This window comes from Streptomyces sp. TLI_146 (assembly GCF_002846415.1).
In the GTDB taxonomy this organism is placed as follows: Bacteria; Actinomycetota; Actinomycetes; order Streptomycetales; family Streptomycetaceae; genus Streptomyces.
Window position 1 is genome coordinate 2555568 of record NZ_PJMX01000001.1, and the last position, 57671, is coordinate 2613238.

Consider the following 57671-nt stretch of genomic DNA (forward strand, 5'->3'; position numbering starts at 1 on the left):
CGCGCTGCCCGGCGTACCCGACCGCCGCGTCCAGGGCCGCCCGGGCGATGCCCACACAGCCCGCCGCCACCGACATCCGTCCCTTGGCCAGCGCGGACATGGCGATCGAGAAGCCCTTGCCCTCGGGCCCGAGCAGCGCGCCCGCGGGGACGCGCACGTCCTGGAGGACCACCTCCGCGGTCGCCTGGCCGCGCAGGCCGAGCTTGCCGTGGATGGGGCGGCGGCTGAGACCGGGGGCGTCGGCCGGCACCAGGAAGGCGGAGACGCCGCGGTGGCCGGGGGTGTCGTTGGTGCGGGCGAACAGCAGCACCAGATCGGCCCAGGTGCCGTTGGTGATGAACATCTTGGAGCCGTTGATGACGTAGTCGCCGCCGTCGCGGACCGCGCGGGTGGCGAGGTTCCCGGCGTCCGAGCCGGTGCCGGGCTCGGTCAGACCGAAGCAGCCGAGCGCCTCGCCGGAGGTCAGCCGCGGCAGCCAGGCCCGCTTCTGCTCCTCGCTGCCCCAGTGCGCGACCGTCTTGGCGACCAGGCCGAGCGAGACGGAGACGATGCCGCGCACCGACGAGTCGCCGCGCCCCAGCTCCTCGGTCACCAGGCAGTACGCGAGGTGGTCGCCGCCCGAGCCGCCGTACTCCTCGGGGACGGTGAGCCCGAGGAACCCGAGGGCGCCCAGCTTCTTCACGATCGACCGGTCGACGCTCTCGGCCCGGTCCCAGGCGGCGGCGTACGGAGTGACCTCGCGGGCGACGAAGTCCTCGGCGAGCCGCCGCACCGCGGCCTGCTCCTCGCTCAGCTCCAGGTTCATGTCGCTCGCACCCCAGGTGGTCCGGTAGGGCGGCCCGGCAGTCCGGTCGGCCGCCCTTTAATTAGCGCTGCTAGTTTTCCAGGCGCAGGCCTACTATGTGCCGCATGGCCCGACCGCGCAAGCCCCTCCTCAGCCACGACCGCATCGTCGCGGCGGCCAGCGCGCTCGTGGACGCCGAAGGGCTCGCGGCCGTCTCGACCCGCCGCCTCGCCGCCGAGCTGGGCGTGAGCGGGCCCTCCCTCTACAACCACTTCCGGACGAAGGACGAGATCCTGGAGGCGGTCGCGGACGCGACCTCCGCACAGGTCGACCTGTCGATGTTCGAGGCGGGCGACGCCCGCGGCTGGCGCACCGCACTGCACGACTGGGCCGTCGCCTACCGCGCGGTCCTCACCCGCCACCCCAACATCGTCCCGGTGCTCGCCCAGGGCCCCGGCCGCCGCCCGGCGGGCCTGCGGCTCGCGGACGCGGTGTTCGGCGCGATGGTCGCGGCGGGCTGGCCGCCCGCGCAGGCCACCCGGATCGGCGCGCTGATGCGGTACTTCGTCATGGGCTCGGCCCTCGGCTCCTTCGCCCGCGGCTTCGTGGACGACGAGACGGCGTACGACCCGGCCGACTACCCCCACCTCGGCCAGGCCCATCTGCTGGCCGAGCGGCAGGAGGAGATCGACGAGGGCGCGTTCGACACCGGCCTGCGGGCGCTCCTGGACGGGCTCCAGGCGCAGTACGACGCGCTGCCCCGCCGGACCGCCGCCCACGATTCGGCCCCCGCCGAACGGTGACGGCGGCATCCTGGAGGTATGACCACCACAGCGGGATCAGGGCTCGCCGCGTTCGCCTCGCTGCTCGCCGACGAGACCCGGGCGGCCTTCTGCCTGGCGCTGCTCGACGGACGGGCCTGGACGGCCGGGGAGCTGGCACGGCACGCGAAGGTCGCCCCCTCCACGGCCAGTGAGCACCTGGGCAAACTGGTGGCGGGCGGCCTGCTCTCGGAGGAGCGGCAGGGCCGCCACCGGTACGTACGCCTGGCCGACGCCGGGGTCGCCCACCTCGTCGAGCAGCTGGCGGCCCGTACGGCGCCCGCCCCGGCGCGGAGCCTGCGGGCCGCGTCGGCGGGCAGCGCGATGGCCCGTGGGCGCACCTGCTACGACCACCTCGCCGGCCGCCTCGGCATGGCCGTCACGGACGCGATGACGGTACGGGGGCTGCTCACCCAGGACGCCGGATTCGCGCTGACGCGCGAAGGGGTGCGCTGGTACGGGGAGTTGGGGCTCACCCTCGACCACAAGGGCAAGCGCCCGCTGGTGCGCTCGTGCCTGGACTGGACCGAGCGCCGCCCCCATCTGGCCGGGGTGGCCGGGGCCGTGCTGTGCGCGCACGCGCTGGACGCCGGGTGGTGCGTACGGATCGGCTCGGAGCGGGCGGTCCGGGTGACGCCGGAGGGCGAGGAGGCCCTGGGCGAGCTGCTCGGGATCGAGAAGGCGAGCCTGCGGTGACCAGGGCCGGGAAAGCCGGGGGCGGCGGCGAATAATTCGGTGAGCGCCGAACGGTTCCGGCCGTACCGTTCGACGCATGACGAACTCCTCGCACACCGGGCGCCGCTCGGAGCGGCTCGCCCTCGCCGCCGCCGGGGTCTCCGTGGTGCTGTGGGCCTCGGCCTTCGTGTCGATCCGCAGCGCCGGTGACGCCTACTCCCCGGGGGCGCTCGCCCTGGGCCGACTGCTCGCGGGCACCGCCGTGCTCGGCGCGCTCCTCGCCGTCCGGCGCGAGGGGCTCCCGCCCCGCGCCGCCTGGCGCGGCATAGCCGTATCGGGGCTGCTGTGGTTCGGCCTCTACATGGTGGTGCTCAACTGGGGCGAGCAGCAGGTCGACGCGGGCACGGCCGCGATGGTCGTCAACATCGGGCCGATCCTGATCGCGCTGCTCGGCGCCCGGTTCCTCGGGGAGCGGCTGCCGCCCCGGCTGGTGGCGGGCATGGGCGTCTCGTTCGCGGGCGCGGTCGCCGTCGGCCTGTCGATGTCCGGCGAGGGCGGCGCCAATGTGCTCGGGGTGGCGCTGTGCCTGCTCGCGGCGGTGACGTACGCGGCCGGTGTGGTGGCGCAGAAGCCCGCGCTCGCCCATGGCAGCGCGCTCCAAGTGACCTTCTTCGGCTGTCTGGTGGGGGCCGTGGTCTGTCTGCCGTTCAGCGGGCAGCTGGTGTCGGACGCCGCCGACGCGCCGCTCCCGGCGACGCTGAACATGGTCTATCTGGGGGTCTTCCCGACCGCGCTCGCCTTCACGACCTGGGCCTACGCCCTGGCCCGTACGACGGCGGGCAGGCTGGGCGCGACCACCTATGTGGTGCCCGCGCTGGTGGTGCTGATGTCCTGGCTGGTCCTGGACGAGGTCCCGGCGTGGCTCACCCTGGTCGGCGGCGCGCTCTGCCTCGCGGGGGTCGCGGTGTCGCGCTCCCGTCCCCGGCGCCGTACCGGACGTACGGAACCGGGGAGCGGGAGCGCGATCGTGGCCGCCGCCGCGGCGGACGCGGGCTAGAAGACCACCAGCGCCCGGCCGCCCTTGCCCGCGAGCATGTTGTCGAACGCGGCCGGGATCCCGTCCAGGCCGATCCGCTCCGAGACCATCGCGCCCAGGTCCAGGCGCCCGGCCCGGACGTGCTCGGCCAGCACCGGCAGGTCGCGCGCCGGGTCGCTGTTGCCGTAGACGCAGCCCGAGAGCGTACGGCCCCAGTGGAAGATCTCCAGGGCGTTGAAGGAGACCTGCTGGTCCTTGCCGCCGATGCCGACGACCGTGGTGCGCCCGCCGCGCCGGGTGGACTCCCAGGCGGTACGGATGGTCACCGCCCGGCCGACGCACTCCACGGCCACGTCCACCCCGTGGCCGCCGGTCAGCTTGCGGATGTCCTTGGCGGTCGTCTCCGAGGCGACGACGAAGTCGGTGGCGCCCGCCCGCCGCGCCAGCTCCTCCTTGGCCGGGGAGACGTCGACCGCCACGATCCGCGCGGCGCCCGCGATCCGGGCCGACTGGAGGGTGGCCAGGCCCACGCCGCCGACGCCGAACACCGCGACCGTCTCCCCCTCGCGCACCTTCGCCGAGTGGTGGACCGCGCCGTAGCCGGTGAGGACCGCGCAGCCGAGCAGGGCGGCCTCGGTGAGCGGGATGCCCTCGGGCAGCGGCAGCAGACAGTTCTCGGCCACCACCGTCTCCTCGGCGAACGCGGCGACGTTGAGGCCGGGGTGGAGCTCGGTCCCGGCGGCGGTGCGCGCGTACACCGCGCCCACACCTGTCAGCGCGTTCACGCAGAGCCAGACCTCGCCGAGCGAGCAGGGGTGGCAACTGCCACAGGAGGGCGCCCAGTTGAGGACCACGCCGTCGCCCGGTGCCACCGAGGTGACCCCCTCGCCGACGGAGACGACCGTGCCCGCGCCCTCGTGGCCGAGGACCGCGGGGACGGGGACGCGCATGGTGCCGTTGGAGAGCGACAGGTCGGAGTGGCAGACCCCGGCGGCGGCGAGGCGGACCCGCACCTGGCCGGGGCCGGGCTCGGGGAGTGCTATCTCGGTGACCTCCAGCGGGGAGCCGACGGAGGGAAGGACTGCGGCGCGGACCACGATGCTGCTCCCGGGAATGAGTGATGCGAAACGACGAGGTGTCAGAACTGGAGGGACTTGGTCTGGAGGTACTCGCTCAGGCCGTGCGGGCCGAGCTCGCGGCCGACGCCCGACTGCTTGTACCCGCCGAACGGGGCCAGCGGGTTGAACCGGCCGCCGTTGATGTCGACCTGCCCGGTGTCCATCCGCCGGGCGAAGGCGACCGCCTCGGCCTCGTCCCCGGCCCAGACCGCGCCCGCGAGCCCGTACACCGTGCCGTTGGCGATCCTCAGCGCGTCGTCCTCGTCCTCGTACCGGATGAGCGAGACGACCGGGCCGAAGATCTCCTCCTGGGCGATGGTCATCCCGGGTTCGACGTCGGCGAAGACGGTCGGCGCCACGTAGTACCCCTGCTCCAGCGGGGCCTCCGCGCCGCCCGCGACGATCCGGGCGCCCTCCTCGACGCCCTTCGCGATGTAGCCGCGCACCCGCTCCCGCTGCCTGGCGCTGACCAGCGGGCCGACCCGGTCGCCCGCCGGGTACTTGGCGACGGCGGCCTTGGCGAGCTCGACCGCCTCCTCGTACCGGTCGGTGTGGACCAGCATCCGGGTCCAGGCGCTGCACGTCTGGCCCGCGTTGCTCATGACGTTGGCGATGCCGACGGCGACCGCCTTGGCGAGGTCGGCGGAGGGCAGGATGACGTTGGCGGACTTGCCGCCGAGCTCCAGGGCGACACGCTTGACGGCCGCGCCCGCCGTGGCGCCGATCTGCCGGCCCACGGCCGTCGAGCCGGTGAAGGAGACGAGGTCGACCCCCTCGTGCGCGGCCAGCGCCTGGCCCGCGACCGGGCCGAGGCCGGTGACCAGGTTGAACACCCCGGCGGGCAGCCCCGCTTCGTGCACCGCCTCGGCGAAGAGCCGGGCGGTGAGCGGGGTGTCCTCGGCGGGCTTGAGCACGACCGTGCAGCCCGCCGCGAGGGCGGGGGCCACCTTGGCGACGATCTGGTGCAGCGGGTAGTTCCACGGCGTGATCGCGCCGACTACGCCGACCGGCTCGTGGAAGACCGTGGAGTTCCCGATCCGCTCCTCGAATCCGTACGCGGCGGCGAGTTCGGCGTACGAACCGGCGACCGCGATCGGCAGGCCCACGTGCACCTGCTGGGCGAACTGCTCGGGCGCGCCGAGCTCGGCCGTGACGGTGGCCGCGATCTCGTCCTTGCGGGCGGCGAGCCGGTCCCGCAGGGCGGCGATCAGGGCCGCGCGCCCGGCGGGCGGGGTCGCGGCCCAGCCGGGCAGCGCCGCGCGGGCCGCGCGCACCGCCGCGTCGACGTCCTCGGCGGTGCCCGCCGGGACGTGGGCGATGACCTGCTCGTCCGCCGGGTTCACCACGGCGATGGTGTCGCCGCCCGAAGCGGGCGTCCACCGGCCGCCTATGTACATCCCGTCGTGGGCGTTCATCGCACTCCTCCTGAGCCTGGGGGGCCTGAGCCCGGGTCCGGGGACCCAAACTAGCGCCGGTAGTTTTCCGGCACCAGGGGCCGCCCGGCCAGTGCCCGGGCGTCAGGAGGAGGCTATGCGGTCGGGCCCGGGCCCCGGACGGCGGTCACCGCGCAGTGGTCACCGGGCAGTGGTCACCGGACGGCGGTCAGGTGGGCGAAGACGACGACGTTGCTCTCGTAGCCCTTCTTGCGGTCGAACTTCCCGCCGCAGGTGATCAGCCGCAGCTCCGGCCGGTTCCGCGGGCCGTACACCTCCTCGTTGGGAAAGTGCGCCTTGTCGTACTTGCGCACCGCGTCCACCGTGTACACGGCGACGCGGCCGTCGGCGCGCCGGGCCTCGACCAGCCTGCCGGGCTTCAACATGGAGATGTTGGCGAAGACGGCGGCCCCGGTGCGGGTGTCGCGGTGGCCGACGGCGAGGGCGGTGCCGGCCTCGCCCGGGGTGGGCCCGCCCTGGTACCAGCCGACCAGCTTGGGGTCGTCGACCGGCGGGGTGGCCAGATGCCGCGCCCGGTCGAGCCCGAGACCGACGACCGGTGCCTTCAGGCTCAGATACGGGATGGCGAGGCCGGTCGCCCGGGACGGCGGCAGCGGCCGGGGCGGACGGGCGGGCGCCGCGTGCCCGGCGAACCTGCCGCGCCCGCCCGGGGCGGGCGCCTTGGCGCCCGGCACGGCCGGGGCCGCGGGCGCCCCCGGGGCCTGCTTGTCCCCGTCGGCCCCCGTGGGGGCCGAGGGCGTCGCCGCGCCCCCGGCCCCCACAGTGCCCATGGCGACCGGTGCGACCGACCCGTCGTCCTGGGCCCACCAGACGCCGCCGACGACGAGGGTCGCGGCCAGCGCCGCCGTCCGCGTCAGCCGGTAGGCGCGGGTGCGGTGGAAGGGCCTGGGGGAACCGCTACGCGGCGCCATGGGGGCGGCGGCGCAGCCGTCGGACGAACAGCACCCCGGAGACCCCGACCAGGCCGAGGGCCGCGATGCCCGCGGCCGGCGAGACGCCGTCGGTGACCCCGTCGGTCCCGGCCAGGCCGCCGCCGCCGGCGTTCGGCCCGCCGTGGGGGCCGCCGGTGCTCGCGCCGGGCGGATTGCTGACCGGGGGGCAGTCGACCTTGAAGACCTTGTGCTTGCCCGCGCCCTTGCCGCCGGTGATGTTCCAGGTGAGCTTGTACTGCCCGTTCGGGAGGGAGAGCGGCAGGGTGTGGCCGACGCCGGCGGCGAGGGTGATGGCGCCGTTGAGGGTGGCGCCGCCCGCCCTGAGCGGCTGCGTCTGGATGGACCAGGTGATGCCCTGCGCGACGTCGAAGTTGAACGCGTCGAGGTAGAACCCGCAGACCTTGGGCTCGTCGCGCTGGTCGATGAACCGAACGCCCAGGCTGTGGATCTTCACGTCGCCGTTGTCGCCGGGGGCGGCGTACGCGGCGGGCGCCCCGGCCAGGGCGGCTCCCGCGAGCCCCAGGGCGAGGGCGGTGGCGGCCGGGCGGCGGACGGTGGGACGCGGGGGTGAGAAGGCAGACATGCACTTTCCTTTGAGTCAGATTGTCATATAAATCGACCTTTCGTCTGACTCTCTTTCACACCCGCGCGGCGAAACGGCGGAGCAGCGCCGGACGGGCCGCCCGATATCGCCCGTCCGGCGCAGCGCGCCCGGTGCCCGGCACCGGGCGCCCCGCCTCGGACGACCCCGCCTCAGAGGCCCCTGCCTCAGACGGTCCCGAACAGGATGCCCGCGCCGAGGACCACCAGCGAGGTGAGTGCCGCCCACTTCACCGTGAACCGGGTGTGGTCGCCGAACTCGACCTTGGCCATGCCCACCAGGACGTACACGGCGGGCACCAGCGGGCTCGACATGTGCAGCGCCTGGCCGGCCAGCGAGGCGCGGGCGATCTCCACCGGGGAGACGCCGTGCGCGGCACCGGCCTCCGCGAGGACCGGCAGGACGCCGAAGTAGAAGCCGTCGTTGGACATGAAGTACGTGAGCGGCAGGCTCAGGACGCCGGTGACCAGCGCCATGTGCGGGCCCATGCCCTCGGGGACGGCCCCGACCAGCCAGTCCGCCATGTGCTTGACCATGCCGGTGCCGTTGAGGACACCGGTGAAGACGGCGGCGGCGAAGACCATGCCCGCCACGTTGACGACGTTGTCGGAGTGGGCGGCGATCCGCGCCTTCTGGTCCGGCATGTGCGGGAAGTTGACGGTCAGCGCGAGCGCCGCGCCCAGCAGGAACAGCACCGGGATCGGCAGCCACTCCATGATCATGGCGGTGAGCAGCACCACGGTGAGGGCCGCGTTGAACCAGTACAGCTTGGGGCGCAGGGTCGCGCGCCGCGGGTCCAGCCCCGGGAAGTCGGCGGCCTCGGGCAGGTCGGCCGCGCCGCCCGTGCCCGGGCGCGGCGCCTCGGAGCCGCCCGCCACCACCAGGACCGTCTCGCTCTCCGGCTCCAGGGCCTCGTCCAGCGTGAGGTAGCCGAGCCGCTTGCGCTCGCGGCGCCCGAGGACGTACGCGAGGACGAAGACCGCCACGAGGCCGACCGCGAGGGCCGGGATCATCGGGACGAAGATGTCGGTGGCGTCGAGCTTGAGGGCGGTGGCGGCGCGGGCGGTGGGGCCGCCCCAGGGCAGGGTGTTCATCACGCCGTTGGCGGTGGCGGCGACGCCGGTCATCACCACGAGGCTCATCCCCAGCCGCTTGTAGAGCGGATACATCGCGGAGACCGTGATCATGAAGGTGGTCGAGCCGTCGCCGTCGAGGGAGACGATCGCGGCGAGCACCGCCGTACCGACGACCACCCGCACCGGATCGGCCTTGCAGAACCGCAGGATGCCCCGGACGATCGGGTCGAAGAGGCCGACGTCGATCATCACGCCGAAGTAGATGATCGCGAACATCAGCATCGCGGCGGTCGGCGCGAGCTTGCCCACGCCTTCGACCACGTAGTCGCCGAGGTGGGCGCCCTTCCCCACGAAGACGCAGAAGAGGGCGGGGATCAGAACCAGCGCCGCGATGGGCGACAGCTTCTTCAGCATGATCAGCACCAGGAAGGTCGCGATCATGGTGAAGCCGAGGACGGTCAGCATGGAGGACACCTAACGTTCACCCTTGAACTCCCGCCAGGGGGCTGGCGGTGCGGATGACGTTAGGGCGGCCGTTCCGGCGTTAACAAGATGTTGACCTGTGAGCAATACGAGCAAAACCCCAGGTCAACGAAGTGCGACCAGCTCGACCGGGAAACCGTTAAGCACCGCCGTCCCCGACAGCGGGTCCAGGCGCGAGCCGTCGAGCAGCTGGTTGACGTTGACGCCGGGCAGGCCTTCGGCGACGCCGAGGCGGGTTCCGGGGCGGTTGTGCCCCCACCCGTGCGGGAGGCTGACCACGCCCGTACGGACCGAGTCGGTGATCTCCACGGGCGCCGCCACCTCGCCGCCGTCCGCCTTGACGCGTACCGGATCGCCGTCGCGCAGCCCGAGCCGCGCCGCGTCCTCGGGGTGGACGTGGAGCGTGCAGCGGTTGGAACCGCCGTTCAGGGACGGGATGTTGTGCAGCCAGCTGTTGTTGGAGCGCAGATGGCGCCGGCCGACCAGGACGAGCCCGTCCGGGCGGGCGCCGAGGGCCGCCCGCAGCCGGGGCAGATCGGCGGCGATCGGTGCGGGCAGCAGCTCGATCCGCCCGCTGCGGGTCCGCAGCACCTGCGGAAGGCGGGGCCGAAGGGGGCCGAGGTCGATGCCGTGCGGGTGGGCGAGCACCCTCTCCAGGGTGAGCCCGTCGGGGGCGGCGCCGAAGCCGTCGCCGTAGGGGCCGAGTCGCAGCATCAGGTCGAGCCGCCGCTCGGGCCCGCTGTCGCCGGTCAGCGCCGCCGCGAGCTCCTTGGGGTCGCGTCCGTACACGGCCGAGTGCGGGTCGGCCACGGCCTTGCCCAGCGTGCGGTCGACGACCATCGCGTCCACGGCGTCCGCCGGGGCGCCGTGCATACCGGTCGCCGCGAGGACGAGCCGGGCGTGGATCTCGCACTCGTCGAGCCTGCCTTCGGCGAGCGGGACGGCGGGCCGGGTGTAGCGGACCTGGTTGCGCACGGCGAGCGCGTTGAAGGCGAAGTCGAAGTGGGCGCTCTGCGAGGGCGGCGGCGGGGGCAGCACGACATCGGCGTGGCGCGAGGTCTCGTTGAGGTACGGGTCGACGCTGACCATGAAGTCGAGCCCGGCCAGCGCGCGGTCGAGCCGGTCGCCGTCGGGGGCCGAGAGCACCGGGTTCGCGGCGCACACGATCAGCGCCCTGATCTGCCCCTCGCCCGGCGTCTCGATCTCCTCGGCGAGCGCGGCCGCCGGCAGCTCCGACTTGGCCTCCGGGTGGCCGCCGACCCGGCTGCGCCAGCGGCCGATCTCGAACCCCTTGCCGGGCCCGGCCGGTCGCGGGGCGCGGTCGGTGGCGGAGAGCGGGAAGAGCGCGCCGCCGGGCCGGTCCAGGTTGCCGGTGAGGATGTTGAGGACGTCGACGAGCCAGCTGGCGAGGGTGCCGTGCTCCACCGTGCAACTGCCGATGCGGCCGTAGACGGCGGCGGTGGGCGCGGCCGCGAGCTCCCGGGCGAGGGCGCGGATCTCGTCCGGGTCGAGGTCGCAGGCCGCCCCGGCCGCCTCGGGGGTGAACTCCCGTACGGCCTCGCGGACTTCGGCCAACCCCTCGACCGCGTCCGCGAGCTGCCCGGGCGAGGTCAGCTCCTCCTCGAAGAGGACGTGGGCGAGGGCTGCGAGCAGCAGCGCGTCGGTGCCGGGCCGCGGGGCCAGGTGCCGGTCGGCGAGCTTGGCGGTACGGGTGCGGCGCGGGTCGACGACGGTGAGGGTGCCGCCGCGCCGGCGCAGCGCCTTCAGCTTGCCGGGGAAGTCGGGCGCGGTGCACAGACTCCCGTTGGACTCCAGCGGGTTGGCGCCGAGCAGCAGCAGATGGTCGGTGCGGTCGAGGTCCGGCACCGGGATGGCGAACGGGTCGCCGAAGAGCAGCCCGCTGGAGACGTGCTTGGGCATCTGGTCGAGGGTGCTGGCGGTGAAGAGGCTGCGGGTGTGCAGCCCGCCGAGCAGGACGGGCGGGTAGAGCGCCCCGGCCATGGTGTGGACGTTGGGGTTGCCGAGCACGACCCCGACGGCGTCGGCCCCGTACGTCTCGACCACCGGCCGCAGCCGCGCCGCGACCAGGTCGAACGCCTCGTCCCAGGTCGCCTCCTCCAGCTTGCCGTCGCGGCGGACGAGGGGTGCGGTGAGCCGGTCGGGGTCGCCGTCGACCTCACCGAAGGAGGCACCCTTGGGGCAGATGAACCCCTGGCTGAACACATCGTCCCGGTCGCCCCGGGCGCCGGTGACCCGGGTCCCCTCGACGGTCAGGGTCAGCCCGCAAGTGGCTTCGCAGAGGGGGCAGATGCGCAGTGCGGACATGGGGGGGTCCTCCCCGGGGCGGCGGTGGTGACGCGCGGGCGGTTTGAGCATACCGACCGGTAGGCATGGTGGCGAGGGCTGAGCGGGACCGTTACGGCAGTCGCCGCACCGCCGTCGTGGGCGAGGGCTCAGCCCAGGGTCCTGGCCAGATAGGCGTGCAGCAGTTCCCGGGTCTCGGAGACGATGCCCGGGTCGCCGTCCGGGTCGGTGCGGAAGGCGAGCCGCAGCAGCGCGTCCGCCGCCTCCACCGCGACCAGGATGGTGAGGCGCAGCTCGGCGTCGGGGGCGCGGCCGAACTGAGCCGGGAGCAGCTCGGCGAGCCGGTCGGCGAGGAGGTGGTTGGCGTCGGCGGCGGGGTCGGCGACCGGCTGCGGGCCGCCGAAGTCGACCAGGTTGAAGCCGGGCACGGTCTTCTTCAGGACCAGGTACTCGTCGAGCACCGCGTCGATCGCCCCGCGCCAGTCCTCGGCCTCGATGGTGGCGAGCCGGGCACCGACGATCTCCGCGAACCGGTCCAGGTTGCGGGCGGCCAGCGCCTCCGCGAGCGCCCGCTTGTTGCTGAAGAACCGGTAGACCGAGCCGATGGGCACCCCGGCCCGCTGGGCGACGGCCCGGGTCGAGAGCTCTTCGTAACCGGTCTCGTCCAGGAGCTCGGCGCAGGCGTCCAGGATCCGGCTGAGGCGCTCGGCGCTGCGCTGCTGCACCGGTGCGCGGCGGAGGTTCGCATGGGGCACGGCCCCATCATGCCGCGCTCGGCCGGTTTTGCCGTTGACGCGGTCGAATCCGAATCCTACGGTGACCCATAGGATTGCAGGATTCTTCGGCAGCGGGAGCGGCAGATGACGACCAGCAGCGAGCAGGCCAGGAAGACGGCGGAGGCGTTGACGTACTCCCCGGGGTTCGGCAACGAGCACAGCTCGGAGGCGGTTCCCGGCGCTCTGCCGCATGGCCGGAACTCGCCGCAGCGCGCGCCCCTGGGGCTCTACGCGGAGCAGCTGAGCGGTTCCGCGTTCACCGAGCCCAGGGCGCACAACCGCCGCTCCTGGCTGTACCGGATCACGCCGTCGGCCGCGCACCCCGCCTTCGTCCGCACCGACAACGGCCATCTGCGCAGCGCGCCGTTCACCGAGACCGTGCCCGACCCCAACCGGCTGCGCTGGAACCCGCTGCCGGAGCCGGCCCCGGGCACGGACTGGCTGGCGGGCCTGTGGACGCTGGGCGGCAATGGCGACGCCACCCAGCGCACCGGCATGGCGGTGCACCTCTACCACGCCAACGCCTCCATGGACCGGGTCTTCAGCGACGCGGACGGCGAGCTGCTGATCGTCCCCGAGCACGGCGGGCTGCTGCTGCGCACCGAGTTCGGCCTGCTCGCGGCCCGCCCCGGCGAGGTCGCGCTGATCCCGCGCGGCGTGCGCTTCCGCGTCGAGCTGCTCGACGCGACGGCCCGCGGCTATGTGTGCGAGAACTACGGCCAGCCGTTCCAGCTCCCCGACCTCGGCCCGATCGGCGCCAACGGCCTCGCCAACGCCCGCGACTTCCTGGCGCCGGTCGCGGCGTACGAGGAGGTCGAGGGCCCGGTGGAGGTGGTCAACAAGTTCTGCGGCAACCTGTGGACCGCGCAGTACGACCACTCCCCGCTCGACGTGGTCGCGTGGCACGGCAACCACGTCCCGTACGTGTACGACCTGCGCCGCTTCAACGTCATCGGCACGATCTCGTACGACCACCCGGACCCGTCGATCTTCACGGTTCTCACGTCCCCGTCGGACACCCCCGGCCTCGCGGGCGTCGACTTCGTCGTCTTCGCGCCGCGCTGGCTGGTGGGCGAGGACACGTTCCGCCCGCCGTACTTCCACCGGAACGTGATGAGCGAGTACATGGGCCTCATCGAGGGCGCGTACGACGCGAAGGCGGAGGGCTTCGTCCCCGGCGGCGGCTCCCTCCACAACATGATGTCGGCCCACGGCCCCGACCGTGAGACCTTCGACAGGGCGAGCGCGGCGGAGCTGAAGCCCCAGAAGATCGACGACGGCCTCGCGTTCATGTTCGAGACGCGCTGGCCGGTGACGGCGACGGAACAGGCGGCGTCGGCGGAGCACCTCCAGCGGGGGTACGACGAGGTGTGGCGGGGGCTGGAGCGGCATTTCCGGGCGTGACGGGGGTGACGGGGCGGGTGTGGCCGGACCCGGTCCGGCTCGTTTCCCCGGGCCGGGCCATGCCGAGCCGCCCCCTCCCGGATCCTGATCAGTACCTTCCGCTTCGTCCCAGAGCCTGATACGGAATCTCCGTGACCTCCTCGACCCCCGCCCCCACTCCCCCGGCCTCCGCCTTCGCCCCCGACTCGCTGGTCCTCAACCGCAAGCTGCCGCTCTGGTACCAGGTCTCGCAGTCCCTGCGGGCGTCGATACTGGGCCGCACCCCGGACGCCTCGCTGCGGCTGCCCACCGAGGAGCGGCTGGCCGCGCACTACGGCGTGAGCGTGCTCACCATGCGGCAGGCGCTGAAGGAGCTGGAGGAGGAGGGACTGATCACCCGGCACCGGCGGCGCGGCACGTTCATCGAGCCGGCCGCGCGGCGGGGGGCGCCGGTGCGGCTGCTCGGCTCGATCGACGCGATCGTGGCGCAGCAGTCGGGCGAGCCGACGGCGGTCCTCGGGCACGGGCCGGAGCCGGTGCCGGGGGAGCTCGCGGAGTACTTCCCCGACTGCGAGTCGGTCGTCACCTACCGTCGTCTGCGGCGCGACAAGGACACCGGGGAGCCCACCAACTGGGCGGAGAACGCGGTACGTCCGGAGCTCGCGGCCGGGATCGACGTGGCCGACCTCGAACGCTGGCCCATGACGAAGGTGCTGCGGGACGCGGTGGGAGTGCGGATCCTGCGGATCACGGACACGGTGGAGGCGCGGTTGGCGGATCCGGAGACGGCGGAGCTGCTGGAGGTGCCGCTGCTGTCGCCGATCCTGCATTACACGGGGGTGACGTACGACGTGGCGGGGCGGGTGGTGGATGTGGCCCGGATCCGGTACCGGGGTGACCGCTTCTCGTTCTCGGTGACGGTGGAGGCGCGGTGACCTCCCGGGGGCGGGTGTTCGTCTGCGGGCCGGTGGTGGGCTGGTCGCGCAGTTCCCCGCGCTCCTAGGGGGTACGGGCGAGTGCGATGGCGAAGCCGAGCATTTCAGGGGCGCGGGGAACTGCGCGAGCAACCCACCACGGCCCGCAGCCGAACACGGGGGTCTGGGGGCGCAGCCCCCGGCAAGCCACCTCAGCAGGCCCTAACATGGGCCCCCGTGAGTGACGACCTGCAGCCGCTCGACGACCTGATGCCCTGGTCCGTGGCCCAGCTCCGCCCCGGCCGCCCCTGGGTCACCGCCCCGGACGCCCGTACGCTCAGGACCCGCTGGGACAGACTCGTCCAGGCGGACGGGGACACCCGCGAACACCTCTTCCGCCCCACCCGCACCCGCACCCTCCACACCCGCGTCCCCGCCCTCCCCTCGACCCCCGCAGGCACCACCCCCCTCGCCCTGGAATCCGGCCCCTGCCCCACCCCCTCCGCTTCACCCACGGCCCCTTCGACCAGCAGTGGCTGATACCCGATCACCGCCTCCTGGACGCCGCCCGCCCGGAGCTGTGGCGGGTCGCCGACGAGCGGCAGGTGTTCCTCGTCGAGCAGGGGTACGTGCCGAAGACCAGCGGGCCCGCCCTCACCGTCTCCGCCCTGCTCCCCGACGGCCGCTCCCTCGCCGGCCGCCCGGGCCGCATCCGCCCCCTCTACCGCCGCCCGGGCGCCACCGAACCCAACGTCACGCCCGGCCTGCTCCCCTTCCTCGGCAAGGCGTACGGGCACGACGTCACCCCCGAGGACCTGCTCGCCTGGACCGTGGCCGCCGCGCAGCCCTCGCCCTCGGGGTGCGTGCTGCCGCTCACCTCCGACCCCCGGCTCTGGGAGCGCGGCGTCGAGCTGGGGCACCGGATCGTCGAGCTGACCGTGCGCGGGGCGCGCGGCGGCGACAGGCCCCGGCTGCCCGGCGGCCGGCGGCCGTACGTGCGGGCCGCGATCCCGGCCCGGCCGGACACCCTGCGGTACGACCCGGAGGACGAGAGCCTGTACCTCGGCGAGGGCCGGATCTCTCCCGTCCCGTCGGGCGCCTGGGAGTTCGGGGTGAGCGGCGTACGCGTACTGGAGCTGTGGTTCGAGGCGCGGACCGGGACCGGTGAGCCGGGGACCCTGGAAGCCCTGCGGCCCGCCTCCTGGCCGCAGGAGTGGACCTCCGAGCTCCTTGAGCTCATCACCGTGCTGGCCCTGCTCGACGAACTGCGGCCCCGGCAGCGGGAGCTGGCCGACGGTCCCCGTCTCGCCCGGGACCGGCTCGTCGAGGCGCGCGTCCTGCCCGTACCGCCCGCGGCCCGCCGCCCCGCCTCCGTACTCGACCACCACGAAGAGGGCCCGGACGGTCAGCTGGCCCTCCTTTGATCCAGAAGCCTCCTGATCCGGACGGCTCCTGATCCGGACGCCTCGGACCGGCAAGTCGACTGATCCGCAAGTCGACCGTGACAAAAGTGGGTCATCCACGATAGGCACGGCTTCCATGAGCACTCCGCAGCCCCTCCCCCTCGACGGGATCACGGTCGTCGCCGTGGAGCAGGCCGTCTCCGCCCCGTTCGCCACCCGCCAGCTCGCCGACCTCGGCGCCCGGGTGATCAAGGTCGAGCGGCCCGACGGCGGTGACTTCGCCCGTCACTACGACACCGCCGCCCGCGGCCTCGCCTCGCACTTCGTCTGGTGCAACCGGGGCAAGGAGTCGATCGCCCTGGATCTGAAGGACCCGCGCGGACTCGACGTCCTGCGGCGGCTGATCGCCGGGGCCGACGTGTTCGTGCAGAACCTGGCGCACGGGGCCGCCGCGAGGATGGGCCTGGACGCGGCCACGCTCTGCGCCGCACACCCCCGCCTGGTCGCGGTCGACATATCGGGGTACGGCGCCGACGGCCCGTACGCGCACAAGCGGGCGTACGACATGCTCGTGCAGTGCGAGGCCGGTCTGGTGTCCGTGACGGGGACGCCGGAGCAGCCCGTGAAGGCGGGGATCCCGGCCGCCGACATCGCCGCCGCGATGTACGCCTACTCGGGCGTCCTCGCGGCCCTGCTGCGCCGGGGCACCACCGGCCGCGGCGGCCCGGTGGAGGTCTCGATGCTGGACGCGCTGGCGGAGTGGCTGGGGCATCCCCTGCACCATGTGATGCACGGGGGAACGGAACCGGCGCGCACAGGGGTCGCGCACGCCGTCATCGCCCCGTACAACGCGTATGCGACGGCGGACGGCCAGGTGCTGCTCTCCGTACAGAACGACCGCGAGTGGCGGAGGCTGACCGAACAGGTGCTGGAACGACCGGAGTTGGCCGAAGACCCGGCGTACGCGACCAACACCGCGCGGACCGCGCACCGGGCGGAGACGGACAAGGCCGTCGGTGAGGCGCTGGCCGGGATGACCGCCGCCGAGGCGATCGCCCGCCTGGAGGCCGCCGGCATCGCGTGCGCGCGGCTCAACACGGTCGCTCAGGCCGCCGCGCATCCGCAGCTCGCGGCGCGCGACCGCTGGCGGGAGGTGGACTCACCGGCGGGGCCGCTGCGGGCGCTGCTGCCGCCCGTCGTCCTGCCGGGCGGCGCCGAGCCGAGGATGGGTGCGGTACCGGCGCTGGGCGAGCACACCGAAGCGCTGCTGCGAGCCCTGGGGATGACAGAGGAGCTGACAGCAGCGCTGCGCCGGGACGGCGTGATCGCCTGAGCGTGGGTCAGGAAGTCGTTGTTCTCTGCGTCAGCCGCGGCTGCCGAAGAGCGAGCGGCGAAGGCGCCGCAGCGGGGCGAAGAGCGAAACGCGGGCGCTCTTGCTCCTGTGGCTGTGCGCGGCGTCACGCGAGGTCAGCTCACGCATCAGCAAGGTCGCCTCGGCCGACTCCCGCAGCGGGACGGCGGGACCGCCCAGCACCGAGAGATGGCGGTCGAGCCGCGAGCTGGTCGCACTGCTCCCGCAGGTGATGGCAGGCACTCGCGCCCTGCTGCGCACTGTTATCTGTTCCATGTCACTCCCCACCCATACGAGGGCACCCGGCCCCGGGCAGGGTAACCCTATCGCCCTCGCATCACACTCGTGTATCCCGGTGGTGGGATTCACCTCTCCCGGGGAGGGGTTGACACGAGGCACCGATTACTCTCCGAATATGCCTGATTCCAGGGCGAGTTGGACAACGCGTCGGAGGGGGCCACTACCGCGCTGACCTGAGCTAACGTGGAGAGGATCCGCCGTTGTGGTCGCGCCCTCGCCGAGGAGGCCCGCCAGTGAGCGAAGTGCCGGGCAGTGAAGAGCGCGTGATCGGGGGCCGCTACCGGCTGCTGTCCCCGCTCGGCCGCGGCGGCATGGGCGAGGTGTGGCGGGCGCGCGACGAGGTGCTGGGGCGCGAGGTCGCGGTCAAGGAGGTACGGGCTCCGGCCGGGCTCGACTCCACCGACGAACAGCGGCTGTACGCACGCCTGGAGCGCGAGGCGTGGGCCGCGGCCCGGATCTCGCACCGCAACGTGGTGACGGTCTATGACGTGGCGACCCACGACGGCCGCCCCTGGATCGTGATGGAACTGGTGCGCGGGCTCTCGCTCTCCGAGGTCCTGGAGGCGGACGGGCCGGTGTCGCCGCAGCGCGCCGGGCACATCGGCGCCGAGATCGTCGCGGCCCTGCGCGCCGCGCACGCGGCCGGGGTGCTGCACCGCGATGTGAAGCCCGCCAACGTGCTGCTCGCCAACGACGGCCGGGTGGTCCTCACCGACTTCGGGATCGCCATGGTCGCGGGCACCTCCACGCTCACCATGACGGGCGAGGTGATCGGGTCGCCCGAATTCCTCTCCCCCGAACAGGCGTTGGGGCGCACGCCGGGACCCGCGTCGGACCTGTGGTCGCTCGGGGTGCTGCTGTACGCGGCGGTCGAGGGCAGCACGCCGTTCCGCCAGGCGACCCCGCTCTCCACACTGCGGGCCGTGGTCGACGAGGAGCTCCCGCCGCCGCACCGGGCGGGCGCGCTGGCCCCGGTGATCGCGGGGCTGCTGCGCAAGGACCCGGCCGAGCGGCTGTCGACGGAGGAGGCCGAGCACCAGCTGCGGGTGGTGGGCGCGGGTGGTGAGGTGCGGGACATCCCGCCGCCGTATCCCGGGGCGTACGACCCGACGGTCGCCGCGCCCGCGCCGGGCCTCGGTCCGACGCCGCCGCTGCCGACCGCCCCGGTGGCGCCGGGAGCGTACGACCCCGAAAGGGCGGAGCCGTCGACGGGCCGTCAGAGCAGGGCCGGTGTGGTCCTCTTGATCGGAGCCCTGCTCCTGCTGCTCGCGCTCGGCGGGCTCGTGTGGGCGCTGACGCACCGCGGGGACGGCGGAGGGGGCGACGAGAGCGCGGGCACACCCTCCGCACCGGGCCCGGTCTCGCACTCCACACCGCACAGCAGCAACACCACCACCAAGAGCCACAGCCCCACGACCGCCACCACGGGCCCCACCAACACCCCCAGTTCCAGCCCGAGCAGCTCCGCGCCGCCCGCGCAGTCCGTAAAGGTCTCACTCAAGACCGTTCGCGGAAGTTACGAGGGAACCTGCCCGCCGCCGGACGACTCGGCCCCGGCCGTGGTCGCCACGTTCACCGTGGGCCGTACGCCGGTGGACGTCCAGTACCGCTGGGTGACGGCCACCGGGGAGTCGTCCGAGCCGGGGTGGAAAACGCTGAGCTTCGGGTCCGGCGATGCCAGGAGCAAGGAGGTGCGGCACGTCGAGTCGGGGTACGAGGCCGGGAAGACCGTCCACAACGCGGTGCAGCTGGAGGTGCGCTCACCGGTCGCGGCGAACTCCAACTCGGTGTCCTATTCGATCACGTGTAAGGAGGAGACCCCGACGGGCGGGGCCTCCTCCTCTGGTGCGGAGCCGGCGGGCGGCGGCTCTGGATCACCCGCCGGGCAGAACAGGACCGGCCGGGATCAGGCGGCGTTGGCGAAGGTGGGCAGGTAGCCGCCGGACTGTCCGGCGGCGGTCGGGTGGTAGGACTCGCCGATGTTGGTCCAGACCAGGCTGTTCAGCCAGGAGCTGCTGGAGCAGATCTCGTGGTTGGTGAAGGGCGGGACGACCGAGGCGAAGGTGTAGCCGTGGTCGGCCGCACGCTTGGCGGTGACCGTGTTCAGCTCGTCCGCCGCGCTGTTGATGGCCGCGCGCGAGGTGTCGCTCAGCCCGCCGAAGCAGCTGCCGCCGATCTTGTAGAAGTGCGGGTAGCCGATGACGACGACATGGGCGTTGGGGGCCTTGGCTCTGATCGCGTCGTAGACGGAGTCGAGCTTTCCGGGCAGGACGGTGTCGGCGTAGGTGCGCGCCTGGTCGATGCGGTTGATGCAGGTGGACTGCGAATACAGGACGCAGGTGGTCATGACGTCGGAGAAGCCCGCGTCATTGCCGCCGATGGTGATCGAGACGAGGTCGGTGGCGGAGGTGAGCGGGCCGAGCTGACTGGCCTTCACATCGTCGGTCGTCGCCCCCGAACAGGCGGTGAAGGCGAACGAGGCAGGGGCGTGGGACGCCGCCCAGAGGGACGGGTAGGCCTTGGGCGAGCGCTTGCAGGAGCCGCTGGCGCTGTCGTACGTACCGGTTCCCACTCCCGAGGAGTAGGAGTCGCCGAGCGCCACATAATCGGTGCCCGCGGCCTGGGCGTGGGTCGCGGCACTGGCCACGCCCGCCCCGGTGAGGGCGAAGGCTGCGGTCAGGAAGATCGACGACACATAGGCCGTCATACGGGAGAGCTTCATGTGGGGGCCTCCTAGTGCGGGATATCCGCCACAGATGTGGTACCAGCGAGTAGGGATCACCGGAAGTGGACATGCCAAGAACTTTCAGAAATCCGCTCCAACGGGTGAACCCCTGACCCTGAGTTCCCGTCAATTGACCTTCGCCGCACGGAAGTTCACCTGCACGCCCCTTGCCTTGACGGCCCACCTGGGGTGCGCCACATTGAAGCCCCGCTCACCACGCAGAGGATCAGAGTGGCCCGGACGGCATCGGCCCCACGGGGTCCGCGACATGACAGGTCATCGGCTCGCGCGGACCTGACGGCGGTCGCGTCCGGCGCCGCGCTCGCCGCGTCCGCGGCCGGAGCGGTGCTCGCGTACATTCCCCTGGATTCACCGCTGCGTGCGCCATTGGCGCTGTATTTCTTGATCGCCGCTCCCGCCGAAGCGCTGTTTTTCGCCTTGCGCCGAAGGGAACCGCTCACCCGCGCGGTGGCGTCGTTGTCAGGGGCGGTACTCATCGATCTGGTGATCGCCGAAATCCTGGCACATGCTCATGTCCGGTCCGTACGTGGCGAGATCATGGCAGTCGCCGTGATCAGCTTTCTTCTTTTCCTGGCGGGAACAGGAGCAAAGAACTCCACAAGCGACCGGTCGAGAAAGGTCAAAAACCCAAAAACGTGAGACCGCGTTCCAAGGTCTTGCCATACGGTCCCAATCATCAATACCGTCTTACATCCACCCGCATCGGTCCATCACGCACGGCGGTTTCAGGGGAGGGCTCGAGCGCCGTCGATGGGTGCCGGGGCGGGGCGCGCTAGGGGGGTACCGTGCTCGGTCTTCGTGCGTCGTCGACCGGTCACGGGCCGCGCGGCCAGCAAAGCCAGCTCACCCACACAGCACGGAATGCGAGACCTTCATGACGGAATGCCAGCCCGTCATGACCGGGGTGAGGACCCCCCTTTCGTAACCGGACCATCATCCGGACCGCCCGGGGGCGGGCGGTCCACCGGACGAGAGGGACAGAGACTCGTGAGCTCTTTTGTGCGCCCGGCGAGCCGGGAAGAAGATCCAGCGGCCCAATCGCCGGGCAGAGAAGCGGACGGCCCCGCACTGATCGCGGTGGCCGACGAATCCGCCGCCCGAATACCGGCCTTTTCCGCGCACTACCGCGCGGTCTCGCCCAATCTCGCGATCGCGCCGCCGGTGAGCGTCGTGATCCCCGCCATGAACGAGGCGGAAAACCTTCCGTACGTCTTCAAGACGCTTCCCGAGTGGATCCATGAAGTCGTCCTGGTCGACGGCAATTCCACCGATGACACCGTGCGGGTCGCCCGTGAACTGCGGCCCGACGTCAAGGTCGTCAAGCAGGTCGGCAAGGGCAAGGGAGACGCCCTCATCAGCGGCTTCGCCGCCTGTACCGGCGAGATCATCGTGATGGTCGACGCGGACGGCTCGGCCGACGGCGAGGAGATCGTCAGCTATGTGTCCGCCCTGGTCGGCGGCGCCGACTTCGCCAAGGGCTCCCGCTTCGCCAACGGCGGCGGCACGGACGACATGACGCCCGTCCGCAAGCTCGGCAACTGGGCGCTCTGCGGCATCGTCAACCGCAAGTTCGGCGCCCGCTACACCGATCTCTGCTACGGCTACAACGCCTTCTGGAAGCACTGCCTCGACAAGATCGTCCTCGACTGCAGCGGCTTCGAGATCGAGACCCTGATCAACATCCGGATCGTCAAGGCCGGTCTGCGGGTCCAGGAAGTGCCCAGCCACGAGTACAACCGGATCCACGGCGTCTCCAACCTCAGCGCCGTGCGCGACGGCATCCGGGTGCTCAAGGTGATCCTCAAGGAGAAGGCCGTGCCGCGCAGCCACCGGCGACCGCAGGCCGTCGGCCTCAACGCCAGGCGGGGAGAAGTGTCTTGACCGAACGTCAGACCCGCGACTTCTCCGTGGTGATCTGCGTGTACACCGAGGACCGCTGGGAGGACATCCTCGCGGCGGTCGCCTCGGTGCGCCACCAGTCGCACCCGCCACTGGAGACCCTGCTGGTCGTGGACCACAACCCGGCGCTGCTCGAACGGCTGCGCCGGGAGTACGAGGAGTGCGCGGCGGACGGGGAGGTGCGGGTGCTCGCCAACGCGGGCCCCCGCGGCCTCTCGGCCGGGCGCAACACCGGGATCGCCGCGGCGCGGGGCGCGTTCGTGGCCTTCCTGGACGACGACGCCGTGGCCGAGCGCGACTGGCTGCGGCACTTCCACGCGGGGTACGCCGACCCCCGGGTGATGGCGGTCGGCGGGCGCACCGAGCCCGCCTGGGCCTTGGGGCGCCGCCCGGCCTGGTTCCCCGAGGAGTTCGACTGGGTGGTGGGCTGTACGTACCGGGGCCTGCCGCCCGGCCGGGTGCGGGTCCGCAACGTCCTGGGCGGCAACGCCTCCTTCCGGCGCACCGCGTTCGACGCGGCCGGGGGCTTCGCCACCGGCATCGGCCGCGACGGCGACAAACGGCCGCTGGGCTGCGAGGAGACCGAGCTGTGCATCCGGCTCTCCCGGGCCCTGCCCGATGCGGTGCTCCTGATCGACGACCGCGCGATCATCCACCACCGCGTCCCGCCCGCCCGCGAGCGCTTCGGCTACTTCCGCACACGTACGTACGCCGAGGGCCTCTCCAAGGCGCTGGTCGCCCGAAGCGTGGGAGCGGGCAAGGGCCTTGAATCGGAGCGCCGCTATACGACACGGGTGCTTCCGGCCGGTGTCGTACGGGGGCTGCGCGACGCGGTGCTCGGACGGGCGGGCGGCGCGGGCCGCGCGGGCGCGATCGTGACGGGCGTCGCGGTGGCCGCGGCCGGATACGCGCTGGGCTCCTGGCGGGCCCGGCGGGGCGACATGGTCTTCGAGGTCGGGCCGATCCCGTCGGGGGAGGAGCCGGGGACCGGGGCCGGGAGCGGGACCGAGGTCGGGAACGGGGCTGGGGACACGGCCGTGTCCGGAAACGCGGCCGAGGCCCGGGCCGGGTCCGTCAATGGCTCGGGGACCGGGACCGGGACCGATGAGGAGGCCGCCGCGTGAGTGCGTCCGTGCCGATCCTGATGTACCACGCGGTGGGCCACCGCCCGGCCGAGGCGGCCTATGGGCTCTCCGTCTCCCCGGGCGCGTTCGCCGCGCAGATGGACGTGCTGGCCGACCGGGGCTTCACCCCGCTGACGACGGCCGGGCTGGCGCACGCGTGGCGCTCGGCGGGCGCGCTGCCACGGCGCCCGGTGCTGATCACCTTCGACGACGGGTACGAAGGCGTGCACCGGCACGCCCTGCCGGTGCTCGCCCGGCACGGCTTCGCCGCCACCCTCTTCGTCTCGACCGGCTGGCTGCGCGGCGCGCACGAGGAGGGCGGCGCGCCCGACACCATGCTCGACTGGGACCAGGTGCGCGAACTGGCCGCGGCCGGCACGGAGATCGGCGGCCACAGCCACACCCATCCGCAGCTCGACCAACTCGGCGACGACCGGCTGTGGTTCGAGACCCTGCGCTGCAAGGAGATCGTCGCCGAGGAGCTCGGCACCCGGCCCGTCTCCTTCGCCTACCCCTACGGCTACTCCAGCCGCCGGGTCCGCCGGACCGTCCGCGCGGCCGGCTTCGCCCAGGCGCTGGCGGTCGGCAACGCCCTCGCCGAGCGCCGCCAGGGCCCGTACGCCCTGGAACGGGTCACCGTGCGGCGCGGCACCGGCATCGAGGAGTTCGAGCGGCTGGTCGAAGGGCGCGCCATCGGCCGCACCTTCGCCCGCGACCGCGTCCTCACCAAGGGGTACGCGCTGGTCCGCCGGGGACGGCAGGCCGGGCGCGCACTGGCCGGAAGGTGAGCGGCCACGGTGACCGGGTCGACCACCGCCGGGCGGCGCGGGGCACGCTCCCGGGAGAAACGTGACGGCACCCCGCTCTTCCGGAACGCCTATGCCCTGATGGTCAACACCGGTATCAGCGCGGTCCTCGGCCTGGGCTTCTGGCTGGTGGCCGCGCGGTACTACACGGAGGACGCGGTCGGCCAGGGGTCGGCGGCCATCGCGGCGATGAAGTTCCTCGCCGGGATCACCGCGCTCACCCTGACCGGCGCCCTGGCCCGGTTCATCCCGGTGGCGGGCGCGGCCACCGGCAGGCTGGTGTTCCGCACCTACGCGGGCAGCGCCGTCGTCGTCGCCGCGGCCGCCGTGGTCTTCCTCCTCACCCTGGACGTCTGGGGCCCCTCCTACCGTTTTCTGCACGGGCCGCTGCACGGCCTCGGCTTCGTCGCCGCCGTCGTCGCCTGGGCGGTCCTCACCCTCCAGGACGGGGTGCTGACCGGGCTGCGCAGCGCGTTCTGGGTGCCGGTCGGCAACACCGCCTTCTCCACGGTGAAGCTGCTGCTCCTGGCGGCGATCGCCACGGCGCTGCCCACCACGGGCGTCTTCGTCTCCTGGGTGGCGGCGATCGCCGTCTCCGTACTGCCGCTGGGCTGGCTGGTCTTCCGACGGCTCGTGCCCCGCCATGTGGAACTGACCGCCGCGACCGCGCGCCCGCCCGGCCACCGCGAGCTCGGCCGCTTCCTCGCGGGCGACTACACGGGCTCGCTCTTCGCCCTCGCCGTCGTCTATCTGGTGCCGGTGATCGTCGCCTCCCAGGTGAGCTCGTCCGACAACGCGTACTTCTACATCACCGCCACCATCGGCGGCACGGTGGAACTCCTCGCCATCAACATGGGCGCCTCACTGACCGTCGAGGGCGCCCACGACCCCGACCGCCTCGGACGCAACGCGCGCGCCGCGCTGATCCGGATGGCCAAGATCGTGGCGCCGATCTGCGCCGCGCTCTTCGTCCTCGCCCCGCTGGTCCTGCGGGTCTTCGGCCAGGGGTACGCGGACCACGCGACGCCGCTGCTGCGCCTGCTGGTGACCGGGGCCCTCCTTCGGGTCGTGATCGAGCTGTACTTCGCGGTGCTGCGCGCGCGGAGCCGCACCGCCGGACTCGCGGGCCTCCAGGGCGCGTTGTGCGTCCTGGTGCTCGGCTCGACCCTGGCCCTGCTCCCGTCGATGGGTCTGACGGGAGTGGGCCTCGCCGAGGTGTCCAGCCTCGCGGTGATCGCGGTGATCGCGGCGGCGAAGCTGTACGGGGTGCTGCGGGCGGGGTCGGGAGCGGGCACGGGAGCCGGGGCGGTGCCTGCTCCGGACGCCCCGGATCATCCGGACGCCCCGGATCAGCGGTCGAGCCAGCGCACCTCGTAGGCGGCGAGCGGGACCGCCCGGCCGTCGACGCGGGCCTGGACCGCGCGGTCCAGGGTGTTGACGACGAGGACGGACTTGGCACTCGCCAGCACCCGTATGCCGCTGCCGGGTATGTCGTCGGCGGTGCTCTCGACCGTCTCGTACCGCGTGTCCGGCGGGAACTCCTCGGCGAACCGGGAGACCAGCCCGTACATCGGCAACGCGGCTCCCCCGTCGGCCAGTTGGGTCGGCTTCCACAGGCAGCCGGGGCAGGGCGCGGTGGTCTGCTGCGGGCTCCAGTAGAACGCGGTGGTCGCCCCGCCCCGCGCGATGGCGATCATCGCGGCGGCCTGGGCGGCGACCCGGCGCTGCTCGCTCCAGCCGGAGTTCTCCGGCTCCACGTAGTACTCCGTCCACCACAGCGGCAGTCCGTCCGCGTGCTCGCGCAGCCAGCGGCCGACATCGGTGAACTTGTCGAGCGCCGTGAACGGGTCGGGCAGCGCCTGGCTGTCGCGGGTGAACCCGGCGCCGTCGACGGCCACGAAGTCGGCGCCCTTCTTGTGCGTGTTCCAGTAGGTGAAGGCGTCCAGCACCCGCCGGTCGACCGAGCCCCAGGGGCCCTTGAGCTCGGAGGCGAACTGGGTGTCCGCCGGGGCGTAGCTGTCCATGACCAGGTAGGGGCCGCCGACCCGGTTGTCCTCGTCGACCTTCTTCAGCTCGTCGTAGACGAGGTTGTACAGCTGGGTGTACCCCTCGTAGTTCCACCGCTGGCTGGTGTCGTCGAAGAACCCCTTGAACTCGTTCCACACCACGAAGTGGCGCACGTCCGGGTAGCGCCTGGCGACGGTCGCGGAGAGGTCCGCGAAGTCCTTGTAGTGCGTGGGGAGCGGCGCGGACTCGAAGGACTTGAGGCTCCAGTCCGTGTGGTCCGCGCCCGGCTTGCCGCCCTTCATCCAGTCGGGCGCGCAGCAGAGCGTGATCACGGGGGTGGATCCCGTGGAGCGGATGAAGGCGATGCGCCGGTCGAGGTCCGCGAAGTCGTACACCCCCGGCGACGGCTCCGGGTTGCCCGCCCCCCAGCCCATGATCGCCTGGTTCTGCGGCACGGACTGCCCGGCCAGCAGCTCGCGGGCGCGCGCGACGGCATCGGGGGTGCCGCTGTCCGCGCTGAACTGGGTGTGGGTGAAGCCCCAGCCGAGCGCGGGGTCGTCCCGGGCGGGGCCGGTGGGGCCACCGGAGGACTTGTCCTCGGACGAGCCGCCCGTGGAGCCGGTCATGGCGAGGACCAGCGCGAGCACGGCCGCGATCAGGCCGAGCAGGGCGACCGGAGCCCATACATGACGACGCATCACGATCCAGCCTATCGACGGAGGTTGGCCTTTCGGACGTTTTTCAACCGAACACTCATGGAACGTCCCGCCCCCCGCCTCCGGTTCCCGCCCCGGCCCAACGGGACAAAACACCGTGCGCGGCGGGGCATGTTGCCGGATCATGGAAGCCATGTCCGCGAACCCTGAAGCCACGCTGCCGATCCGGCTGAACGTGGACGACAGCGACTCCCCGTCCGATGTCGTCGACGCGCTGTTCCTCGGCCGGTTCGCCACGGGCGAGCAGCCGTTCTCGCACAGCTCCTCCATCGACCGGGTCAAGAAGGGCGCCAGCCTGCTGCCGCCGGGCGCGACCGTGCTGCGCGCGGCCCGCGACGACGACCGCAGCGCCACGCTCGCCGAGGGCGACGGCTGGACGCTGCTGGTCTCCCGCTGGAACCGGGGCGCGGACGTCACGGTGACCGCGACCAGCGAGGACCTCGCCGAGAGGGTGCTCAAGCAGGCCACCGAGGGCGCGGAGGACGAGCCGGAGCCGGTGCCGGAGAACGTCACGATGGGCTTCTGGTACGTCTCGCCGCGCCGCGGCCCGCACCGCACCACCCGCCAGATCGCGGCCGGTACGTGGGAGGAGGTCCGCCCCAACTACACGGCGCCCGTGGCCGAGGCGATGGACCGCCTGATGAAGGTGACCCCCGACGACATCGCGGGCCGGCTGCTGCTGCTCCACGGCCCGCCCGGCACCGGCAAGACGTCGGCGCTGCGCACGCTCGCCCGCTCCTGGCGCGACTGGTGCCAGGTGGACTGCGTCCTGGACCCCGAGCGCCTCTTCAACGACGTCGGCTATCTGATGGACATCGCGATCGGCGAGGACGACGGCTCGGCGAAGGGCCGCTGGCGGCTGCTGTTGCTGGAGGACTGCGACGAGCTGATCCGGGGCGAGGCCAAGCACACGGCGGGGCAGGCCCTGTCGCGCCTGCTGAACCTGACGGACGGCCTGCTGGGCCAGGGCCGCAACGTCCTGGTCGGGGTCACCACCAACGAGGACCTGGAGCGCCTGCACCCCGCGGTCGTCCGCCCCGGCCGCTGTCTGGCCCGTATCGAAGTGGGCCCCATGACCCGCCGCGAGGCGGTGACATGGCTGGGCACGGAGGAGGGCGTGGGCCGCGAGGGAGCCACTCTGGCCGAGCTGTTCGCCCTGCGCCGCGGCACCACACCGCCGAACGTCCCGGATCCCCGGGAGAACGCGGACGCGGGGTTGTATTTGTAAGGCAGTTGTCAGTTGTCAGTCGCCACCTGACAGATGACAGATGACAGGCGATAAGTGACAGGCGACCACTGACAACCGACAACCGACAGCTGACAGCTGACAGCTGACAGCTGACGCCTATCAGTCTCCGTACACCGCTCGCACCGCGTCCGACACCGCCGCCTGCGCCGCCTCGCGGCTGAGGCCCAGGCGCCGCATCTCCTCGGCGTACGTCCGGGCGGCCGCCGCGGCCCGGCGTTCCGCCGCGTCGCCCGCCGCCGCGACGAAGGTGCCGTTGCGGCCCCGCGTCTCGATCACCCCGTCCGCCTCCAGCGCGCGGTAGGCCTTGGCCACGGTGTTGGCGGCGAGGCCGAGCTCCTCGGCGAGGCCGCGCACCGTGGGCAGCTTGTACCCCACGGGCAGCACCCCCGTCCTGGCCCGCTCGGCGATCTGGGCCCGCAGCTGCTCGTACGGCGCGCTCGCGGCTTCCTGGTCAATGACGATCTTCAGGGTCACACGCCGATTCTGCCCCTCCCCCGCGCGGGGCGAAAATGGGAGGCACCCGACGCGCCCCACGCGTAACGTCCGAGTCCATGTGCGCGAACGTCCGAGCACGCTGCACCTGGTCCCCCACGAAGCCCGCGCCCCGGAGATACGTCATGCCCGCGAACTCGGTAGAGCCCGACTCCCTCCTCATCGTCACCCTGGTCAAGTCCGGCCGTACGAAGATCGGTTATCCGGCGTCGCTGGTGTCCGACGACGGCACGCGGCTCACGGTCCGCGCCCCCTGGGCGGCCGACGGCGTCCGCGACTTCGGCTTCGTCCGCTTCGAGCCGGGCGACGTCTTCACCGAGCACTACTGGCGGGACCGCTGGTACGCGGTGAAGGAGGTACGGGCGGCCGACGGCACGCTCAAGGGCTGGTACTGCGACATCACCCGGCCCGCCGTGGTGCGCGACGGAGCGGTGGTGGTGGAGGACCTCGACCTGGACCTCTGGATCTCCGCCGACGGCGCCACCGTGCTCCGCCTGGACGAGGACGAGTTCGCCGAGAGCGGTCTGGCCGAGCGCGACCCGGAGGCGGCGGACCGCGCCGTACAGGCCTTGGACGAGCTCGAACTCCTGGCGAAGCTGGGCAGGTTCACGGCGCTCATCGACTAGCGCACCGGCGGAGGGCCGTCGGCTCGGGGGTACCGGACCGCACGAGGAGGCCCGTTCTTAACCGTCTCTCAGTCACTCCTTAAGGCGACCATAACGATCGCCATCACCCCCTCCCAGCAGCCGATTTCGCGGTTTTCGGCGGCTAGCGTGCTCCACGCCCACCCCGTGCAGCACCGAAGGAGAACGTCACGATGACCGCTCGCCGCAAAGCCGCCACCGTTGCCTCCCTGGCCATGGGGCCGCTCGCGCTGACCGGGCTCGCGGCCGGTCCTGCCGCTGCCCACGGCTCGATGACGGATCCGGTCAGCCGGGTCTCCGCCTGCTACGCCGAGGGTCCGGAGAGCCCCCGCTCGGCCGCCTGCAAGGCGGCCGTGGCCGCCAGCGGGACCCAGGCGTTCTACGACTGGAACGCCGTCAACATCGCCAACGCGGCGGGCAGGTCGAAGCAGATCATCCCCGACGGCAAGCTCTGCAGCGCGGGCAACGACAAGTACAAGGGCCTCGACCTGGCGCGCGCCGACTGGCCGTCCACCAAGCTGACCGCCGGGCGCCACACCTTCCGTTACAAGGGCACGGCTCCCCACAAGGGCACGTTCGAGCTGTACGTCACCGAGGACGGCTACGACCCCGCCAAGCCTCTGAAGTGGTCGGACCTGGAGTCCGCGCCGTTCGCCAAGGTGACGAACCCGTCGATGCGGAACGGGGACTACGTCTTCGACGCCACCCTGCCCGCCAAGTCGGGCCGCCACCTCGTCTACTCGATCTGGCAGCGCTCGGACAGCCCCGAAGCCTTCTACACCTGCTCCGACGTGGTGTTCGGCAAGGACAGCGGCGGCGCCGGATCCGCCCCGGCCCCGACGGCCTCGGCGCCCACCCGGCAGCAGGTCGAGGACGGCGCGGCCAAGTCGACGGTGGAGCACCACGGCCACGGCGACGACGACGCGAACACGGGCGCGGGCGCACCGGCGCGGCCGGCCGCCGACAAGGCTGGCGACAAGGGCGCCGCCAAGGAGCAGTCCGCCAACCAGCCCCACACCGACAGCGTGGCCGCGGCTCCGGCCCAGGAGGGCGCCCGTACCGAGAACCTCGCCGAGACGGGCGGGAGCGGCTCCACCCCGTATCTGGCGTTCGGCGGTGCGGCCGCCCTGGCCGCGGGCGCCGCGTTCCTCTTCCTGACCGTCCGCCGCAAGGCCGCACCGGCGGGCGGCCGCCACGGCCGCTGATCCCCCGGCACCCCCACAGGGCGAGGCCCCTTGCACCTACTTCGTAGGTAGAGGGGCCTCGTGTGCGTCTCAGCCGATGACGGACAGGCAAGTGGTGGGCGTGGCGTGCGCGGGGTCGAGCGCGTTCACCACTTCGTGGTAGGTGATGCGGTCGGTCAGCCCCATCGCCACGTGCTCGGAGAGGTCGAGGGCGCACTTGTCCTGGATGAGGACGTTGTCGACATCGGGTCCGTTCAGGAACTGCGAGCGGTACGGGGTGACCACCTCGTCGTACTTGCTGGCGATGACGGTGTAGTGCACTCCGGGAACGGTGTCGCCGCCCGCGTTGAGCTTGGCCAGGAACGGCGACCCGGCCACCTGGTCGGCGAGGCCGGGGGTGGCGAGGTTGAGCAGGTCACCGGCGCCGGGGAAGTAGGGCAGCAGCGCCGTGAGGCCGAGCAGGGTGGTGCCGTGGTTGTCGGGCGCGATGCCGACCAGCGTATTCACCTTGGCGGCGCCGCCCAGGAACTTCAGGTACCAGCGCGGCATCATGCCGCCCTGGGAGTGCCCCACCAGATCGGCCTTGGGGGCGCCGGTCGCCGCGAGCACGTTGTCCACGAAACCGTCGAGCTGTTCGGCCGATTTGTCGATGTGGCCGAGGCCGTTGAAGAGCGGTACGCCCGGCAGCTGGCCGTAGTCGAGGGAGAAGACGCAGTAGCCCCGGTTGACCAGGTACGGGGCGAGGGCCAGCCAGTTGTCGACCGAGTTCCCGAAGGTGCCGTGGACGAGGACGACGGGGCGGGGGTGGGCCGCGGAGGGCTTGCAGGCGTAGTTGTTCCAGCCGCTGCTGGGGGCGGACTGGGCGTGCGCGGCGGTCGCGGGGACGGCGGTGGCCGCGGCGGCGAGCAGCAGCGCCGCCAGCGGTCTGGCCAGGTGTTTCCAGGCACGGCGGGGCTTCCAGGGCAGCATCGGGCGATCTCCTTGCGGCTCAAGGGGAGTTGCGGGGACACACCCTGTGATCCGGACCACAGTGCTGTTCGCTCGCCAAATTACGCACCAGTAGCCTGAGAAGTGAAGTTACGCGTCGGTAAAAACTGCCGTGTCGCCGAGCTCGACCGGCTCCGCCACTTCCCGGGGCGTGCGGCGGCGCGGGTCAAGCGGCGTCGGCCAGGGAACCGGGGGCGGGAGCGGCTTGCGGACCGGGCGCCGCCGCCGCGCTGACGATCGCGGCCGGGCCGAAGCGGGCGCGGGCGCGGTCGGCGACCGCCTCGATGCGGCGGGCCCGGTCGTCCGCGGGGTCGAACGTCAGCTGCCGGGAGGCCAGCCGGGCGGGCATCAGCCCCTCGGCCCGCAGGGAGACGCTCCGGACGCGGGCCCGCTGGAGGCCGAGCGACTCGTGGATGGCGTACGCCAGCGCGGTGAGCGCCGGGGAGTGGGCCGTGGGCTCGCGCAGGGTGCGGCCACGGGTGGTGATGGACCGGTCGGCGTACCGGACGGTGAGCGTCAGGGAGCGGCACACCTGCTCCGCACCGCGCAGCCGGGCGCCCAGCTCCTCCGCGAGGGAGAGCAGCGCACGGCGTCGCCGGCCGGGGTCCACCTCGTCGCGGGGGAAGGAGCGTTCGGCGCCGAGGGAGCGGGCCGCCGCGTTCGGCACGACGGGCGTGCGGTCGATGCCCAGGGCCCGTTCGTGGAGCTCGCGCCCGGCCCGCGCGCCGACGATCCGCTGCAGGGTGGCGAGCGGGGCGGCGGCGACCCTGCCGACCGAGTCGAGCCCGTACGAGCAGAGGGTACGGGCGGTCGCGGGGCCGACCCCGTCCAGCGCGGCGACGGGCTTGTCCGCCAGGAACTCCGTCACCCCGTCCGGGGGCAGCACCAGGGTCGTGCCCGGCCGGGCGCCCCGGGCGGCCATCCGGGCCAGCATGGGGTTGGGCCCGGCCCCGATGGTGCAGTCCACCCCGCAGTGGGCGAGCGCCCTGACCCGGATGACGGAGGCGAGCTGGGCCGCGTTCCAGCCGAAGTACCGCTCGGCGCCCCGCACATCGACGAGCGCGGCGTCCGGGGGGAGCGCCTGGACGACCGGGGTGAGCCCGCCGAGCAGCGCGAGCAGCGCGGGGAGCGCGGCCTCGCAGCCACCGCCCGCGGCGCCGGGGGGTTCGGCATGGAACCGGACGCAGAGGATCATCCCGCGCTCCCCTGGCTCTGGTGCCACAGCTTCCGGCCGGTGGCGGCTTGTTCGCCGGGGGGCTGGAGGTCGGCCCAGGGGTTCAGCTGATACCCCGTGGACATTTCGATACGGCGTCCGCCGTCGGACTCCTCCCCGGCCGCCCCCTCGCTCTCGGGGTGCGGCGCCGACAGCCGGGCCGAGACCGCGTCCAGGCCGCCCTCGTGGCGGAGTTCGACCAGCTCGGCCAGGTTCCAGGCCGCGGCGCCCACCACGCTGAGGCTGCGCGGGCCGCGCCGCTGCACCACCCCGCGTACCAGCAGGAGCCAGGAATGGAAGACGGTGTGCGCGCAGGCGGCGTGGCTGTCGCCGAAGAAGGCGAGGTCGACCAGGCCCGTGCCGTCGTCCAGCGTGGTGAAGATGACCCGCTGGCCGGACCGGACGGGCGGGGTCTGGGTGGCCGCCTTGGCGCCCGCGACCAGGACGGTCTCGCCGTGCCCGGCGTCCCGCAGCCGCTTGGCCGAGACCACGCCCAGCTCCTTCAGGAACGTCTCGTGATCCACCATCAGATGGCGGGACGCGTCCATGCCGAGGACGCCCAGCTCGGCGCTGAGCCGTTCCGCCTCGTCGAGGTCGGGCAGTCCGGCGCGGGCCGTCCGCCGCCCGTCGCCGAGCGGCAGCTGGCCGCCGCCGGACCCGGCCGCGCGCTGGGCGCGGTGGAGTTCGGCGAGGTGCAGCAGCAGGTCGCGCCGGTTGCCGCCGAACGTGTCGAGCGCGCCGACCTGGGCGAGCCGTTCGGCGACGGGGCGGCTGGGCCTGGCCCGGCGCCAGAAGTCGAGCAGCGAGGAGTAGGGCTGCCCCTGCTCGATCCGGGCGGTCTCGGCCTCGCTGATCCCCTGGACGTCCGCGAGCGCGAGCCGAAGCCCCCAGATCCGGGAATTGGACACCAGTTCGATTCGATGGGCGGCCGACGACCGGTTCACGTCCACCGGCAGGATGGGCACCCCGCGCCGCCGCGCGTCCGCGAGGAGCAGCCGCTTGGGGTACATCCCGGGGTCGTGGGTGAGCAGCCCGGCGTAGAAGGCGGCCGGGTGGTGGGCCTTGAGCCAGGCCGACTGGTAGGTCGGCACGGCGAACGCGACGGCGTGCGCCTTGCAGAAGCCGTACGAGCCGAAGGCCTTGATGATCTCCCAGGTGCGGTCGATCACTTCGGGCGTGTACGCGCGCTCGGCCGCGCACGCGGCGAACCAGACGCGGATCTTCTCCTGCGACTCGGGGTCGGAGAGGGCGCGCCGGGCCTGGTCGGCCCTGGCCCGGTCGCAGCCGGTCATGACGGCCAGCATCTCGATGAGCTGCTCGTGGAAGACGACCACGCCGTAGGTCTCCCCCAGGACGTCCGCCAGGTCCTCGTGCGGATGGCGCACCGGGGCCCGCCCGTGGCGCGCCTCGATGAACGGCCGGACCATGTCGGCGGCGACCGGCCCCGGCCGGAAGAGCGAGATGTCCACGACCAGGTCGTGGAAGGTGGAGGGCTGGAGCCGCCCGATCAGATCGCGCTGGCCCGGCGACTCGATCTGGAAGCAGCCGAGCGTCTCGGTGGAGCGGATGAGCCGGTAGGTCGGCAGGTCGCCCTCGGGGACCTGGCGCGGGTCGTCGAGGTCCAGCTTCCGGCCGGTGGTGCGGCCGATCTCGGCGACGGCGTGCGCCATCGCCGACTGCATCCGTACGCCGAGGACGTCCAGCTTGAGCAGGCCGAGGTCCTCCACGTCCTCCTTGTCGAACTGGGACATGGGGAACCCCTCGCCGCTGGTCGCCACCACCGGGGTGCGGCGCAGCAGCGTGATGTTCGACAGGAGCACTCCGCACGGGTGCATGGCGATCCCGCGCGGCAGCCCGTCCAGCGCCTCGACCAGCTCCCACAGCCTGCCGTGCCGCCCCTGCTCCGCCGCGATCCCGCGCAGCTCCGGCAGTTCGGCCATCGCGGCGCGGGCGTCCCGGGCCCGGATGTGCGGGAAGGACTTGGCGATCCGGTCGATCTCGGCCGGGTCCATGGACAGCGCGGCGCCCACGTCGCGTACGGCGTGGCGGACCCGGTAGGTCTCGGGCATGGCGACGGTGGCGACCCGTTCGGTGCCGAAGCGGCCGATGATCGCGCGGTAGACGTCGAGGCGGCGGGCGGACTCGACGTCGATGTCGATGTCCGGCAGCACATAGCGCCGGGTGGACAGGAAGCGCTCCATCAGCAGGCCGTGGGCGACGGGGTCGGCGTGGGCGATGCCGAGGAGGTGGTTGACGAGCGACCCGGCGCTGGAGCCGCGCGCGGCCACCCGGATGCCCATCTCCCGTATGTCGTCGACGACTTGGGCGACGGTGAGGAAGTACGCGGCGAAGCCGTGGAAGGCGATGACGTCCAGCTCCCGGTGCATCCGCTCCCAGTACGCGGGGTCGTTGTCGTAGCCGCGCAGCACCATGCCGGCGGCGGCCCGGGAGGCGAGGACCCGCTGCGGGGTGCGGTCCGCGGCGCCGACGAGATGGGGCTCGGGGAAGTAGCTGTACGTCTTGATGCCCAGCTCCTCGCCGGGGTCGACCCGGCACGCGGCGGCGGTCTCCTCGGTCGTGGTGAGCAGCCGGTGCGCGGCGTCCCGGCGGAACCCGGCGGCCTCGGCGACGCGTTCGGCGGTGCGGGCCATGGCGGCCGGTTCCTTGAGCCAGCGCTCGCCGCTGTCCAGCCCCCGGCGCGGGTCGACGGGGACGAGCCGGCGGGCCGCGTCCAGGACGTCGGCGACCGGCCCGAGCCCGGCGTCCGCGTACCGCACGGCGTTGGTCAGCACGGCCGGTACGCCCTGTTCGGCGGCGAGGCCGAGGGTGCGGGCGGCGAGCCGCAGCGAGCCGGGCCCGGTGCCCGCGCGCCCGTGGTGCACGACCTCCAGGCGCAGGGCGTCGCCGTACAGCTCGCGCCAGGGCGCCAGGAGGCGCGCGGCCCGGTCCGGGCGCCCGGCGGCGAGCGCCCGGCCCACTTCGGACGCGGGTCCCAGCAGCACGGTGAGTCCGTCGGCGGGCAGCGCGGACCAGGAGAGGACGGGCTGTCCGGTGGCCGTGTGGGCGGCGGTGATCAGCCGGCAGAGCTCGGCCCAGCCGGTGGCGCCGTCCCGGGCGAGGAAGGTGGCGCGCGGCGCCGACTCGTCGACGAAGGCGCCGCCCCGCACCGGGGTGCGCGGACGCCGGGCGGGGGCGGCCTCCTGCCCCTTCCCCTGGTCGAGGAGGTGTTCCGGGACGGCGAGGTCGGTGCCGAAGAGCGGGCGCACCCCCGCCGCGGCGCACGCCTTGGCGAAGCGCACGGCACCGGCGAGGGTGTCCCGGTCGGTGAGAGCGAGTGCGTCCATCCCCCGTTCGGCGGCGCGCTCGGCCAGCCGTTCCGGGTGGGAAGCCCCGTACCGCAGGGAGTAACCCGAAACGGTGCGCAGATGCGTGAAACCGGGCATCCGCACCTCCTGGACCAGTCGTTCTCACTTCCCCCTCCTTTCACCATAGACCAATTTCGAACGCACGTACGACACAGATGTTCGATACATACGGAGGTACCTCGGTCGGCGGGCGTCAGCCATTCGGCCCCGCCCCGACTGCGCGGCCCTGCCGCGCCCCGGAGCGTGAGGGGCATGACGTTCGTCGACGAGGTGAAGAGCGCCGTCACCGTGCGGGCCGCGCTGCTGGTCATCGGGGTGCTCGGGCTGATGGTCGCGTTCATCGCGTCCTATGCCGGGGCCTTCCACCACCCCAAGCCGAAGGACGTTCCGTTCGGGGTGGTCGCGCCCGCGCAGATCAGCGCGCAGGCCGTGCAGCGGCTGAACGCGATCCCCGGCGGCGCGCTGGACGCCCGTGCGGTCAAGGACCGGGACGCGGCCACCCGGCAGCTGCGGAACCGCGACATCGACGGCGCGCTGCTCGTCGACCCGGGGTCCAGCACGGACACCCTGCTCGTCGCGGGCGGTGGCGGGGCGTCCCTCGCGCAGGCCGTCGAGCAGGTCGTCACCGCGATCGAGAAGGCCGAGCAGCGGACCGTGAAGGTGGTCGACGTCGCCCCGGCCGACCCGGACGACGCCCGCGGCCTGTCCTCGTTCTACCTGGTCGTCGGCTGGTGCGTGGGCGGCTATCTGTGCGCCGCGATCCTGGCGATCAGCCATGGCGCCCGGCCCGCGAACACCCAGCGGGCGGTGATCCGGCTCGGCGCGCTCGCGGTGTACTCGATCGCCGCAGGGCTGCTCGGCGCGCTGATCATCGGGCCGGTGCTCGGCGCGCTGCCGGGCAGCTACCCGGGCCTGGCGGGCCTGGGCGCGCTGGTGGTGTTCGCGGTCGGCGCCACCACCCTGGCCTTCCAGGGCCTCGCCGGGATCGTCGGCATCGGCCTGGCGATCCTGGTCGTCGTCGTGCTCGGCAACCCGAGCGCGGGCGGCGCCTATCCGTATCCGCTGCTGCCGCCGTTCTGGAAGGCGATCGGCCCGGCGCTGCCCCCGGGCGCGGGCACCTGGGCGGCGCGCTCCATCGCGTACTTCCGGGGCAACGCGCTCACCGGCCCGCTCCTGGTGCTGTCGGCCTGGGCGGTGGCCGGGGCGGCGGTCACCCTGGTCATGGCGGGGCTGCGCAAGAGGGACGAAAACGCGGGGAACGACCCACTGGAGGTGGGCGCCCCCTAAGGGGCGCGGGGAACTGCGCGACCGGCCACAAACGGCCCGCAGCCAAAAGACCACCCGATAAGGGGCGCGGGGAACGGCGCGACCGGCCCCCCACCGGCCCGCACCCGAAAACGCGCCCCTACCCGCCCTGATACGCCGCAGCCAGCAACCCCTTCGTGTACTCGCTGGACGGCGCGTCGAACACCTCGTCCCGCTCCCCGCTCTCCACCAGCACCCCACCCCGCATCACCGCGACTTCGTCGCACACGTGCCGCACCACCGCCAGGTCGTGCGAGACGAACAGGAGCGAGAGGCCGAGCTCGTCGCGCAGGTCCATCAGCAGGTTCAGCACCTGCGCCTGTACGGAGACGTCGAGCGCCGACACCGGCTCGTCCGCGATGACCAGGCGCGGGCGGACCGCCAGGGCCCGGGCGATGCCGATGCGCTGGCGCTGCCCGCCGCTGAACTCGTGCGGATACCGGTCGAGCCGGTCCTCCGCGAGCCCCACCCGCTTCAGCAGCCCCGCGGCCCGCTCCCGCCGCTCGTCCCGGTCCATCCGGGTGTGGGCGCGCAGCGGCGTGGTGACGATCTCCTCGACGGTGCGGCGTGGGTTGAGCGAGGCGTACGGGTCCTGGAAGACCAACTGGACGTCCCGGCTCAGTTCGCGGCGGAGCGCGGTGTCGCGGGCGGCGTCCGAGACGTCCCGCCCGTCGAAGCGCACGGTCCCGGCGGTGGGCCGCTGGAGCCCGGCGAGGACCCGGGCGGTGGTGGACTTGCCGGAGCCGGACTCCCCGACCAGCCCGAGGGTGCGGCCGGGCTCGATGCGCAGGCTCACGTCCCGTACGGCCACCACCGGCTCGGGCCGGCGCACCGACAGACCGCGCCTGCCCGGGAACTCGACCCGGATTCCGGTGAGTTCGACGAGAGGCGGGCCGTCCGCCAAGGGTGCGGCGGGCCGCGGCGGGGTCACCGGCGCCGGCTCGTCGACCGTCGCCAGCCTGCTGCCGGGCACGGTGGCCAGGGTGGGCGCCGCCCCGGTCAGGGCCCGGGTGTAGGGGTGCGAGGCGGCGGCGAGGAGCCGGGCCGTCGGCCCCTCCTCGACGACCCGGCCGCCCCGCATCACCGCCGTACGGTCGGTGAACTCGCCCACCACGCCCATGTCGTGGCTGACGAACAGCACCGCGGTGCCGTTCTCGCGCCCCAGTTCGGCCAGCAGGTCGAGGACCTGGCGCTGCACCCGGGCGTCGAGGGCGGTGGTCGGCTCGTCGGCGACCACCACGTCGGGCGCGTTGATCAGCGCGGCCGCGATCATCACGCGCTGGCGCATCCCGCCCGAGAACTGGTGCGGATGGTCCCCGGCCCGGGCGGCCGCGATCCCCACCCGCTCCAGCATCGCGGCCGCCCGCTCCCGGCCCTCGGCCCGCGAGGCACCCCTGTGGTGGATCCGGTAGGCCTCGGCGAGCTGCGCCCCGACCGTGTGGAAGGGGGAGAGCGCGGCCAGCGCGTCCTGGAACACCATCGCGATCCGGGAGCCGCGCAGCCCCCGCAGCCGGGACTCGGGAGCGCCGACCACCTCGGTCCCGGCCACCTCGACGCTGCCCTCGATCCGGGTGCGCGCGGGGTCGTGCAGGCCCAGGGCGGCGAGCCCCACGGTGGACTTGCCGGAGCCCGACTCCCCCACCAGGCCCAGCACTTCACCGGGCCCGACCTCCAGGGAGACCCCCTCCACGGCCGGTACGAGCGCGCCCCTCGGACCGGTGAAGGAGACGGACAGGTCGCGGATGCGGAGCACGGCACTCATACGAGCCTCACTCTCGGGTCGAGCCGCGCCACCAGGAGGTCGGCGAGCGCGACGAACACCACCACGAAGAAGGCGGCGAGCAGGACGGTCCCGACGACCGTGGGCAGGTCGTTCTGGACGACGGAGTCGACGGCGAGCTTGCCGATGCCGTCGATGCCGAAGACGGTCTCGGTGATGAAGGCCCCGCCGAACAGCGCCCCGGCCTCCAGGCCGAGCAGCTGCACCAGCGGGGCTCCGGCGCCGCGCGCGGTGTACTTCAGATGGGCGCGCAGCGTGGACAGGCCCCGGGCGCGGGCGGTGCGGACATACCCCTCGTGCATCGCCTCCAGCAGCTGCGCCCGCGAGAGCCGGGCGAACACGGCCGCGTTGACGAAGCCGAGGACCAGCCAGGGCAGTGCGAGCCCGGCCGCCCAGGCCCCGGGCGAGGAGGCGAAGGGGGTGTAGCCGGGCACCGGCAGCGCGCCGGTCGCGTACACCAGGAGGTACTGGAGGGCGTAGCCGAGGAAGTAGATCTGCACGCTCGCGCCGACCAGGGTGAAGCCGGACAGCAGCCGGTCGGTGCGGGTGCCCCGGCGCAGCGCGGCGGTGAAGCCCACGCCGACGCCGAGCACCACGATCACCACCAGGGCGCCCGCCGCGAGCGACAGAGTCGCCGGGAAGCGGTCCGCGAGGGCGTCGAGGACCGGCTGGTGCAGGGCGTAGGAGTAGCCCAGGCACGGCGCCGGGCAGTCGATGGGGCTGCCGTCGACGTCGGTGATGGTGCGGCCCGCCACCAGGCCGCCCAGATAGTCGCCGAACTGGGCGGCGACGGGCCGGTCCAGGCCCATGCTGTGGCGTACGGCCTCGACCTGCCCGGTGTCGCACTTGGGGCCGCAGGCGATGAGCGCGGGGTCGGAGGGGGCCGCGAAGAACAGCCCGAAGGCGGTGGCGGTGATCGCGAGGAGCACCGCCACGGCCTGCAGGACGCGTCGGACGACGTAACCGGTCATGGGAGGGTCAGGACTTCTTCAGGTAGAGGTCGGCCGCGGCGACGGACCCGTAGATCGGATGGATGGCGGCGCCGCCGACGTTCTGCCCGCGGAACTGGGTGACGGCGGTGTAGAGGAACGGCACGACCGGCACGTCCGCCATGACGACCTGCTCCAGGTCGATGAGCGCCGCGGCCTTCTGCCGCGCGTCCCCGATGGTCCTGATGCGGTCGAGCTCCTTGTCGACCTTCGGGTTGCTGTAGCGGATGCCGTTGGAGAGGGCGTCGAGGCGGCTGTCGAAGCCGTCGGGCAGCAGGGTCGCCGGGGTGGGCCAGTCGACCGAGTTGGTGGACATCCACAGGTCGTAGGGGGCGGGTCCGCGGAAGACCTCGTTGGTGAACGCGGCCTTGTCCAGGGGCTTCACGACCAGCTTGATCCCGGCCTTGCCGAAGGCGTCGACGAGGACCTGGGCGAGCCGGTCCTTCTCGGGCGCGTCGGCCTCGTAGGCGTAGGTGAGCGTGTCCACCTTGGTCTTCGCCTTGGCCAGGTGCTCCTTGGCCTTCTCGATGTCGCCACTGGGCCTGACCGGGTAGAGGTCGTACTTCTTCCAGCCGACGACGGCGGGCGAGGAGAGCGTGGTGGCGAACTCGCCCAGGCGCGGGCCGCCGAGCACCTGGCGGGCCTGCTCGCGGGGGAAGAGGTAGTGGATCGCCTTGCGGACCTCGGGGTCGGTGACCCGGCTGTTCTTGATGTAGAGGTCGCTGGTGTAGGCGCCCCTGCTCCCGGTCACCAGGAGCGCTTTCTTCTTCGGGTCGCGCTCGACCTGCGCGTACAGCTCCGGCGGCACCTCGCTCTTGGTGCTGACGGTGTCCGGCCCGGCGCCGCGCCCGTTGAGGACCTCCTGCGCGGTGTTGAGGATCTTCTTGCCGAAGGTGAACTCGAAGCGGTCGGCGTACTGGTGGCGGATCGGGTCGGTCTCCGCCTTCCAGTGCGGGTTGCGCTCCAGGGTGAGCGACTGGTTCTGCCTGTGCTCAACGATCTTGTACGGACCGGTGGCGAACGGGTGGGTGTCGTACGCGGTGCCGGTGTCCTTGTCCTTGCGCACCGGCGAGGAGGAGGACTGGGCGGCCATGTACGGCACGTCGGACTGCGGCTCGGGGAAGTGGAGGACGACGGTCTTGGCGTCGGGCGTCTCGATGGCGTCCAGGCCGCCGGCCTTGGGCCCGGCGTACTTCTTGACGGCGGCGCTGCGGTCCTCGGAGCCGGTGAGCCACTCGGGCCAGTAGCTGGGGCCGAGTTCGAAGCCGGGGGCGAAGGTGCGCTCGATGCCGTACTTGATGTGCTCGGAGGTGATCGGCTGCCCGTCCTCCCAGGCGATCCCGTCCTTGAGCGTGTACGTCCAGGTGCGGCCGCCGTCCGAGGAGCGGCCGGTGTCGGTGGCCAGGTCGCCCACCAGGACCGGCTTGCCGTCGACGACTTGATACTGCGTCAGCTGGCGCCCCCACAGCAGCGAGGTGCTGTAGCCCTCGCCCGCGTAGATCTTCTGGGGGTCGAGGTGGCTGTAGTCGTTGAGGTTGGCGATCTTGACGGTGCCGCCGGACCGCGCGCCCTCGACGCCGGGAGCCGGGCCCCGGCTGTCCTCGGCGGTGCCGAGGGTGGCGGTGAGCCGCTGCCCGCTCCTGACCTCGGCGGGCTTGGCCTTGCCGTCCCCTTCGCCCTTGCCCGCGCCCGCCGAGCAGGAGCAGAGCAGCAGGGCGGCGGCGGTGGCGAGAGCCGGAACGGCTGCGGTGCGCGGACCGAATCTGGGCATGACGAACTCCGGTGTGGCAGAGGGTGGTTGAGCGATAGGTGGTGGTGCGGTCAGTGGGCGGTACGGGGGTCGAGCGCGTCCCGTACCGCGTCACCGAGCAGGTTGAAGGCGAGGACGAAGACGAGGATCGTCACGCCGGGGAAGACCATGTAGGTGGGGTCGTCGTAGAAGACCTCCGCACCTCGGGAGATCATCCGGCCCCAGTCGGGAACCGGCTCGTCGATGCCGACCCCCAGATAGGAGAGCGCGGCCTCGGCGGTGACGATGCCGGGCAGCGTCAGAGTGACGTTGACCAGGATCGGCGCCCAGATGTTGGGCAGCAGCTCACGGACCAGGATGTGCCACCGGCTCGCCCCCGAGGCGCGCGCCGCCTCGATGAACTCCCGCTCCCGCAGGGACTTCACGGTGGTGCGCAGCACCATGGCGAGCGGCACCCACCCGAAGGCGGCGAACACCAGGATCAGCACGGTGAACTGCATCCAGACCGGCTCGTTCTCGCCCGGGTCCACGAACCGGGTCTTGACGACCGGGCTCAGTGCCAGCAGGAGCAGCAGGGTCGGGAAGGCGAGCAGGACGTTGCAGACGAAGGTGAAGGCCCGTTCGGCGAGCCCGCCGAGGTAGCCGACGACGAGGCCGAGCACGGTGCCGAGCAGCGCGATGACGGCGGTGGCGGCGACCGCCACGACGAGCGAGGTCCGCATCCCGTACAGGAGCTGGGCGAGGACGTCGCGCCCGAGCCCCGGCTCCAGGCCGAACCAGAACTCGCCGGAGATCCCGCCGTTGGGGAGCACCGGAAGCCCTTCGGGGCTGAGCAGTCCGGGGGTGTTCTGCCCGTAGTGCTCGGTGGCGTTCTTGCCGTAGAGCGCGGTGATCAGGGGTGCGGCCAGGGCGAGGACGACGAACAAGAGCACCGCGCAGAGCGCCGCCATGCCGGTGCGGTCGGCGCGCAGGGCGCGGATCGTTGACATGGCCGCTATTAGAGCCAGCGCCCGGACGCCCGGCAAATCGGGTTCGGGGGCCGCTGAGGCTTTGCGAAGTGCTTGTGTCGTACGTCCTGTTGGTGTCACATGGCCGCAATATTCCAGCCATGATCATTCGGCTGGAAAGGGGCGAATCACCCTCTCGGGACGGCTCATGCGTTCACAGGTGAGACTCCGCTCACAATCATGGGATCGAAGGCGGTTCTGCGAGTGGGCCTTCCATTCCAAGATCCGAGTGAGCCTGTGCTCCTGGAGCTTCCGGAGCGGGGGCTTCCGCCTCGACCGCTTCCGCCCCGCCCTCTTCCGCCGCGGGCACCCCCGCCCCAGACGCTTCCGCCGTGGGCAGCGGGGCCGCCCGTTCCAGGAACCGCAGCAGCTCCACCGGGAACGGCAGGACCAGCGTCGAGTTCTTCTCGGCCGCCACCGCCACCACCGTCTGGAGCAGCCGCAGTTGGAGGGCCGCGGGCTGCTGCGACATCACCCCGGCCGCCTCGGCCAGCTTCTTCGACGCCTGGAGCTCCGCGTCCGCGTTGATCACCCGGGCGCGGCGCTCACGGTCGGCCTCGGCCTGCCGGGCCATCGAGCGCTTCATCGTCTCCGGCAGCGACACGTCCTTGATCTCCACCCGGTCGATCTGCACGCCCCACCCCATCGCCGGGCTGTCGATCATCAGCTCCAGGCCCTGGTTGAGCTTCTCCCGGTTGGAGAGCAGATCGTCGAGGTCGCTCTTGCCGATGATCGAGCGCAGTGAGGTCTGGGCCATCTGGGAGACCGCGAAGCGGTAGTCCTCGACCTGGATGACCGCGTCGGCCGGGTCGACCACCTTGAAGTAGATCACCGCGTCCACCCGGACCGTGACGTTGTCCCGGGTGATGCCGTCCTGCGCCGGGACGGGCATCGTCACAATCTGCATGTTCACCTTGTGGAGCCGGTCGGCGAACGGAAGGATCAGGGTGAAGCCCGGGCCGCGCACCGATCCCCTGAGTTTGCCCAGCCGGAAGACCACACCGCGTTCGTACTGCTTGACGACCCGGGCCGCCGCCATCACATACACGATGCCGGCGGATCCGACGGCCACAGCCGTCGCCACCAATGCCTCGACCATCACGGCCCCCAAGGGTCCGAATCGGACGTGTACTTCGACGGTAACTCCGCTTCCGTCCCAGGGGGAGTCCCGGTCACACTCCACTGAATGGGTAAAACGCGGGCGGGAGGGGAATGCCGCAACAGTCGATGCCTGTATCCGACAACCGGTATGGGCGGTACGAGGACGGTCCCGGCGATCGGTATCGCGACCCACTAGCGGAGGGGGCACGAGTGCGCGGTCGGGTGCGCGCGGCCGACGGGCGGCATCTGACGGTGGAACGCTTCGGGGACCCACGGGGCAGGCCGGTCTTCCTGCTGCACGGCACCCCGGGCAGCCGGCTCGGCCCCGCACCCCGCGGCATGGTGCTCTACCAGCGCCGGATGCAGCTCATCGCCTACGACAGACCCGGCTACGGCGGCTCCGACCGGCTGGAGGGCCGCAGCGTCGCCGACGTCGTCCAGGACGTGAAGGCGATCGCGGACAGTTACGGCCTGGAACGCTTCGCCGTCGTCGGCCGCTCCGGCGGCGCCCCGCACGCGCTGGCCTGCGCCGCCCTGATGCCCGAGCGGGTCACCCGGACCGCCGCGCTCGTCACGCTCGCGCCCCGGGACGCGGCCGGCCTCGACTGGTTCGACGGGATGACCGCCTACAACGTGGAGGAGTTCACGACCGCGTCGGTCAACCCCGAGGAGTTCGCCGCCCGGCTCATCCCGCGCTCCGACGAGATCCGCCGCAACCCCATCCAGCTCCTGGACGAACTGCGCCGCGACCTCACCCACGCCGACCGCATGGTGGTCAAGGACGCCGGGGTGCGGTCCATGCTGCTGCGCAACTACCAGGAGGCGCTGCGGACTTCGGCGTACGGATGGATCGACGACGCGCTCGCCTTCTGCAGCCCCTGGGGGTTCGACCCCGCCGACATCGCCGGCGAGGTGCTGCTGTGGCACGGCGTGCAGGACGTGTTCTCGCCGGTCGGCCACTCCCGCTGGCTCGCCGAACGCATCCCGGGCGCGACGGCCGTCCTGGAACCGGCCGCCGCCCACTTCGACGCCCTGCACGCGCTGCCCGACATCCTCACCTGGCTGATCGAGGAGGACTGACCCCGGCGGCACCCGGCGGAGGGAACCGGTGCGATCACTCCGGTCGCACCGGTCGTCCCCTCCCGTCCGCTCGGCTCACACCGCCAGCGGCTCCAGGTCCCGCTGCACCCGGCGCTCGTCCCGGGCGATCCGGACGAACGCGTGCTCGTCGCCGAGCAGGCGCTGCAACTCCTCCACGGCCTCCGCCCGCAGGTGCGTCGCCTCCTCCTTGCGGCCGAGCCCGTCGAGCGTCACCGCCATGTTCGCGGCGCAGGCGAGCGTCTCGGGGTGGTGCGCTCCCAGCACCTCCCGCAGCCGCGCGACCGCGTTGCGCTCGATCTCCAGGGCGCTCTCCAGATCGCCCATGTCGGCCTTCACATTGGCCAGGTTGACGGTGGCGAACAGCGCGTGCGGATGGTTCTCCCCGAGTATGTCGCGCATCGTCCGTATGGTGTTCTCCAACAAGGTGTCGGCGGCGTCCAGCGCCCCGCAGCCCCACTGGTAGATGCCCAGGTTGTTGGTGGCCGCCAGCGTGTACGGGTGCCGCTCCCCCGGCACCTTGATGTACTGGTCGACGACCTCCTGGGCCGCGTCCCGCGCCGCCGCCGAGTCCCCGGCCGCGAACAGGTCGGCGGCCATGTTGAGGTCGCAGGCCAGCCAGTCGGGGTTGGCGGAGGTGTACTTGGCGCGGTAGCGGTTGCGGGTCGCGGTGGTCAGCCGCCGCGCGTCGTCGAGCCGGCCCGCCCGGCGCAGCGACACGGCGAGGCTCTTGGCCGCCGCCAGGGTGCCCGGGAAGGCCCGGCCCAGCTGCTCCTTGTAGAGGTCGTACGTCCGGCTGAGCAGCGCCACCGAGTCCTCGTAGCGCCCGATCTCCCGCAGGTCCCGCGCCAGGTTCATGGCGGAGGAGAGGGTGTAGGGGTGCTCCGGGCCGAGCACCTCGGTGCGCCGGTCGTAGACGTCCTGGTCGAGCTCGCGGGCTCGGGCGTACTGGCCGAGCATCCGCATGTTCAGGGCGAGGTTGTTGGCGGCGGCGAGCGTACGCGGGTGCGACTCGTCGAAGATCTGCCGGAACCCCTCGTGCGCCTCGGTCGCCAGCTCCATCGCCTTGCTGTACTGGCCGAGCGCGCCGAGGTCCATCGCCAGGGCGCTGGTGGTCATGTACGTGTGCGGGTGCGAGGCACCCAGCACTTCCGTCTGGCGGGCCAGGGTCTCCTCGTCCAGCTCCATCGCCTCGACGTAACGGCCGCGCGAGCGAAGGATGTTGGAGAGGTGGAAGCGCAGGTACAGATACTGGAGGTCGTTGGGCCCCAGCTTCTCGCGCCACTCCTCGCGCAGGTCCTCGGCGAGGTTGGCGGCCGCGTTGAAGTCACCGCGCTTCCACAGGTAGCGCACGCGGTCGATGAGGAGCCGGCGGGTCTCCGGCTCGTCGCACAGACGCGCCCCCGACGGGGTCAGATGCGGCCAGATGGTGTTGAACTGCGCCCAGGTCTCCGGGTTGTCGATCGGCTCGTCGGCGTCCGGCCGGGCGCCCGCGAGGATGCGGTGCACGGCGTGCCGGGCGTCCATCTGCTCCTCGTCGCTCAACTGCGCCCGGATCACGGCCTGGACGAGCCGGTGCACCTGGATGGAGCTGCCGACCTGGTCGACCTTGGCGAGCGCGAACCGGCCGATCTCCCGGATGACCCGGCCGAGCACCAGCTTCTCCTGGAGCGTGGCGTCGTACGGCTTGAGCGCGTCGATCATCTCCTTGCTGTAGAGGAGGTTGGCGGAGATCGGCTCGGGCGCGAAGAAGGCGCAGAGCTGGAGGAGGCGGACCGCCGCGGGCGAGCGCTGCTTCAGCCGCTCGATCGAGACGTTCCAGGTGGCGGCGACCGGCTCCGGGTATCCGGCCGGCTGGTTGAGGGCGAGGACGCTGGGCGCCTGCTGGGCCAGCTGCTCCAGATAGGCGGCGACCGGCGTCGCCGTCTCCGCGATCCACGCCGCCGCCTGCTCGACGGCGAGCGGCAGGTCGCCCACCGCGGTGGCGACCTGGTCGGCGTCGTCCACGGAGAGCCCGGGGGCGCGCCGCTGGAGGTGCTCGATGGACTCCTCGCGCAGGAACACGTCGACGGGCAGCGCGTCGCCGTACTGCGACCAGGTCTGGTTCCTGGAGGTGACCAGGACATGGCCCGGGCCGCCCGGCGGGAAGAACCGCTTGAGCTGCTCGGGGTCGTCCGCGTTGTCGAAGACCAGCAGCCAGCGCGAGGTGGGCACCCCGCGCCGCAGCAGGTCGATGGCCTCGCGGGAGGCGGAGTTCATGTCGTCGCCGCCCTGCACCCCGAGCCGCACGCCGAGCTCGGCGAGTCCGGCCACCACTTCGTCGGGCTGCTCGGCGGACATCCACCAGACCAGGTCGTAGTCGGCCATGAACCGGTGGACGTACTCCAGGGCCACCTGGGTCTTGCCGACGCCGCCGAGGCCGTACAGCGTCTGCGGCTGCGGCAGGACCACGGCGAGGCCGCCGCCGAGCTGGTCGCGCATCCGCTCCAGGACCAGCGAGCGGCCGGTGAAGCCGGGGTTGCGCGGCGGCGCGTTCCAGATCTTGGGGACGGTGCCGGGGAACCGCGGCCCCGGCGCCACCCCGTCGCTGATCTGCACCGGCCGCTCCAGGGCCCGCAGCAGCGCGGTGGTGGCGTGCACCTCGTCGAGCCGGAACAGGTCCACCGGGTTGCGGTCGATGTAGGGCGCGGTGAGCCGGACGTCGCCGACCCGCAGCGGCAGCAGCTGGCGGCGGGCGCCCGAGGGGTCCTCGGCGGCGGCCCGGGACCAGATCTCCACGGCGCGGGCCGACTTGAGGTAGGCGCTGGAGAGCAGGACCACGGTACGGGCCGCGTTCTCGGCGGCGACCGCCTCCCCGTCGGCGCTGCTGGGCTCGGTCGACACGTCCCGGGGAACCACCCGGAACCCGGCCCGGGTGAGCACGGACTCGATCCAGTCGGCCCACATCCGGTTCTCGGCCACGTAGCTGAGGAACAGATCGGCCGGAAGAGCGGGCCTGCGGCGGGTGAAGGCGTCCCGGATCCGCAGCCGGATCTCCTCGTTGACGGTCGGCATCGAGGTGATCCGGCCCTCGGTGACGACGGAGGCGAGCCGCTCGAAGGCGGACAGCAGCGAGTTGGAGAGCCCGGCCTCGTCGCCGAAGGTCGCCAGCGTCTCCTCGTAGGCGTAGTAGGGGCGGTACGGGATCTCCACCGCGCCCCAGTACGCGGTGAGTTCGTCGCCGGAGAGCCCGGCCGGGAAGCGGTCGAACTTGAGCCGGGCGAGCGCCCGGCCGGCGTCCGCCTTCTCCTTCTCGCCCTCGTCGATGCGCATCGGGACGGGCAGGATGCGGATGTTCTGCCCGCTGTAGCGCTCGTCTATCTGGCGGGCCACGGAGGCGGCGCCGTCTATGGACTGGTCGCTGAGGGTGAAGCAGTCCACCAGGACGTCGGGGAGGTGGACGGTGCAGATGTCGGCGATGTCGCTGAGGCCGGTGCGGCTGTCGATCAGGACGTAGTCGTAGTTCTCCTTCATGTCCTCGCGCAGGGCGTCGAAGAAGTGGCCGCCGCCGAGCCGGTCGTAGAAGTTGTCCCAGTCGAAAGTGGAGACGGTCGCCGAGTACTCGCGGTTCTGCCGTCCGGCGGACACGAAGTCCAGGGTGCCGCCGTCGGGGAACTGCCAGCCCAGGGCCTCCGGGGTCAGCGAGACCGCGTGCGGCTGGATGCGCGCGTAGTCGCGGTGCCAGTCGTCCGAGCGCGGCACGGGACTGGTGGCGGCCCAGGCGTATTCGGTGATGAGATCGATGACCCCGGTGGTGGCGCCGAGCGTCGAGGGGTCCAGGAACGGGTGGAAGAAGCGGTGCAGCCCCGGGGCCTCCAGGTCCCAGTCCACCGCGAGGACCCGCTTGCCGTTGGCGGCAAGGATCCAGGCCGTGTTGGCGAGGGCCATGGTGCGGCCCGTACCACCCTTGTACGAGTAGAACGTGACGATGCGTCCGTCACGACTGGCTGTCATCCGTCTCCTCCGCATCGGGCGCGTGATCGAGCCTGTCGGGGATGTACTGCGTGGTGCCGAAATCGGTGCCCATCGGCCCGACCAGGCGCGGCCGTTCGGTGTGCCCGCCCCCCGCGGGCGGATAGACCGTCGCGTGTCTCAGATACTGCTGTGCCGCCGCCTCCACGACCTGGGGCAGTATCTGCCCGAAGGCCTCCATGCTCGGTACGCCCTTGGCTGCGGCCCGGCACGCGGCCCGCCCCTGGCGCATCTTGGACGGCATGGTCTCTTCCAGACGGCGTGTCAACTCCACCTCCGAGGCCCGGCTCTGATGGTCGTCGCGGTTCCACGGGACGACCACGCTCACCCAGGGCCGGTGCTCGGCGTCGAAGGCCGCGAGCCGGGCGCGCCGGTCCTCGTCCTCCAGCGCCCACCGGTCCACCAGCAGGACCTCGGGCCGCGACGGCGGCTGTTTGCCGTCGAGGTGCAGCACCTCCTCGTCGAAGGAGGAGACGGTGGTCTGGTAGTTGAGCGAGCGCACCATGTCCTCCGCCACCAGCGCGAGCGGCCGGGCGGAGATGGGGTGGTAGGGGTTCCACTCCAGCGGGCTGTCCCCGTAGTACGCGTCGTCGCGGCCCTCGGGCAGCTCGTGGCGGGTGGGCGCGGCGACGGTGACGTGCATCGGGCGGGGGCCCTCGCCGGCGGCCGCGCCGAAGGCGCTGGGCGCCAGCCGGTAGTCGACGTGGCGGCCGGGCCGTATCGCGGTGGCGTCGGCGACGCTCACGATCCGTTTGGCGAGCTCGTAGACCGCGCGTTCGTACTCCTCGGCGAATATCCGCAGCTTGATCAGCCCGTAGAGGCCGTCGGTGACATAGCGGTCGCCGAAGGCCCGGTGGTTGAACTGCAACCGCTCGGCGGGCCCGGGCAGTTGCTCGGGCGGGACCGGCACCCACAGGGCCGGCACGATCGCCTCGGCCGGGCGGTTGGTGTACGCCTGGTGCTGGATGGTGCGCTGCTCGAACGCGTACCACTCGCGGCCGCACATCTCGCTCGCGAAGTAGCGCGGCGAGAACAGCGGCACGAACACCCGGCAGGAGGCGAGGACTTCGCCGAGACGCTCCGACCAGCCCTCGCCGGACCGTATCTCCCGGTCCATGAAGCCGGCGGGCGCACCGGCGGGCAGGTCGGTCATGGCCATCACATGGCCGCAGAGATCACGGAAGAGCCGCTCCACCCACATGTCGGGGTCCGGGCCGCCCGCCCCGTACCTCGGCGTGTGCGCGTAACTCAGAAAGAAGTAGGGCCGATGTTGGTCGGCCGGACGCGGCTGCGCTGATGCGTGCACACGACCCCCGTCCTGCAGTATTGAAGAACATCATTCCGGAGCGCACGGCGCTCCATCCCCTCACCGTTCGGTCAAACAAGGCCGCTTTTCGGTCATCCACTCCACCGCATGGTCCACCGCCCCCTTGATCGAAAACAACCGGGCGGTTCTCCGTCCCAGCTGCCACTCTTTGCGCATTTCTTCCGGAAGGTCGGCCCCGACCGCCTCGAAGTCGCTGTCGTCGAGATCGACGTCGGGATAGTGGAACCATCCCCGACGCCCACTCTCGTCCCGCACCACACAGCTGTACAGCTTCTTGGGCGGGTTGTGCCGATACCGGTATTCCGCGAGGTGAAAGGCGCTGCAGACATCGAATCCCACATTGATCATGAGTACCCGGGCATCGGCGCGGTAGAGCGCGCCGAGCGGCGACTTCTCGCCCAGATGGCAATCGGGTTCATGGCCCTCCATCAGCTCCAGGGCACGGCAGCCCCAGGCGGCGAAGGAGGTCTGGGGGTGCGTACTGCGCACCGCCCCTTCCGAGGTGCGCACCCACTCCGCCAACCGGCCCATTCCCTGACTGCGGGTCCGGTCCGGATCGAAAGGCTCCATTCTGCGCTTGAAGTCCTTGTACGCGGCCGGATCCCGCAGCACGCTCCGGCTCCGCCGGCGGTGGGCGATCGAGGTGAGCGAGTTCTCCGGCGTGAAGGCCGGGACCACCAGGGTGCCCTTGAGCCGTCCGCCGACCGCCTCCCGCAGGGCCTGCCCCAGCGCCCCCGGGCCGTGCCCCAGACCGCTCATCGAGGCGTGCACGAGCAGGGTGTCCCCCTCGTTGACCCCCATGGCGACCAGGTCGTCGCGTAACGCGCTCTCCGGCACCGCTCGGTCTCGCTCATCCACGGGCTGCCTCTTCCCACTCCAACAGGACGTCGGCGACCAGGCTCTTCCCGCCCACGGTGAGTTCGGCCGCCCCCTGAAGAGCTTCCAGCGCCCGCCGGGTCTCCGCCAGAGTGCGTGCACTCCTGTCGTACGCGGCGACCGCCACCCGCTCATGCGTTTCGGCCAGCAGGACCGAAACCGGTACCGGCTCCTCGCGCCAGTCGGCCCGGTGGAGCCAGCCGCCGTCCAGCGCGTACAGGTCCGCCACGTCGCGCAGGGCCCGGAACCTGGCCCTGCGGAAGCCGCGCAGCAGCCCCAGCGCCAACGCCTCCCCCGTCAGCCCCACGGGCACCCCCAGCGCCCCGTAGCCGTGCCGCCCGGCCACCGGCTCGCCGGCGCCCGCGAGCGGGGTGAGCGTGGTCAGCGCGGCGGCCGCGGCGGCCGCGTGGCCCGGAACAGTGGCCGAGAGCAGCCCCCAGGCGGCGCCCAGGCGCCCGCTCCACTCGTCGGCCTCGGCCAGGCCCAGCCGCGGCAGCACCGCCGTGCCGAAGCAGTCGCGGTACGGGTCGAGGTCGTCGAGTGCCGGATCGGGCGCCCCGTCCCGGCCCAGCCCGCGCACCGGCAGCCAGTCGCCGCACGGCTCGCGCGGGCACTCCACCTCCAGCTCGAAGCGCTCGCCCCGGACCCGAAAGCCCTTCTCGGCCGAGACCACCTCCGCCCGGCCGGACTCGCCCCGGGCACCGAGCCTCAGCTCCCCGAGGGTGGGCAGCACCAGCCTGCCGTCCGCGTACCCGACGGTGACGGGCACGTCGAGCCTGCCGCGCACGGCGGCGGCCGCGGTGTAGGCGGCGAGGCGGTGGGCGTGGGCGACGGCGTCGGGCCGGCCCGTGCGCAGCGCCTCCAGGGTGGTGAGCAGCCAGCCGCGCGCGTACGGATGCGTCAGCACCTCGTCCAGGCCCGGCCCGTCGACGAGGGTGGTCAGCCGCCAGGCCTCGGCCCACTCGGCGCCGCCGCGCCCGGCCAGATCGGCGTGCAGCCGGGCCAGCAGGGTGCGGGTGAGCTCGTGCTCGGCGGCGACGAGCTCGCCGGGGTCGGTGAGCGCGCCGGGGACCAGGCGGGCGGCCGTGCGGGCCTCGACGCCCCGCACCAGCGCCTCCAGGTCCGCGCAGTAGACCGAGGGGCCGTCGAAGGCGTCCCGGCCCGCCGCCTCGTTCGCCGAGCGGTAGCGGTGGGTGTAGAGCCCGCCGCCGCAGGAGCGCACGACCGGGCACTCGCGGCACTCGGGGCCGACCCCGGCCAGGCCGAGCTGGCGCACCCGTACGCCCGGATGGGCGGCGACCTCGTCGAAGGAGTGCCGGAAGACGTCGAAGCCGGTGGCGGCGGCGCCGTCGTAGGCGCTCTTGAGCGAGTCGACCTGCTCCAGGCTGCCGTCGGTCTCCACCACCACGAGGTCGGTGGGGGCCAGACCCAGGGACTCGGTGAGGCTGGGGCCGCCGTTCAACGTCGACAGTACGGACTCGAACAGCCGGACCGGAACCGGTCTGCCCTGTTCCTCCCACCGGTCGAAGACCGCCAGGATCCACTCCGCGTACTCGGTCGGAGAGCCGGCCGGGCGGGCCGGGGGCGCGTCCCAGGTGGCGTGCGGCAGCAGGTAGTCGATGCGCGGCGGGTCCAGGGCGATGAGCGCGTCGTGCACGGTGACCGGGTCGTTGGCCACGTCGATGGTGCAGAGCAGCCCGAGGAAGAGGTGGCGGTAGCGCTCGCTCTGGAGCAGTTCCACGGCCCTGAGGACCAGCGGATGGCTGGTGCGGCCGTCGGCGAAGCGGCGGTGGCGGTCGTTGGCGGACCTGTCCCCGTCCAGGGAGATGCCGACGCGCACACCGAACTCGTCGAAGAGGTCCAGGTAGCGGGGGCTCAGCTGGAGGCCGTTGGTGTGGATGCGCAGATCGAGCTCCGCGACGCCGTCGAGGGCGGCGGTCAGCTCCTCGCACACCCGGCGCAGCCGTGCGGGGCCCGCCAGCAGCGGCTCCCCTCCGTGCAGGATCACTGACACGGAGGGCAGTACGTGTTTCTCGGCGTGCTCGGCCAGTCGCCGGGCCGTCCAGGAAATCGCCTCGTCAGAGATTGCCTTGGGGCGGGTACGCCAACTCTGATCAGGGGCTTCGTAGATATAGCAGTGATCACAAGCAAGATCGCATCTGCTGTGAACCTTGAGCACGATCTCGCGGAATGGGACCACGGGTGCAGTCATTCCGCCAGTCTAGGGCTCTCCGACAGACTAGAGCGCCGAGTTGAAGGTCGACGCCTGCACGGGGCGGCCGATCGACGAGGGCAGCACGCGGCCGAGCTTCCTGGCAGCGTCGGCGCCACGGACGTCGATCTCTGCCAGGGGCACACGGCTCTTCTTCGCAGGGGCGAAGGAGAGAGAATTCACAGAGGTCTTCACGGCCGTCCTTGATGGGTAATTCCTGCATGTGGACAGTGGTACCGACGACATGCACCGTTGCAGTGTCGGCGGCACGACTTTACTCTCTTGGCCACTGTTGGCAACTGAGCACGACCGCTTGCCGCAAACGCGTGACCCAGCATTAGCCGAAGGTGTACGGAACGGGTCGTTCCATCGAAAGAGTGATGACTAAAACCGCAGACAGGGGTGGATGTGACGGCGATTCCCGGTCCTCTGCAAAGCATGGTCTTCCGCAACGCCGACCTGCCGGGTCTCTTCCATCACGCGGACTCACTCGCGATAGGGCGCCAGCGGGCCGCGGTGAACGGCACCCGCTGGCAGTTGTGCCTGCTGGTGGTGGGGGCGGCGCTGGCGGCACTGCCGTGGAAGATGACGCTCGGTGGTGACTTCAGGCTGACGAGCGCGCTCAGCGCACTGGCGTACGCGGGGGTGCTCGCGGTGAGTTTCCGCGCCGCCCGCGGGCATGCGAAATCGCATTGGCAACTGAACCGTTCGGCGGCCGAGTTCATCAAATCCATGTGCTGGCGCTATGCCGTGCACGGCGCTCCCTTCGACTCCCAGGCGCCCGATCCCGAAGGTCTGTTCACCCTCCGTCTGGAGGAAGGACTGCGGGAACTGCGCAAGGTCGGCTGGCAGGACCCGCGCGAGGACCCGGCGTCGGGCCTGGCCGATGAGCCCCTCGTCACCGCCCCCATGCGGGAGTTACGGGGGAAGGCGTTCACCGTACGCAAGGAGACGTACGTCCGGGACCGGCTCATCGAGCAGCGCAACTGGTACCGGCGCCGGCAGGAGGCCTCCAAGCGGGCCACCGCGCTGTGGACCTCGGCGATCACCCTGCTCACCGTTCTCGCGTTGCTCTTCGCGACGCTGCACATGTTCGGCGCGGCCGAGGGCGTCAAGGCGGCCGGGCTGCTCTCGGCGGCGGCCGCCGCGTGTCTGGCGTGGAGCGAGATCCGCCGCCACCAGCCGCTGATCTCGGCGCACTCCCTGGTGGAGCAGGACCTCAAGGAGATGCACGTGGCCATGGAGAACACGGTCAGCGAGCGGGAGTGGCCGGCCGCGGTGTACGAGACCGAGCGGGTCGTGTCGCCCCAGCACACCGACTGGCTGGCCCGGCTCCGCAGTTGATCGCCTTTTACGGCTCCTACGGGCGGCGCACCCCGTCGCACCACACCACCGTGACCGCTTTGCCCAGGCCGCGGGCGTACTGGACGATGTCGCCGGTGCCGCCGAGGCCCCGTGCGGGCTGGCCGTCCCAGACGGCGACCAACCGGTCGCAGTTGTCCGCGATATAGGCGCCGGCCGCGTAGTACGCCTCGTCCGTCGCGTGCGGGAAGTCCATCCGGACCTCCTGGGCGGCTCTTCTCCGCAGGCCCTGGTAGCGGGCGAGTTCGGCGGCGTCCGCGAAGCCGTTCTCGTAGTCGCCGCTGGGAATGACCACGGTCAGGGAGGCGCCGCACTCCAGGGCGATGGAGGCGAACAGCTGGTCCGCGCCGGCCGCGAGGCTGGAGAGGGCTTCAAGCGAACCGTCGTGTCCGCAGAGCAGGCTCCGCAGACAGCTGCGGATCTCCCCCAGCGCCTCGGAGGGAATGTCTCGGTGACCGGTCACTCCGATGCGTTTCACTGACTCACCCCGTGGTGTCCGGTCGCCTCTCCGCCGTGACCATCCTCCCAAAAAGGCGCATCGCGTCCAGTCGTGGCCAACGGAGGGGCGCAGGGAACGAGCCCCCGTCCATCGGCCGGACGAGGGCTCGCCGCTGCCGTGGCAGCGAGGTGATCTGCCGTCAGAAGAGGGTCACGCCATAGGCGTTCATGGCCTCGACCACGGGCTGGAAGAAGGTCGTGCCGCCGGAGGAGCAGTTGCCGCTGCCGCCGGAGGTGAGGCCGAGGGCGGTCGAACCGGCGTAGAGCGGGCCGCCGGAGTCGCCGGGCTCGGCGCACACCGTGGTCTTGATCAGGCCGTACACGATGTCACCGCCGCCGTAGTTGACGGTGGCGTTGAGCGCGGTGACCCGGCCGCTGTGGATGCCGGTGGTGGAGCCGCGCCGGGTGACGGTCTGGCCGACCGTGGGGTTGGCCGCGCTGCTGATGTGCTGGCTGCCCACGGCGCTCGGGTGGGTGAGCGAGGTGTTGGTGTACTGCACGAGGCCGTAGTCGTTGCCCGGGAAGCTGGTGCCCACGGTGGGGCCGATGCTGGTGGAGTGCGAGGAGCTGGTGTACCAGGGCGGCTTGCCCTCGGTGCAGTGACCGGCCGTCAGGAAGTAGTAGGTGCTGCCCTTCTTGACGTTGAAGCCGAGGGAGCAGCGCCAGCTCGGCGCGTAGATGGCGTCGCCGCCGGAGAGCAGCTTGCTGAACTTGCCGGGGGTGCGCTCGACGCGTATGGCGGACGCGTTGGCGCCGGCCTGTCGTTTGATCTTGGCTATGTCGGCCTTGCTCACGGTGGAGTCGGCGGTCACGACCAGCGTGTGGGTGGCGGGGTCGACGTTCCAGGCGGTGCCCGCGACATCGGCGCCGAGCACGGCACTGCTCGCGGCCGAGAGCTGGGTGGCGCTGAACACCTGGGACGGGGTGGCGCTCGCGGTGGGGATCGCGAGGGCGCCGGCGGCGAGGAGCCCGGCGGTGAGGGCGACTGCCTTGGTGCGTCTCGCGAGACCGCGGTGGTGCGTGGGGGTGGTGCGCTTGATCCTCACTTCTGTTCCTCCCGAGGGGAATCGAGGGGCCCGAGTTGGGTGGGGGACCCCGTGAGGCGCAGCCGGAGCTGACGGCAGCACTGTTGAGCGCAAGCCGTGCTCCTGACAAGCGCTGGGAGGGAGTATTCGGCGGCCCGGCCGTCGGGCGCAAGGGCGCCTTTCGGCCGGGCCGTTGGGGGTTTCGGAGCCGGTGGGTCAGCGGGTGAGGACGGTCCGCTCGCCCGCCGCGACCGCCGTGTCGAGGGTGTTGCCCGGGGGCGGGAAGGGACAGATGAAGTGCTCGGCGAAGGCGCACGGCGGCAGCAGTGCGCGGTTGAAGTCCACCGTGAGCCGTCCTTGCGCATCCGGTGCGCCGGGGCGCAGGAAACGGAACCGGAAGGTCGAATCCCCGCTGGTCGCATCGGCGAACACCGCCCAGAGCGCGCCGTCGTCCTCGACCGCGACCTGGAGGGTGTGCTCCCGGCCGTCGAGCGCGAAGGCGAGCTCCCCGCCGAGGCCGAGCCCGCGCTCCACCCCGTCGGCGTTCGCCACCCGTACGGTCCGCGTCCCCTCGTACGGGCGGAAGACGGCGGGCACCGCCCAGCGCGCCTCGTACGGCGTCGCCTCGATGCCCGCGAAGGCGCGCCGGCGCTCGGCCTCCGGGTCCCAGACGCGTACCGCCCACAGCCCTTCGCGGCGGAGCACCACGAGCCGCCGCGCGCCCTGGGCCAGCCGGGACTCGCCGACCGGCGTGTGGTCGGCGGTCAGCCGCACCTCGCCGCTGAAGGGCTTTCCGTCGAGGACGATCCCGTCCCGCGCGGCGGCCGTGAGCACCACCGCGTCGTCGTCTTCGCGCCACTCGCCCGGCACGGCCGGAATTCGACCCTCGACTGCGTCGGCGAGCCAGTGGGTGCCGGTCAGTGCGAGCGGGCCGTAGGGCGCCGAGACGTTCTCGACGCGCCGTTCGTGCCAGTTCTTCCACTCCTGTGCCGCGTCCGTGCTCAATGTCTTCAACCCTTCCGTACGGGGGTGGGCAGCCCCAGGTGCGAGCGCAGTGTCGGGCCGGAGTATTCCGTACGGAAGACGCCGCGCTCCTGCAGCAGCGGCACCACCCGGTCGACGAAGTCGTCGAGTCCGCCCGGTGTCAGATGCGGGACGAGGATGAAGCCGTCGGCGGCGTCGGCCGTGACGAACTCGGTGAGCCGGTCGGCGACCGAGGCCGGGGTGCCGATGAACGACTGGCGGCCGCTCGTCTCGATGACCGTCTGCCGGATGGAGAGGCCCTTGGCCTCGGACAAAGCCCGCCACTTGGCGGCGACGGTGAAGGGGTCGCCCACCTTCACCCGGCCCTTGACCAGCTCGGAGTCCGGGTCCGGGTCGATGTCGGGGAGCGGTCCGTCCGGGTCGTACGCGGACAGGTCGCGGCCCCAGATCTGCTCCAGGGCGACGATCGCGTTCTGCGGGGAGATCTGGCGGCGCCGGATGTC

At 72.3% G+C, this 57671-nt stretch carries 46 protein-coding genes and 2 pseudogenes (2 of these 48 cut by a window edge); 19 read left to right on the forward strand and 29 right to left on the reverse strand.

Annotated elements, in window-relative coordinates; genetic code table 11:
- Positions 1 to 805 carry the 5' portion of an acyl-CoA dehydrogenase family protein gene (locus BX283_RS11755; protein ID WP_101387570.1) on the reverse strand. 347 nt of this gene lie to the left of the window's left edge, so only the first 805 of its 1152 coding nucleotides appear in the window; the start codon lies at positions 803 to 805; the stop codon falls past the left edge of the window.
- A gap of 95 nt (positions 806 to 900) precedes the next feature.
- On the opposite strand from BX283_RS11755, the gene BX283_RS11760 reads away from it, so the two are divergent.
- The 3 genes from BX283_RS11760 to BX283_RS11770 all read left to right on the forward strand — a co-directional run bounded on the left by BX283_RS11760 (position 901) and on the right by BX283_RS11770 (position 3337).
- Positions 901 to 1587 (forward strand): TetR/AcrR family transcriptional regulator, encoded by a 687-nt coding sequence (locus BX283_RS11760; RefSeq protein WP_257582593.1) that lies wholly within the window; start codon positions 901 to 903, stop codon positions 1585 to 1587.
- 18 nt (positions 1588 to 1605) lie between these two features.
- The gene (locus BX283_RS11765; protein WP_101387572.1) at positions 1606 to 2301 is read left to right on the forward strand and encodes a helix-turn-helix transcriptional regulator; all 696 of its coding nucleotides are present in this window, start codon (positions 1606 to 1608) and stop codon (positions 2299 to 2301) included.
- A gap of 76 nt (positions 2302 to 2377) precedes the next feature.
- Positions 2378 to 3337 (forward strand): DMT family transporter, encoded by a 960-nt coding sequence (locus BX283_RS11770; protein WP_101387573.1) that lies wholly within the window; start codon positions 2378 to 2380, stop codon positions 3335 to 3337.
- Here the strand turns inward: BX283_RS11770 and BX283_RS11775 are convergent.
- The 7 genes from BX283_RS11775 to BX283_RS11805 form a co-directional block, all read right to left on the reverse strand.
- Positions 3334 to 4413 carry a Zn-dependent alcohol dehydrogenase gene (locus BX283_RS11775; RefSeq protein WP_180357133.1) on the reverse strand — a complete coding sequence of 360 codons (1080 nt, stop codon included), beginning with the start codon at positions 4411 to 4413 and terminating at the stop codon, positions 3334 to 3336. The genes BX283_RS11770 and BX283_RS11775 overlap by 4 nt on opposite strands.
- 41 nt (positions 4414 to 4454) lie before the next feature.
- The gene (locus BX283_RS11780) at positions 4455 to 5849 is read right to left on the reverse strand and encodes an aldehyde dehydrogenase family protein (RefSeq protein ID WP_101387574.1); all 1395 of its coding nucleotides are present in this window, start codon (positions 5847 to 5849) and stop codon (positions 4455 to 4457) included.
- A gap of 173 nt (positions 5850 to 6022) precedes the next feature.
- A complete protein-coding gene (locus BX283_RS11785) occupies positions 6023 to 6799 on the reverse strand; it encodes a class F sortase (RefSeq protein WP_101387575.1) in 777 nt (258 codons plus the stop codon).
- Positions 6786 to 7403 carry a hypothetical protein gene (locus BX283_RS11790; protein WP_101387576.1) on the reverse strand — a complete coding sequence of 206 codons (618 nt, stop codon included), beginning with the start codon at positions 7401 to 7403 and terminating at the stop codon, positions 6786 to 6788. Before BX283_RS11790 ends, BX283_RS11785 begins: the two co-directional genes overlap by 14 nt.
- Positions 7404 to 7588: 185 nt before the next feature.
- On the reverse strand, positions 7589 to 8962 hold the full coding sequence (locus BX283_RS11795; RefSeq protein ID WP_101387577.1) for a CitMHS family transporter: 1374 nt from the start codon (positions 8960 to 8962) through the stop codon (positions 7589 to 7591).
- 123 nt (positions 8963 to 9085) lie between these two features.
- Complete coding sequence (locus BX283_RS11800; protein ID WP_101387578.1) at positions 9086 to 11305, reverse strand: molybdopterin oxidoreductase family protein; 2220 nt, start codon at positions 11303 to 11305, stop codon at positions 9086 to 9088.
- A 128-nt stretch (positions 11306 to 11433) separates the two neighbouring features.
- On the reverse strand, positions 11434 to 12039 hold the full coding sequence (locus BX283_RS11805) for a TetR/AcrR family transcriptional regulator (RefSeq protein ID WP_257582598.1): 606 nt from the start codon (positions 12037 to 12039) through the stop codon (positions 11434 to 11436).
- A gap of 105 nt (positions 12040 to 12144) precedes the next feature.
- Here BX283_RS11805 and hmgA point away from each other — a divergent pair, with 105 nt between their 5' ends.
- The 4 genes and pseudogenes from hmgA to BX283_RS11825 all read left to right on the forward strand — a co-directional run bounded on the left by hmgA (position 12145) and on the right by BX283_RS11825 (position 17093).
- A complete protein-coding gene (gene hmgA, locus BX283_RS11810; protein ID WP_101387579.1) occupies positions 12145 to 13464 on the forward strand; it encodes a homogentisate 1,2-dioxygenase in 1320 nt (439 codons plus the stop codon).
- 131 nt (positions 13465 to 13595) lie between these two features.
- Complete coding sequence (locus tag BX283_RS11815) at positions 13596 to 14378, forward strand: GntR family transcriptional regulator (protein WP_257582600.1); 783 nt, start codon at positions 13596 to 13598, stop codon at positions 14376 to 14378.
- 249 nt (positions 14379 to 14627) lie between these two features.
- Positions 14628 to 15781, forward strand: a pseudogene (locus BX283_RS11820) (type ISP restriction/modification enzyme).
- A 115-nt stretch (positions 15782 to 15896) separates the two neighbouring features.
- Positions 15897 to 17093: a CaiB/BaiF CoA-transferase family protein gene (locus BX283_RS11825; RefSeq protein ID WP_101387581.1), complete on the forward strand. Its 1197-nt coding sequence runs from the start codon at positions 15897 to 15899 to the stop codon at positions 17091 to 17093.
- 30 nt (positions 17094 to 17123) lie between these two features.
- On the opposite strand, the gene BX283_RS11830 is transcribed toward BX283_RS11825, so the two are convergent.
- Positions 17124 to 17387 (reverse strand): hypothetical protein, encoded by a 264-nt coding sequence (locus BX283_RS11830; RefSeq protein WP_101387582.1) that lies wholly within the window; start codon positions 17385 to 17387, stop codon positions 17124 to 17126.
- Positions 17388 to 17644: 257 nt separating this feature from the next.
- Here BX283_RS11830 and BX283_RS11835 point away from each other — a divergent pair, with 257 nt between their 5' ends.
- Positions 17645 to 19348 (forward strand): serine/threonine-protein kinase, encoded by a 1704-nt coding sequence (locus tag BX283_RS11835; RefSeq protein WP_101387583.1) that lies wholly within the window; start codon positions 17645 to 17647, stop codon positions 19346 to 19348.
- Here the strand turns inward: BX283_RS11835 and BX283_RS11840 are convergent.
- Entirely contained in the window at positions 19318 to 20133 is an 816-nt protein-coding gene (locus BX283_RS11840) for an SGNH/GDSL hydrolase family protein (protein ID WP_101387584.1), read from the reverse strand. The two genes, BX283_RS11835 and BX283_RS11840, sit on opposite strands and share 31 nt — an antisense overlap.
- 348 nt (positions 20134 to 20481) lie before the next feature.
- On the opposite strand from BX283_RS11840, the gene BX283_RS40035 reads away from it, so the two are divergent.
- From BX283_RS40035 to BX283_RS11860, 5 genes and pseudogenes are all read left to right on the forward strand, one after another.
- Entirely contained in the window at positions 20482 to 20796 is a 315-nt protein-coding gene (locus BX283_RS40035; RefSeq protein ID WP_143676419.1) for a hypothetical protein, read from the forward strand.
- 438 nt (positions 20797 to 21234) lie between these two features.
- Positions 21235 to 22038, forward strand: a complete 804-nt coding sequence (locus BX283_RS11845) for a glycosyltransferase family 2 protein (RefSeq protein ID WP_257582602.1) — start codon at positions 21235 to 21237, stop codon at positions 22036 to 22038.
- A complete protein-coding gene (locus tag BX283_RS11850; protein ID WP_101387585.1) occupies positions 22035 to 23180 on the forward strand; it encodes a glycosyltransferase family 2 protein in 1146 nt (381 codons plus the stop codon). Before BX283_RS11845 ends, BX283_RS11850 begins: the two co-directional genes overlap by 4 nt.
- A gap of 20 nt (positions 23181 to 23200) precedes the next feature.
- A complete protein-coding gene (locus tag BX283_RS11855) occupies positions 23201 to 23968 on the forward strand; it encodes a polysaccharide deacetylase family protein (RefSeq protein WP_101392286.1) in 768 nt (255 codons plus the stop codon).
- Between the two features lie 99 nt (positions 23969 to 24067).
- Positions 24068 to 25318 (forward strand): annotated as a pseudogene (locus BX283_RS11860) (lipopolysaccharide biosynthesis protein); the annotation flags it as partial.
- 17 nt (positions 25319 to 25335) lie between these two features.
- Here BX283_RS11860 and BX283_RS11865 read toward each other — a convergent pair.
- The gene (locus tag BX283_RS11865; protein ID WP_101387586.1) at positions 25336 to 26691 is read right to left on the reverse strand and encodes a xylan 1,4-beta-xylosidase; all 1356 of its coding nucleotides are present in this window, start codon (positions 26689 to 26691) and stop codon (positions 25336 to 25338) included.
- A gap of 151 nt (positions 26692 to 26842) precedes the next feature.
- On the opposite strand from BX283_RS11865, the gene BX283_RS11870 reads away from it, so the two are divergent.
- Positions 26843 to 27937, forward strand: coding sequence for a DUF5925 domain-containing protein (locus BX283_RS11870; RefSeq protein ID WP_373979162.1), 1095 nt, complete (start codon positions 26843 to 26845; stop codon positions 27935 to 27937).
- A gap of 120 nt (positions 27938 to 28057) precedes the next feature.
- Here BX283_RS11870 and BX283_RS11875 read toward each other — a convergent pair whose 3' ends face one another.
- Complete coding sequence (locus tag BX283_RS11875; RefSeq protein ID WP_101387588.1) at positions 28058 to 28432, reverse strand: GntR family transcriptional regulator; 375 nt, start codon at positions 28430 to 28432, stop codon at positions 28058 to 28060.
- Positions 28433 to 28575: 143 nt separating this feature from the next.
- Here BX283_RS11875 and BX283_RS11880 point away from each other — a divergent pair, with 143 nt between their 5' ends.
- Together BX283_RS11880 and BX283_RS11885 are read left to right on the forward strand one after the other, a co-directional pair.
- Positions 28576 to 29076, forward strand: coding sequence for a DUF402 domain-containing protein (locus BX283_RS11880; RefSeq protein WP_101387589.1), 501 nt, complete (start codon positions 28576 to 28578; stop codon positions 29074 to 29076).
- A 191-nt stretch (positions 29077 to 29267) separates the two neighbouring features.
- Entirely contained in the window at positions 29268 to 30299 is a 1032-nt protein-coding gene (locus tag BX283_RS11885; protein WP_101387590.1) for a lytic polysaccharide monooxygenase, read from the forward strand.
- Positions 30300 to 30368: 69 nt separating this feature from the next.
- On the opposite strand, the gene BX283_RS11890 is transcribed toward BX283_RS11885, so the two are convergent.
- The 3 genes from BX283_RS11890 to BX283_RS11900 form a co-directional block, all read right to left on the reverse strand.
- Positions 30369 to 31247, reverse strand: coding sequence for a triacylglycerol lipase (locus tag BX283_RS11890; RefSeq protein ID WP_101387591.1), 879 nt, complete (start codon positions 31245 to 31247; stop codon positions 30369 to 30371).
- 184 nt (positions 31248 to 31431) lie between these two features.
- Positions 31432 to 32460 carry a hypothetical protein gene (locus BX283_RS11895; RefSeq protein WP_101387592.1) on the reverse strand — a complete coding sequence of 343 codons (1029 nt, stop codon included), beginning with the start codon at positions 32458 to 32460 and terminating at the stop codon, positions 31432 to 31434.
- Complete coding sequence (locus tag BX283_RS11900; protein WP_101387593.1) at positions 32457 to 35921, reverse strand: DNA polymerase III subunit alpha; 3465 nt, start codon at positions 35919 to 35921, stop codon at positions 32457 to 32459. The genes BX283_RS11895 and BX283_RS11900 overlap by 4 nt, the downstream gene beginning before the upstream one ends.
- A 174-nt stretch (positions 35922 to 36095) precedes the next feature.
- On the opposite strand from BX283_RS11900, the gene BX283_RS11905 reads away from it, so the two are divergent.
- Complete coding sequence (locus BX283_RS11905) at positions 36096 to 37130, forward strand: DUF3533 domain-containing protein (RefSeq protein ID WP_101387594.1); 1035 nt, start codon at positions 36096 to 36098, stop codon at positions 37128 to 37130.
- 118 nt (positions 37131 to 37248) lie between these two features.
- Here BX283_RS11905 and BX283_RS11910 read toward each other — a convergent pair whose 3' ends face one another.
- The 5 genes from BX283_RS11910 to BX283_RS11930 all read right to left on the reverse strand — a co-directional run bounded on the left by BX283_RS11910 (position 37249) and on the right by BX283_RS11930 (position 43773).
- Positions 37249 to 38910, reverse strand: a complete 1662-nt coding sequence (locus BX283_RS11910) for an ABC transporter ATP-binding protein (RefSeq protein WP_101387595.1) — start codon at positions 38908 to 38910, stop codon at positions 37249 to 37251.
- On the reverse strand, positions 38907 to 39899 hold the full coding sequence (locus BX283_RS11915; protein WP_101387596.1) for an ABC transporter permease: 993 nt from the start codon (positions 39897 to 39899) through the stop codon (positions 38907 to 38909). The genes BX283_RS11910 and BX283_RS11915 overlap by 4 nt, the downstream gene beginning before the upstream one ends.
- A 7-nt stretch (positions 39900 to 39906) precedes the next feature.
- Complete coding sequence (locus BX283_RS11920) at positions 39907 to 41688, reverse strand: ABC transporter substrate-binding protein (RefSeq protein WP_101387597.1); 1782 nt, start codon at positions 41686 to 41688, stop codon at positions 39907 to 39909.
- 50 nt (positions 41689 to 41738) lie between these two features.
- Positions 41739 to 42656 carry an ABC transporter permease gene (locus tag BX283_RS11925; protein ID WP_101387598.1) on the reverse strand — a complete coding sequence of 306 codons (918 nt, stop codon included), beginning with the start codon at positions 42654 to 42656 and terminating at the stop codon, positions 41739 to 41741.
- Between the two features lie 196 nt (positions 42657 to 42852).
- Positions 42853 to 43773, reverse strand: a complete 921-nt coding sequence (locus tag BX283_RS11930; RefSeq protein ID WP_101392287.1) for a slipin family protein — start codon at positions 43771 to 43773, stop codon at positions 42853 to 42855.
- 212 nt (positions 43774 to 43985) lie between these two features.
- Here BX283_RS11930 and BX283_RS11935 point away from each other — a divergent pair, with 212 nt between their 5' ends.
- A complete protein-coding gene (locus BX283_RS11935; RefSeq protein WP_101387599.1) occupies positions 43986 to 44855 on the forward strand; it encodes an alpha/beta fold hydrolase in 870 nt (289 codons plus the stop codon).
- Positions 44856 to 44930: 75 nt separating this feature from the next.
- Here the strand turns inward: BX283_RS11935 and fxsT are convergent, their stop codons facing one another.
- From fxsT to fxsA, 5 genes are read right to left on the reverse strand one after another with little or no spacing between them, the layout of a single operon-like run.
- Positions 44931 to 48866 (reverse strand): FxSxx-COOH system tetratricopeptide repeat protein, encoded by a 3936-nt coding sequence (gene fxsT / locus BX283_RS11940; RefSeq protein WP_101387600.1) that lies wholly within the window; start codon positions 48864 to 48866, stop codon positions 44931 to 44933.
- Positions 48850 to 50190 (reverse strand): FxsC protein, encoded by a 1341-nt coding sequence (gene fsxC / locus BX283_RS11945; protein WP_180357134.1) that lies wholly within the window; start codon positions 50188 to 50190, stop codon positions 48850 to 48852. The genes fxsT and fsxC overlap by 17 nt, the downstream gene beginning before the upstream one ends.
- Positions 50191 to 50250: 60 nt before the next feature.
- Positions 50251 to 51069, reverse strand: a complete 819-nt coding sequence (locus BX283_RS11950) for an aminoglycoside N(3)-acetyltransferase (RefSeq protein WP_257582604.1) — start codon at positions 51067 to 51069, stop codon at positions 50251 to 50253.
- The gene (gene fxsB / locus BX283_RS11955) at positions 51062 to 53299 is read right to left on the reverse strand and encodes a radical SAM/SPASM protein FxsB, inactivated metallohydrolase extension form (protein WP_180357135.1); all 2238 of its coding nucleotides are present in this window, start codon (positions 53297 to 53299) and stop codon (positions 51062 to 51064) included. Before fxsB ends, BX283_RS11950 begins: the two co-directional genes overlap by 8 nt.
- A 27-nt stretch (positions 53300 to 53326) precedes the next feature.
- A complete protein-coding gene (fxsA, locus tag BX283_RS41545; protein ID WP_101387603.1) occupies positions 53327 to 53443 on the reverse strand; it encodes an FxSxx-COOH cyclophane-containing RiPP peptide in 117 nt (38 codons plus the stop codon).
- A gap of 294 nt (positions 53444 to 53737) precedes the next feature.
- On the opposite strand from fxsA, the gene BX283_RS11965 reads away from it, so the two are divergent.
- A complete protein-coding gene (locus BX283_RS11965) occupies positions 53738 to 54643 on the forward strand; it encodes a DUF4231 domain-containing protein (RefSeq protein ID WP_101387604.1) in 906 nt (301 codons plus the stop codon).
- A 16-nt stretch (positions 54644 to 54659) separates the two neighbouring features.
- Here the strand turns inward: BX283_RS11965 and BX283_RS11970 are convergent, their stop codons facing one another.
- The 4 genes from BX283_RS11970 to BX283_RS11985 form a co-directional block, all read right to left on the reverse strand.
- Positions 54660 to 55139: a hypothetical protein gene (locus tag BX283_RS11970; RefSeq protein ID WP_101387605.1), complete on the reverse strand. Its 480-nt coding sequence runs from the start codon at positions 55137 to 55139 to the stop codon at positions 54660 to 54662.
- 160 nt (positions 55140 to 55299) lie between these two features.
- Complete coding sequence (locus BX283_RS11975; RefSeq protein ID WP_101387606.1) at positions 55300 to 56205, reverse strand: S1 family peptidase; 906 nt, start codon at positions 56203 to 56205, stop codon at positions 55300 to 55302.
- 195 nt (positions 56206 to 56400) lie between these two features.
- Entirely contained in the window at positions 56401 to 57189 is a 789-nt protein-coding gene (locus BX283_RS11980; protein ID WP_101387607.1) for a DUF1684 domain-containing protein, read from the reverse strand.
- 5 nt (positions 57190 to 57194) lie between these two features.
- On the reverse strand, positions 57195 to 57671 hold the final stretch of the coding sequence (locus BX283_RS11985) for an NtaA/DmoA family FMN-dependent monooxygenase (RefSeq protein WP_101387608.1). 816 nt of this gene lie beyond the right edge of the window; only the last 477 of its 1293 coding nucleotides appear in the window; its start codon lies beyond the right edge, outside the window — the gene reads right to left on this strand; the stop codon is at positions 57195 to 57197.

Excerpts from the sequence above, each read along its gene's own strand:
- BX283_RS11760 (WP_257582593.1), top strand. The coding sequence starts at position 901 with ATGTGCCGCATGGCCCGACCGCGCAAGCCCCTCCTCAGCCACGACCGC.
- BX283_RS11765 (WP_101387572.1), top strand. The coding sequence starts at position 1,606 with ATGACCACCACAGCGGGATCAGGGCTCGCCGCGTTCGCCTCGCTGCTC.
- BX283_RS11770 (WP_101387573.1), top strand. The coding sequence starts at position 2,378 with ATGACGAACTCCTCGCACACCGGGCGCCGCTCGGAGCGGCTCGCCCTC.
- BX283_RS11780 (WP_101387574.1), bottom strand. The coding sequence starts at position 5,849 with ATGAACGCCCACGACGGGATGTACATAGGCGGCCGGTGGACGCCCGCT.
- BX283_RS11785 (WP_101387575.1), bottom strand. The coding sequence starts at position 6,799 with ATGGCGCCGCGTAGCGGTTCCCCCAGGCCCTTCCACCGCACCCGCGCC.
- BX283_RS11790 (WP_101387576.1), bottom strand. The coding sequence starts at position 7,403 with ATGTCTGCCTTCTCACCCCCGCGTCCCACCGTCCGCCGCCCGGCCGCC.
- BX283_RS11795 (WP_101387577.1), bottom strand. The coding sequence starts at position 8,962 with ATGCTGACCGTCCTCGGCTTCACCATGATCGCGACCTTCCTGGTGCTG.
- BX283_RS11800 (WP_101387578.1), bottom strand. The coding sequence starts at position 11,305 with ATGTCCGCACTGCGCATCTGCCCCCTCTGCGAAGCCACTTGCGGGCTG.
- hmgA (WP_101387579.1), top strand. The coding sequence starts at position 12,145 with ATGACGACCAGCAGCGAGCAGGCCAGGAAGACGGCGGAGGCGTTGACG.
- BX283_RS11825 (WP_101387581.1), top strand. The coding sequence starts at position 15,897 with ATGAGCACTCCGCAGCCCCTCCCCCTCGACGGGATCACGGTCGTCGCC.
- BX283_RS11830 (WP_101387582.1), bottom strand. The coding sequence starts at position 17,387 with ATGGAACAGATAACAGTGCGCAGCAGGGCGCGAGTGCCTGCCATCACC.
- BX283_RS11840 (WP_101387584.1), bottom strand. The coding sequence starts at position 20,133 with ATGAAGCTCTCCCGTATGACGGCCTATGTGTCGTCGATCTTCCTGACC.
- BX283_RS11855 (WP_101392286.1), top strand. The coding sequence starts at position 23,201 with ATGTACCACGCGGTGGGCCACCGCCCGGCCGAGGCGGCCTATGGGCTC.
- BX283_RS11865 (WP_101387586.1), bottom strand. The coding sequence starts at position 26,691 with ATGCGTCGTCATGTATGGGCTCCGGTCGCCCTGCTCGGCCTGATCGCG.
- BX283_RS11870 (WP_373979162.1), top strand. The coding sequence starts at position 26,843 with ATGTCCGCGAACCCTGAAGCCACGCTGCCGATCCGGCTGAACGTGGAC.
- BX283_RS11880 (WP_101387589.1), top strand. The coding sequence starts at position 28,576 with ATGCCCGCGAACTCGGTAGAGCCCGACTCCCTCCTCATCGTCACCCTG.
- BX283_RS11885 (WP_101387590.1), top strand. The coding sequence starts at position 29,268 with ATGACCGCTCGCCGCAAAGCCGCCACCGTTGCCTCCCTGGCCATGGGG.
- BX283_RS11890 (WP_101387591.1), bottom strand. The coding sequence starts at position 31,247 with ATGCTGCCCTGGAAGCCCCGCCGTGCCTGGAAACACCTGGCCAGACCG.
- BX283_RS11895 (WP_101387592.1), bottom strand. The coding sequence starts at position 32,460 with ATGATCCTCTGCGTCCGGTTCCATGCCGAACCCCCCGGCGCCGCGGGC.
- BX283_RS11900 (WP_101387593.1), bottom strand. The coding sequence starts at position 35,921 with ATGCCCGGTTTCACGCATCTGCGCACCGTTTCGGGTTACTCCCTGCGG.
- BX283_RS11905 (WP_101387594.1), top strand. The coding sequence starts at position 36,096 with ATGACGTTCGTCGACGAGGTGAAGAGCGCCGTCACCGTGCGGGCCGCG.
- BX283_RS11910 (WP_101387595.1), bottom strand. The coding sequence starts at position 38,910 with ATGAGTGCCGTGCTCCGCATCCGCGACCTGTCCGTCTCCTTCACCGGT.
- BX283_RS11915 (WP_101387596.1), bottom strand. The coding sequence starts at position 39,899 with ATGACCGGTTACGTCGTCCGACGCGTCCTGCAGGCCGTGGCGGTGCTC.
- BX283_RS11920 (WP_101387597.1), bottom strand. The coding sequence starts at position 41,688 with ATGCCCAGATTCGGTCCGCGCACCGCAGCCGTTCCGGCTCTCGCCACC.
- BX283_RS11925 (WP_101387598.1), bottom strand. The coding sequence starts at position 42,656 with ATGTCAACGATCCGCGCCCTGCGCGCCGACCGCACCGGCATGGCGGCG.
- BX283_RS11930 (WP_101392287.1), bottom strand. The coding sequence starts at position 43,773 with ATGGTCGAGGCATTGGTGGCGACGGCTGTGGCCGTCGGATCCGCCGGC.
- fxsT (WP_101387600.1), bottom strand. The coding sequence starts at position 48,866 with ATGACAGCCAGTCGTGACGGACGCATCGTCACGTTCTACTCGTACAAG.
- fxsB (WP_180357135.1), bottom strand. The coding sequence starts at position 53,299 with ATGACTGCACCCGTGGTCCCATTCCGCGAGATCGTGCTCAAGGTTCAC.
- BX283_RS11965 (WP_101387604.1), top strand. The coding sequence starts at position 53,738 with ATGGTCTTCCGCAACGCCGACCTGCCGGGTCTCTTCCATCACGCGGAC.